51 protein-coding genes and 2 pseudogenes (1 of these 53 running past the window's edge) are annotated in these 56609 nt (G+C 63.4%); 34 read left to right on the top strand and 19 right to left on the bottom strand.

Annotated features, from left to right (window positions below; translation table 11 throughout):
* Positions 1 to 631, bottom strand: partial view of an SDR family oxidoreductase gene (locus SJI00_RS12930; protein WP_322462110.1) — the 5' portion only. Its footprint begins 227 nt before the window's first position; 631 of the gene's 858 nt are visible here — the first part of the coding sequence; its start codon is at positions 629 to 631; the stop codon falls past the left edge of the window.
* Between the two features lie 254 nt (positions 632 to 885).
* A complete protein-coding gene (locus SJI00_RS12925; RefSeq protein WP_322462109.1) occupies positions 886 to 1377 on the bottom strand; it encodes a DUF1543 domain-containing protein in 492 nt (163 codons plus the stop codon).
* A 301-nt stretch (positions 1378 to 1678) separates the two neighbouring features.
* Between SJI00_RS12925 and SJI00_RS12920 the strand changes: the two genes are divergently transcribed.
* The 3 genes from SJI00_RS12920 to SJI00_RS12910 all read left to right on the top strand — a co-directional run bounded on the left by SJI00_RS12920 (position 1679) and on the right by SJI00_RS12910 (position 4175).
* Positions 1679 to 2446 (top strand): class I SAM-dependent DNA methyltransferase, encoded by a 768-nt coding sequence (locus tag SJI00_RS12920; RefSeq protein WP_322462108.1) that lies wholly within the window; start codon positions 1679 to 1681, stop codon positions 2444 to 2446.
* A 100-nt stretch (positions 2447 to 2546) separates the two neighbouring features.
* Positions 2547 to 3674, top strand: a complete 1128-nt coding sequence (locus SJI00_RS12915) for a saccharopine dehydrogenase NADP-binding domain-containing protein (RefSeq protein WP_322462107.1) — start codon at positions 2547 to 2549, stop codon at positions 3672 to 3674.
* A gap of 3 nt (positions 3675 to 3677) precedes the next feature.
* The gene (locus SJI00_RS12910) at positions 3678 to 4175 is read left to right on the top strand and encodes a DUF2269 family protein (RefSeq protein ID WP_322462106.1); all 498 of its coding nucleotides are present in this window, start codon (positions 3678 to 3680) and stop codon (positions 4173 to 4175) included.
* On the opposite strand, the gene SJI00_RS12905 is transcribed toward SJI00_RS12910, so the two are convergent.
* Together SJI00_RS12905 and SJI00_RS12900 are read right to left on the bottom strand one after the other, a co-directional pair.
* Positions 4126 to 4548 carry a DoxX-like family protein gene (locus SJI00_RS12905; protein WP_322462105.1) on the bottom strand — a complete coding sequence of 141 codons (423 nt, stop codon included), beginning with the start codon at positions 4546 to 4548 and terminating at the stop codon, positions 4126 to 4128. The genes SJI00_RS12910 and SJI00_RS12905 overlap by 50 nt on opposite strands.
* Complete coding sequence (locus SJI00_RS12900) at positions 4545 to 4997, bottom strand: thiol-disulfide oxidoreductase DCC family protein (RefSeq protein WP_322462104.1); 453 nt, start codon at positions 4995 to 4997, stop codon at positions 4545 to 4547. Before SJI00_RS12900 ends, SJI00_RS12905 begins: the two co-directional genes overlap by 4 nt.
* Positions 4998 to 5592: 595 nt before the next feature.
* On the opposite strand from SJI00_RS12900, the gene SJI00_RS12895 reads away from it, so the two are divergent.
* The 4 genes and pseudogenes from SJI00_RS12895 to SJI00_RS12880 form a co-directional block, all read left to right on the top strand.
* On the top strand, positions 5593 to 7593 hold the full coding sequence (locus SJI00_RS12895) for an ATP-binding cassette domain-containing protein (RefSeq protein ID WP_322462103.1): 2001 nt from the start codon (positions 5593 to 5595) through the stop codon (positions 7591 to 7593).
* Between the two features lie 15 nt (positions 7594 to 7608).
* Positions 7609 to 8658, top strand: a complete 1050-nt coding sequence (locus SJI00_RS12890; protein WP_416221031.1) for an ABC transporter substrate-binding protein — start codon at positions 7609 to 7611, stop codon at positions 8656 to 8658.
* The gene (locus SJI00_RS12885; RefSeq protein ID WP_322462101.1) at positions 8655 to 9575 is read left to right on the top strand and encodes a homocysteine S-methyltransferase family protein; all 921 of its coding nucleotides are present in this window, start codon (positions 8655 to 8657) and stop codon (positions 9573 to 9575) included. The genes SJI00_RS12890 and SJI00_RS12885 overlap by 4 nt, the downstream gene beginning before the upstream one ends.
* A gap of 152 nt (positions 9576 to 9727) precedes the next feature.
* Positions 9728 to 9793 (top strand): annotated as a pseudogene (locus SJI00_RS12880) (DUF1249 domain-containing protein); the annotation flags it as partial.
* Here SJI00_RS12880 and SJI00_RS12875 read toward each other — a convergent pair.
* The 3 genes and pseudogenes from SJI00_RS12875 to SJI00_RS12865 all read right to left on the bottom strand — a co-directional run bounded on the left by SJI00_RS12875 (position 9793) and on the right by SJI00_RS12865 (position 11768).
* Positions 9793 to 10152, bottom strand: a complete 360-nt coding sequence (locus tag SJI00_RS12875; protein WP_322462100.1) for a cupin domain-containing protein — start codon at positions 10150 to 10152, stop codon at positions 9793 to 9795. The pseudogene SJI00_RS12880 and the gene SJI00_RS12875 sit on opposite strands and share 1 nt — an antisense overlap.
* Positions 10149 to 10758, bottom strand: a pseudogene (locus SJI00_RS12870) (GNAT family N-acetyltransferase). Before SJI00_RS12870 ends, SJI00_RS12875 begins: the two are co-directional and overlap by 4 nt.
* Before the next feature lie 626 nt (positions 10759 to 11384).
* Entirely contained in the window at positions 11385 to 11768 is a 384-nt protein-coding gene (locus tag SJI00_RS12865; protein WP_322462099.1) for a winged helix-turn-helix transcriptional regulator, read from the bottom strand.
* A gap of 102 nt (positions 11769 to 11870) precedes the next feature.
* Between SJI00_RS12865 and SJI00_RS12860 the strand changes: the two genes are divergently transcribed.
* The gene (locus SJI00_RS12860; RefSeq protein WP_322462098.1) at positions 11871 to 12989 is read left to right on the top strand and encodes an NADH:flavin oxidoreductase; all 1119 of its coding nucleotides are present in this window, start codon (positions 11871 to 11873) and stop codon (positions 12987 to 12989) included.
* A gap of 86 nt (positions 12990 to 13075) precedes the next feature.
* Positions 13076 to 13213 carry a hypothetical protein gene (locus tag SJI00_RS12855; RefSeq protein ID WP_322462097.1) on the top strand — a complete coding sequence of 46 codons (138 nt, stop codon included), beginning with the start codon at positions 13076 to 13078 and terminating at the stop codon, positions 13211 to 13213.
* 10 nt (positions 13214 to 13223) lie between these two features.
* Here the strand turns inward: SJI00_RS12855 and SJI00_RS12850 are convergent, their stop codons facing one another.
* Entirely contained in the window at positions 13224 to 13454 is a 231-nt protein-coding gene (locus tag SJI00_RS12850; protein ID WP_322462096.1) for a hypothetical protein, read from the bottom strand.
* Positions 13451 to 14365 carry a LysR family transcriptional regulator gene (locus tag SJI00_RS12845; protein ID WP_322462095.1) on the bottom strand — a complete coding sequence of 305 codons (915 nt, stop codon included), beginning with the start codon at positions 14363 to 14365 and terminating at the stop codon, positions 13451 to 13453. Before SJI00_RS12845 ends, SJI00_RS12850 begins: the two co-directional genes overlap by 4 nt.
* 207 nt (positions 14366 to 14572) lie before the next feature.
* Here SJI00_RS12845 and SJI00_RS12840 point away from each other — a divergent pair, with 207 nt between their 5' ends.
* From SJI00_RS12840 to SJI00_RS12770, 15 genes are all read left to right on the top strand, one after another.
* Positions 14573 to 15598 (top strand): zinc-dependent alcohol dehydrogenase family protein, encoded by a 1026-nt coding sequence (locus SJI00_RS12840; protein ID WP_322462094.1) that lies wholly within the window; start codon positions 14573 to 14575, stop codon positions 15596 to 15598.
* A gap of 240 nt (positions 15599 to 15838) precedes the next feature.
* Positions 15839 to 17260, top strand: coding sequence for a hypothetical protein (locus SJI00_RS12835; protein WP_322462093.1), 1422 nt, complete (start codon positions 15839 to 15841; stop codon positions 17258 to 17260).
* A gap of 263 nt (positions 17261 to 17523) precedes the next feature.
* Positions 17524 to 18522, top strand: a complete 999-nt coding sequence (locus SJI00_RS12830) for an ATP-grasp domain-containing protein (RefSeq protein ID WP_322462092.1) — start codon at positions 17524 to 17526, stop codon at positions 18520 to 18522.
* A 69-nt stretch (positions 18523 to 18591) separates the two neighbouring features.
* On the top strand, positions 18592 to 19725 hold the full coding sequence (locus SJI00_RS12825; RefSeq protein WP_322462091.1) for a trypsin-like peptidase domain-containing protein: 1134 nt from the start codon (positions 18592 to 18594) through the stop codon (positions 19723 to 19725).
* A 16-nt stretch (positions 19726 to 19741) separates the two neighbouring features.
* Positions 19742 to 20908 (top strand): phosphoribosyltransferase domain-containing protein, encoded by a 1167-nt coding sequence (locus SJI00_RS12820; RefSeq protein ID WP_416221030.1) that lies wholly within the window; start codon positions 19742 to 19744, stop codon positions 20906 to 20908.
* Positions 20898 to 21656: an HAD family hydrolase gene (locus SJI00_RS12815; RefSeq protein ID WP_322462089.1), complete on the top strand. Its 759-nt coding sequence runs from the start codon at positions 20898 to 20900 to the stop codon at positions 21654 to 21656. Before SJI00_RS12820 ends, SJI00_RS12815 begins: the two co-directional genes overlap by 11 nt.
* On the top strand, positions 21649 to 22740 hold the full coding sequence (locus SJI00_RS12810; RefSeq protein WP_322462088.1) for a cysteine protease StiP domain-containing protein: 1092 nt from the start codon (positions 21649 to 21651) through the stop codon (positions 22738 to 22740). Before SJI00_RS12815 ends, SJI00_RS12810 begins: the two co-directional genes overlap by 8 nt.
* Positions 22740 to 23693, top strand: coding sequence for an HpcH/HpaI aldolase/citrate lyase family protein (locus SJI00_RS12805; RefSeq protein WP_322462087.1), 954 nt, complete (start codon positions 22740 to 22742; stop codon positions 23691 to 23693). Before SJI00_RS12810 ends, SJI00_RS12805 begins: the two co-directional genes overlap by 1 nt.
* Positions 23690 to 24445 carry an HAD family hydrolase gene (locus SJI00_RS12800; protein ID WP_322462086.1) on the top strand — a complete coding sequence of 252 codons (756 nt, stop codon included), beginning with the start codon at positions 23690 to 23692 and terminating at the stop codon, positions 24443 to 24445. The genes SJI00_RS12805 and SJI00_RS12800 overlap by 4 nt, the downstream gene beginning before the upstream one ends.
* Positions 24446 to 24447: 2 nt before the next feature.
* Positions 24448 to 25035, top strand: a complete 588-nt coding sequence (locus SJI00_RS12795; protein WP_322462085.1) for a TerD family protein — start codon at positions 24448 to 24450, stop codon at positions 25033 to 25035.
* Positions 25032 to 26210: a TerD family protein gene (locus SJI00_RS12790; protein WP_322462084.1), complete on the top strand. Its 1179-nt coding sequence runs from the start codon at positions 25032 to 25034 to the stop codon at positions 26208 to 26210. Before SJI00_RS12795 ends, SJI00_RS12790 begins: the two co-directional genes overlap by 4 nt.
* Before the next feature lie 44 nt (positions 26211 to 26254).
* Entirely contained in the window at positions 26255 to 26704 is a 450-nt protein-coding gene (locus tag SJI00_RS12785) for a tellurite resistance TerB family protein (RefSeq protein ID WP_322462083.1), read from the top strand.
* An 11-nt stretch (positions 26705 to 26715) separates the two neighbouring features.
* Positions 26716 to 27750, top strand: a complete 1035-nt coding sequence (locus SJI00_RS12780; RefSeq protein ID WP_322462082.1) for a TerC/Alx family metal homeostasis membrane protein — start codon at positions 26716 to 26718, stop codon at positions 27748 to 27750.
* Positions 27751 to 27781: 31 nt separating this feature from the next.
* Positions 27782 to 28357 carry a TerD family protein gene (locus tag SJI00_RS12775; RefSeq protein ID WP_322462081.1) on the top strand — a complete coding sequence of 192 codons (576 nt, stop codon included), beginning with the start codon at positions 27782 to 27784 and terminating at the stop codon, positions 28355 to 28357.
* A gap of 30 nt (positions 28358 to 28387) precedes the next feature.
* Positions 28388 to 28966 (top strand): TerD family protein, encoded by a 579-nt coding sequence (locus SJI00_RS12770; RefSeq protein ID WP_322462080.1) that lies wholly within the window; start codon positions 28388 to 28390, stop codon positions 28964 to 28966.
* A 46-nt stretch (positions 28967 to 29012) separates the two neighbouring features.
* Here SJI00_RS12770 and SJI00_RS12765 read toward each other — a convergent pair whose 3' ends face one another.
* Positions 29013 to 30263, bottom strand: coding sequence for a VWA domain-containing protein (locus tag SJI00_RS12765; protein WP_322462079.1), 1251 nt, complete (start codon positions 30261 to 30263; stop codon positions 29013 to 29015).
* A 90-nt stretch (positions 30264 to 30353) separates the two neighbouring features.
* Positions 30354 to 30911 (bottom strand): DUF1523 family protein, encoded by a 558-nt coding sequence (locus SJI00_RS12760; RefSeq protein WP_322462078.1) that lies wholly within the window; start codon positions 30909 to 30911, stop codon positions 30354 to 30356.
* A gap of 144 nt (positions 30912 to 31055) precedes the next feature.
* On the opposite strand from SJI00_RS12760, the gene SJI00_RS12755 reads away from it, so the two are divergent.
* The 5 genes from SJI00_RS12755 (at position 31056) to SJI00_RS12735 (ending at position 37964) form a co-directional block, all read left to right on the top strand.
* Positions 31056 to 31526, top strand: coding sequence for a hypothetical protein (locus tag SJI00_RS12755; RefSeq protein ID WP_322462077.1), 471 nt, complete (start codon positions 31056 to 31058; stop codon positions 31524 to 31526).
* A gap of 168 nt (positions 31527 to 31694) precedes the next feature.
* Positions 31695 to 33344, top strand: a complete 1650-nt coding sequence (locus SJI00_RS12750; protein ID WP_322462076.1) for a VRR-NUC domain-containing protein — start codon at positions 31695 to 31697, stop codon at positions 33342 to 33344.
* A complete protein-coding gene (locus tag SJI00_RS12745) occupies positions 33341 to 35602 on the top strand; it encodes an ATP-dependent DNA helicase (protein WP_322462075.1) in 2262 nt (753 codons plus the stop codon). Before SJI00_RS12750 ends, SJI00_RS12745 begins: the two co-directional genes overlap by 4 nt.
* A gap of 161 nt (positions 35603 to 35763) precedes the next feature.
* Positions 35764 to 37401 carry a phosphoglucomutase (alpha-D-glucose-1,6-bisphosphate-dependent) gene (gene pgm, locus SJI00_RS12740; RefSeq protein ID WP_322462074.1) on the top strand — a complete coding sequence of 546 codons (1638 nt, stop codon included), beginning with the start codon at positions 35764 to 35766 and terminating at the stop codon, positions 37399 to 37401.
* Between the two features lie 206 nt (positions 37402 to 37607).
* Complete coding sequence (locus tag SJI00_RS12735; protein ID WP_322462073.1) at positions 37608 to 37964, top strand: VOC family protein; 357 nt, start codon at positions 37608 to 37610, stop codon at positions 37962 to 37964.
* 267 nt (positions 37965 to 38231) lie between these two features.
* Here SJI00_RS12735 and SJI00_RS12730 read toward each other — a convergent pair whose 3' ends face one another.
* Complete coding sequence (locus SJI00_RS12730; RefSeq protein WP_322462072.1) at positions 38232 to 38702, bottom strand: hypothetical protein; 471 nt, start codon at positions 38700 to 38702, stop codon at positions 38232 to 38234.
* Between the two features lie 40 nt (positions 38703 to 38742).
* On the bottom strand, positions 38743 to 39786 hold the full coding sequence (uvsE, locus tag SJI00_RS12725) for a UV DNA damage repair endonuclease UvsE (protein WP_322462071.1): 1044 nt from the start codon (positions 39784 to 39786) through the stop codon (positions 38743 to 38745).
* Positions 39787 to 39937: 151 nt separating this feature from the next.
* Here uvsE and SJI00_RS12720 point away from each other — a divergent pair, with 151 nt between their 5' ends.
* Together SJI00_RS12720 and SJI00_RS12715 are read left to right on the top strand one after the other, a co-directional pair.
* Positions 39938 to 40396: an NUDIX hydrolase gene (locus SJI00_RS12720; RefSeq protein ID WP_322462070.1), complete on the top strand. Its 459-nt coding sequence runs from the start codon at positions 39938 to 39940 to the stop codon at positions 40394 to 40396.
* A 111-nt stretch (positions 40397 to 40507) separates the two neighbouring features.
* Positions 40508 to 41755, top strand: coding sequence for an MFS transporter (locus tag SJI00_RS12715; protein ID WP_322462069.1), 1248 nt, complete (start codon positions 40508 to 40510; stop codon positions 41753 to 41755).
* A 30-nt stretch (positions 41756 to 41785) separates the two neighbouring features.
* Here the strand turns inward: SJI00_RS12715 and SJI00_RS12710 are convergent, their stop codons facing one another.
* Positions 41786 to 42934 (bottom strand): MFS transporter, encoded by a 1149-nt coding sequence (locus tag SJI00_RS12710; protein WP_322462068.1) that lies wholly within the window; start codon positions 42932 to 42934, stop codon positions 41786 to 41788.
* Positions 42935 to 43156: 222 nt separating this feature from the next.
* On the opposite strand from SJI00_RS12710, the gene SJI00_RS12705 reads away from it, so the two are divergent.
* On the top strand, positions 43157 to 44272 hold the full coding sequence (locus tag SJI00_RS12705; RefSeq protein ID WP_322462067.1) for a hypothetical protein: 1116 nt from the start codon (positions 43157 to 43159) through the stop codon (positions 44270 to 44272).
* A 688-nt stretch (positions 44273 to 44960) separates the two neighbouring features.
* Positions 44961 to 46109 (top strand): L-threonine dehydrogenase, encoded by a 1149-nt coding sequence (yiaY, locus tag SJI00_RS12700; protein ID WP_322462066.1) that lies wholly within the window; start codon positions 44961 to 44963, stop codon positions 46107 to 46109.
* 161 nt (positions 46110 to 46270) lie between these two features.
* Here the strand turns inward: yiaY and SJI00_RS12695 are convergent, their stop codons facing one another.
* Together SJI00_RS12695 and SJI00_RS12690 are read right to left on the bottom strand one after the other, a co-directional pair.
* Positions 46271 to 47482, bottom strand: coding sequence for a DUF8535 domain-containing protein (locus SJI00_RS12695; RefSeq protein WP_322462065.1), 1212 nt, complete (start codon positions 47480 to 47482; stop codon positions 46271 to 46273).
* 87 nt (positions 47483 to 47569) lie between these two features.
* Positions 47570 to 49189: an NADP-dependent glyceraldehyde-3-phosphate dehydrogenase gene (locus SJI00_RS12690; RefSeq protein WP_322462064.1), complete on the bottom strand. Its 1620-nt coding sequence runs from the start codon at positions 49187 to 49189 to the stop codon at positions 47570 to 47572.
* Between the two features lie 307 nt (positions 49190 to 49496).
* Here SJI00_RS12690 and SJI00_RS12685 point away from each other — a divergent pair, with 307 nt between their 5' ends.
* The gene (locus tag SJI00_RS12685; protein WP_322462063.1) at positions 49497 to 52049 is read left to right on the top strand and encodes a bifunctional diguanylate cyclase/phosphodiesterase; all 2553 of its coding nucleotides are present in this window, start codon (positions 49497 to 49499) and stop codon (positions 52047 to 52049) included.
* A gap of 10 nt (positions 52050 to 52059) precedes the next feature.
* On the opposite strand, the gene SJI00_RS12680 is transcribed toward SJI00_RS12685, so the two are convergent.
* From SJI00_RS12680 to nspC, 3 genes are all read right to left on the bottom strand, one after another.
* Complete coding sequence (locus tag SJI00_RS12680) at positions 52060 to 53424, bottom strand: hypothetical protein (RefSeq protein WP_322462062.1); 1365 nt, start codon at positions 53422 to 53424, stop codon at positions 52060 to 52062.
* 329 nt (positions 53425 to 53753) lie between these two features.
* Complete coding sequence (locus tag SJI00_RS12675; protein ID WP_322462061.1) at positions 53754 to 54998, bottom strand: saccharopine dehydrogenase family protein; 1245 nt, start codon at positions 54996 to 54998, stop codon at positions 53754 to 53756.
* Between the two features lie 30 nt (positions 54999 to 55028).
* Positions 55029 to 56126 carry a carboxynorspermidine decarboxylase gene (gene nspC / locus SJI00_RS12670; protein ID WP_322462060.1) on the bottom strand — a complete coding sequence of 366 codons (1098 nt, stop codon included), beginning with the start codon at positions 56124 to 56126 and terminating at the stop codon, positions 55029 to 55031.
* Positions 56127 to 56609: the final 483 nt, after the last annotated feature.

The raw sequence follows: 56609 nt of genomic DNA, 5'->3' as shown, positions 1-56609 counted from the left end.
CGGCCAGTTGCTGCGCCAGCCCTGCGGTGAAGTTGGCGATGGCGCCTTTGGTGGTGGCATATGGCAACAGCTTGGCCGACGGATCGTCCGCGTTCACCGAGCTGGTGTTGATGATCGAGCCCCCTTTGGGCATCGACGGCAGCGCCCGCTGGCAGATACGGAAGATCGCGGTGATGTTGACGTTGAAGGTCATTACCCACTCGTCGTCCGAGATGTCGGTAAAGTTCTCATGGGCCATCTGGAACGCGGCGTTGTTCACCAGAATGTCGATGCGCCCGAACTGCGCGACGGTTTTGTCGACCAGGTCATAGCAGTGCTGCTTCTGCGCCAGGTCGCCCGGCAACAACAGGCACTGACGGCCGGCCGCTTCGACCCAGCGTGCGGTTTCCTGTGCATCTTCATGCTCGTCGAGGTAAGCGATGGCCACGTCGGCGCCCTCGCGGGCGTAGGCAATGGCCACTGCACGGCCGATGCCGCTGTCCCCGCCGGTGATCAGCGCGATCTTGCCATCGAGCCGACCGTGGCCGACGTAAGACTGCTCGCCGCAATCGGGGTAGGGCTCCATCTTGCGCTGCGAGCCTGGCACCGACTGTGGCTGGGACGGGAAGGGTGGTTTTGGGTACTCACGCATGGCTCAAGCTCCTGTAGAAGAAAATGCTCATGAGTGTTTGAAGGGCATGGGCCAGGAGTATTGGAGTGGATGTGAATTTCGGCGACGGACGGCACGCTTGAGCATTCACGCACCCCGGCCACGTGCTGAAACCGCTACCGCACGCGGGCACGATGAACACCCAGGGCTGCGTGGCTCGGCGCCGCAGTGCCAACGATGCGCCGATTTCCACAGCCGGCAGCACGGGCAGGATCTCGAAAGGCTTCGCGCAGTGATCAGATCAGCACGTAGTCGCTGCGCTGAATGACCCCGCGGTGTTCGCCTTCGACCAGATGCACATAGCGCCCGCCGACCAGATCGATAGGCAGACAGTCATCCACATCCAGCACCGCGTCGGTATGCGCCTTCAGCCAACCGGCCGCCATGCGCTGTCGACCCAGCCGCTTGGCGGCGGCTTTGTCGGGTGCCGGCACCAGCAGGTAGCGATGCGCTTCGCCGAACACGCCGGGCTCGTAGCCGCCCAGGTTGAGGAAGAACAAGCGCATCGCACCTGGCGCAGGGCTGGCCTGGCTGAACTCGATGCGGTAGCCCTCCACACCGTGCACCTCCATCCAGGCGTCGACGTGCAGGCCTTTGGGGCTGCCGAACCAGTTCTCACGCAACTGCGTGTAGGTCTGCGCCAAGGTGTCGGCCTGGGCGAACAGCACATCGTGCACTTCAATGCTGGCGCGAGGATGGCGGCCGCCGAGCAGGAAAACGTAAAGCATGGGGACATCCGCAAAGATCGAAGGAACGCCCATTGTGTGGGATTGGTTGAATGGCGCAAAGGTGGGGCAGCGCTTAAGCAGGCGGTGAAGTGGGTCACCAGCGGCCGCGGGCCCGAGGTCGGCCCTTCATGGCAGCATGAGGCCTGTCGCCGCCTACGGGCCGCGGAAGTCGTAGGGTCAACAGTTCGAAAGCGAAGTGATCGCCCAGCTGCCGAACAGGGGTAGGCCACCATCGCTCAGTCCGTGCAGGACTGAGTTACCATGCGCCGGTGAACTCTTCCGCTGAACGCTCTGGCTGCCTATGTCCTCAAATGCGCTGTACGCCGACCTGTCCATCTACTACGACCTGATGTGCGCCGATATCGACTACACCGCGCAAAGCCACGGCGTGCGTCGCCTGCATCAGCTGTTTGGAAACGGCGGGCGCCGGCACCTGGACCTGGCCTGTGGGACCGGGCCGCATGTACGGCATTTCCTCGATAGTGGCTACCACAGCAGCGGCCTGGACATCAGCCAGGCGATGCTGCAGATCGCCCGATCGCGCTGCCCCGAGGCGCAGTTCAGTCGTCAGGACATGGCCGGCTTCGAGGTAGACCCGCCGCAAGACCTGATCACCTGCTTTCTCTACTCCATCCACTACAACGCCGGGTTGGCGCAATTGCGCGCGTGCCTGGCCAGCGTGCACGCCGCGCTTGGCGAAAACGGTGTGCTTTGCTTCAACGCAGTGGACAAGGGCCAGATTGACAACGGCTTATCCGTACGCCATGGCGTGGAGCACGAAGGCAGCCATTTCATCTTTGGCTCCGGCTGGTACTACCCGGGCAAGGGCGAGCAGCAGTCATTGCGCTTGAGTGTGCAGAAGACCACCGCTGGCGTGACCGAAGTCTGGCACGACGAACACCCTATGGTTGCCTTCAGTTTCGCCGAGTTGCAGCACCTGTTGGAGCCGCTGTTCGACGTACACGTCTTCGAGCACGACTACCAGCGCATCACCCCCTGGGCTGGCACGAGCGCGAATGCAGTGTTCGTGTGTGTGAAGCGCGAAGCTTCAGATCGAGGTGACGGTTGATCATCGCTCAGCAGGCTCACCCAATCGGCTATCTACCGCCGCCTCAACCGTCAGCCTGCCCAGGGCTCGGCGCATGACCAATGCTATAGGGATGGACGAAATGGCTTTCAAAGTGATGGTGGTCGGTGGCTACGGCAACTTCGGCAGCATCGTTTGCCGGCACTTGGCAGGCGCGCCCGGCATTGCACTGGTGATCGCTGGCCGCGACCGGCATAAGTTGCAATGCAAGGTGGATGAGCTGAACAGGTCGTCGGGCCATGCGTGCGACAGCTGGTGCGGCGATGCCATGGGGGCCGGCTTTACGGCTGTGTTGCAGGCGATGAACATCCAGCTGGTGATCCACACCGCAGGCCCGTTCCAAGGGCAATCCTATGCCGTGGCTCAGGCGTGCATCGACGCGGCAGTGAATTATTGCGACCTGTCTGACTGCCGAACCTTCGTCAATGGGGTGGGCACGCTGGATGCCAGCGCCAGGCAGGCGGGCGTGTCCATTCTGAGCGGGTGCAGCTCGGTGCCGACCTTGTCGTCGGCGCTCATCGATCAGTACCGCCATCGTTTCATGCGCATCGACACGATCGAGCATGGCATTTCTTCTTCGGCGAAGATGCCGGGGTTGTCGACCGTGGAGGGTGTCCTCGCCTATGCGGGCAAGCCCATCAAACAACTCAAAAACGGCCAGGTGCACTCGGTGCTGGGCTGGCAAGACCTGACGCTGCGCAAGATGCCTCAACTCGGCACGCGGGTGCTGGCTAACGTCGATGTCCCCGACATGGACATCTTCGCCAGCCGTTACGGCGCCCATACGCTGCGCTTCAAGGCGGGCGCCGGGCTGAAGCTCGGCGGCGTTGCCAATGGCGTGCTGGCTCAGGCGCTGCGGATGGGGCTGGTGCGCGACCCTGTCCGCTGGGCCGGACGGCTGCATCGCCTGGGCACCTGGTTCGAACGCTTTGGCGATGGCAAAAGTGCAATGTACATCGACGTACACGGCCTCGGCACAGGCGGGCAGCCTCTGACCCTGGCCCTGCAACTGACGGCCCTGAACGACAAGGGCCCGGAAATTCCCAGCTGTGCGGCCGTCGCCCTGGCGACAAAAATGGCTCAGGGCTACGTGCCTGAACCCGGCGCGCGGCCTTGCGTAGGGATCATTACCGTCGAGGAATACATGGCGGCCATCGACGACTGTGCGAACCTGAGCCTGGCCGTGCATTTCACTGACGGGCAGCGCTGAGCCATGCTCTACCTGGGCTTGAAATACCTGCACGTCATCGCGGCAATATTCCTCTTCGGCTTCGGCATGGGCTCGTACCTTTACCTGATCGCCGCGAGCCGTACGGCCAACCCTCAGGTAATCGCCCAGGTCGCGCGCATGGTGGTGCAGTTCGACACCTGGATCACCACGCCGGCGGGCGTCATCCAGATCGTCACCGGTCTGCTGCTGGTCCACCTCACCGGGCTTGGCCTGACCACGCATTGGGTGCTGAGCTCGCTGGCGATCTTCCTGTGCGTAGGGTCGCTCTGGCTGCCGGTGCTGGTGTTGCAGAAGCGCCTGCAGCAGATGGCGTCGAGGGCAGCGCAGACTGGCGCGGCGCTTGAGGAAGGCTACCGCAACGTGTACCGCCAGTGGTTCTGGATGGGGGTTCTCGGTTTCCTGGGGATGTTCGTGATCGTCTGGATCATGGTCACGAAGATGACGCCCTGGCAGCTGATCGGCTTGCTGGCAGGCGCTTGAGGCTGGCGCGCCCGGCGCTCCAGGCCACTGCACACAATGCCAACCCCGCCACGTTCAGCGACACCGGATTGAACGCCTCCTTGAGCAGCCCCGGGCTGACCACCGCCACATCCACGAGCAGACCCACCAGCGCTGCCGCCGCTACCGCGATCGGCCAGGGATTGCGCGGGGTTAGCAGTATCCATAACGCCAGGGCTATCTCCCCGAGCCCTGCCAGGATCGCGAACAGGCGGACCTGCTCGATCCCATGCGCCTGGAACATCAGCTGCTCGCCTGCGCTCAGCCACAGCAACTTCGGCACCAGGCCATGGTAGGCAAACATGAACGCCAGGCCGCCGCGAGCGATCCAGTTGATGCGCACCAAGGCGTTCACCGTGGCGCCTTCAGAAAACGTTGCTCATGGTCCGCAGTCGGCAGCAGGCAACTGTCGTATTTGCCGAAGAGCCGATAGCGGTTGCGCGCGATGCAGTCGTAAGCCCAATCGCGCAGCACCCGTGGGACGCCCCGCAACAGCCGCAGAGGGCGCCAGGCGGCCGGCAGTTGACCGATGATCTCGAACACCGCCTCCGAGCGCAGCCAATAGCGGTGGTCGCGGATCACCGCCAGCGTGTCGAACTGCTCCAGTGGCAACCCCGCCCAGGCCAGCAACGCCTGCCCTTCAGGCGACTGCACCGCTGCCAGCCGCACCCGTCGCGCAGGATCATGGCGAATCAGAAAGCGTACCCAGCCGTTGCACAGCTTGCACTGGCCATCGAACAGCACCACGGTCTCACCGGGGTGCAGCAAGGGCGCAGGAGCAGGGCGGGTCTGTGATGTGGACATGGGCGTGGATCCAATGCGGCCAGGTGAGGCTGGATCATACCTAGGTCAGGAGCCCGAAGGGCAACTGAGGTGGGCTGCCTTGACGGCCTCGCACGCAAGCAGGCGTTGCGCAGCGCACGCCCTTGGCGGGCGGGTGGCTCCTCTTCGACTCGGCCAGCGCCCGGGAGCCGCCGCACGCGCTGAACCTGGACGTGAAGCGCAACCGCGCAGGTCGGCGAACCCGCGAGCGTCACTCGGGCATGAATTGCCCACAACACGAGACGGCTGTGGGTGGACCGCCGGGTAGGCCCATGGCCAAGCCTAACCTAATTCCAAAAAGGTATTTATTAGGTCTTTTTAAGATCGTTTAGCTTTAGACCTCGGCAAGCGTTGCGCCCTACGCGCAGTGCTTTTTCGCCCCAGGCTGTCTGTGTTGAAGTCACCGCCTGGGGCTTGGTCAATTTCCTGATCTGCGGCGAGTCGCGTGCCCGCCACCAGAGTACGCATGCCCGGAGTTCCTGTGACGCTTCTTCAAACCCCTTTGGCAACTGCCCGGATCAATCCTGCTCATCGGCCTGCACACGTTGTCAGTGACGACGTGTGTGAAGGCGAGGTGGTGCTCGAACTGCGAGACGTGACCAAAGCCTATCTGCGCAAGGGCGCGCCCGCATTGCCTGCTGTCAGCCATGTCAACTTGAAAGTGCGCCGTGGCGAAGTTCTGTGTCTGATGGGAACCTCTGGAAGCGGCAAGTCCACGTTGCTGCGGCACATCAATCGTCTGATCGAGCCTTCCAGTGGTGAGGTCCTGATCGAAGGGCAGGCCATCAGCAGCTTGAGCCGCAAAGCCCTGCGCGAACTGCGATCGCAGCGCATCGGGATGGTGTTCCAGCATTTCGGCCTGCTGCCCCACCGTAGCGTGCTGGACAATGTCGCCTTGCCGCTTGAGCTGCGCGGCGAGTCTGAGCCAGTTCGACAGGCGGCGGCAGCTTCGCAGTTACGGGCTGTGGGCTTGGAAACGTGGGGTGAGCATTACCCGCATCAATTGTCAGGCGGTATGCAACAGCGCGTTGGCCTGGCGCGGGCATTGGTGACCGAGCCGGACATTCTACTGATGGATGAGCCCTTCAGTGCGCTGGACCCGACGATCCGGCGGGACCTGCAACGCCATTTCCTGGCGGTGGTGCGTGAGCGTGGCATCAGCACTTTGCTGGTCACCCACGATCCTGCTGAAGCGCTACGCCTGGCTGACCGCATTGCGGTGCTGCGCGGTGGCCGCCTGGTGCAACTGGGCACGCCCGAACAACTGTTGGAAGATCCAGCTGACGCCGAAGTGGCGGACTTTTTCCGCGATTGCAGCCCAACCCCTTCAGCGCTGCGCAGTGTCGAGCGCACAGACCTCGACGCACCCGACGCAAGCCCGCGCAAGCAGGTTGCCGACGCCGGCTTGAACGGTTTGCAAGCGCTGTTGCTAGGGCCTGCGGCGCTGGCAGCGCGCGGAAAAGGTGGGCTCTTCTGGCTGACCTTCGCAGCCGAGCTTGCTGCGCTGGCGATGCTCGGCCAAGGCATTGCCAGTCAGCAATGGCTGACGCTCATGGCGGCCGTCGGGGTGTTGGCGGCCAGCCGCTTTACTGCGCTCTCGCTGAGTCGCCACCCAGTGCGAGGCAGTGCATCGGCGTGGCACTTGCCGTTGCTGGTACTGCTGGTCAGCCAGGCATTGGTGCTGTGGCGGGTGGTTACGCCTGACACCACCCACGTTCTATTGCAGTTTCCGAGCAATCGCCAAGCCTTGCTGCTGGCGGCACAGAGCATCGACCACTTCATCGGCTGGTCGCAGTTGACGTTCGAGCGTGCCTTCGTGGGCGTGATCGTTGCAGTGCGCACCGTCATTGAAGGGATCGAAAACCTGTTGGGCTGGTTGCCCTGGCCGGTGTCGGCCTTGGCACTGGTGTTCCTGTCATGGCGCTCAGCAGGCTTGGCGCTGGCCCTGACCAGCAGTGCGGCGCTGCTCTACATCGGCTTGTTCGGTTTCTGGGAACGCACCATTGCGACGCTGGCCCTGGTCGGTTCTTCGGTGCTGATCGCCCTGATCATTGGCGTGCCAACCGGCATTGTGCTGGCCAAGCGACCGATCGTCCGCCGGCTGATGACACCCTTGCTGGATGTCATGCAGACGCTGCCGACGTTTGTGTACCTGATACCCGCTGTCGCGTTCTTCTCTGTCGGCAAGACCCCGGCGGTGATCGCCACCGTGATCTTTGCCCTGGCGCCGATGATTCGCCTGACATCGCTGGGTATCCAGGAGGTGCCCAAGGATGCCGTCGAAGCGGCAGTGGCGCATGGCGCCAGTCCTTGGCAAACGCTGATCAAAGTGCAACTGCCCCTGGCTCGCCGGTCGCTGTTGCTGGGGGTCAACCAGACCATCGTCATGAGCCTGTCCATGGTCGTGGTGGCCGCCCTGATTGGGGCGGGCGGTCTGGGTTATGACGTCATGACCGCGTTGCGCAACATCAAGGGCGGCGACGGCGTGCTGGCCGGGGTGGCGATCGTCCTGTGCGCCTTGATCCCTGATCGAATCATTCAATCGAGCTTGCGTAGGCAAGATCACCTGCACAACTGAACAGTGAGGCTACTCGTGAAGAAACACCTATTGCGCAACGTGGGCGCTGCCGTGTTGCTGGCCTGCGTAATCGGCCCCGGCACCGTCTTGGCCAAGGAAAAGATCGTCATCGGCGAGCAGAACTGGACAGGGGCTGTGGCCATTCAGTACATCCTCGGCGAGGTGATCAGCAGCCGCCTGGACGGTGATGTGTCTTATCTGGCAGGCGATGTCGCGGTGCTGTTGAGCGCCGCAGCGAAGGGCGATGGGTCGGTGGATGTGCTGACTGACATCTGGCTGCCCAATCAATCGGCTGCCTGGGCCCGGTATGTGACGGGCGGTACCCGTTCGTTGGTGCCGACCCTGCATCCCTACACAGGCGAGCAAGGGTTCTACATTCCCGGTTATCTGCAGGACCAGTACGGCGTCAAATCCATCTATGACCTGAAAAAACCGGAGGTGGCCAAGCTCTTCGAGCCCTTGGGCGGGGGCAAGGCTGAGCTGTTGGTCGGGCCGGCAGGTTGGGAGTCGACCTACATTGGCCAGATCAAGGCCAAGGATTATGGTTTTGCCGACAAGTTCGAGTCGATCTCCACAGAAGCGTCGGTGACCTACGCCAAACTGGCTTCAGCCTACAAGGCCCAGCGCGGGGTGGTGTTCTATGGCTATACGCCGGACTGGATCTTTTCGGCCTATGACCTGCGCCGCCTGGAAGAGCCGGCATTCGACGGTTACGCCCAGGACAACAAGCGAGGCGACCCTCTGTACAAGGCCGACGGCTGCTGGAAGTTCATCAGCCCTACCGTCGACCCGGACTGGCTGAGCAAGAGCCGGGTCACCTGCGCCTTCCCGGATGCCAAGGTCTATGTGATGGCGTCGGCCGCTTTGCACAAGCGCGCACCGAAGATTGCCGAGTTTCTGCGTAACGTCGCCATCGACCCGGCGCAGCTCAATGAACTGATCTTCAAGATCGAACAGGAAAAACAGCCGGCGGACGTTGTGGCCAAGGCCTGGGTGCGCGCGAACGGCGCCCTCATCGACCAATGGCTGGCCCCCTCGGCGCCTGAAGTGAGTGCAAACCCATGACCCCTCACTCGTTGCGGTTGCTCGACGGCGGTATGGGGCGCGAGTTGCAGCGCATCGGTGCACCCTTTCGGCAGCCTGAATGGTCAGCGCTCGCGCTGATCGAGGCGCCGCAGTTCGTGCTCAAGGCGCACCAGGCATTCATCGCGGCTGGCGCGCGAATCATCACCACCAACAGCTACGCGGTCGTGCCTTTTCACATCGGCGATGAACGCTTCGCGCAGCAAGGGCGCGCGCTGGCCGAGCGCGCGGGGCAGCTCGCTCGGCAGGCGGCGGCCGAGAGCCTTGAGCCGGTTACCGTGGCGGGTTCCCTGGCTCCGGCCCTGGGCTCGTACCGGCCGGACCTGTTCGCCCATCAGCGCTCGGTGGCGATTCACCGCGAGCTGATCGCCGGGTTGCAGGCCGAGGTCGACGTCTGGTTGGCGGAAACCATCAGTTCCATTGCAGAAGTACGCGCTGTTGTCGAGGCGCTGGATGCCCAGCCCAAGCCGTTGTGGCTGTCGTTCACGTTGCTCGATGACCTCGACGGGGCGCCGCGCCTGCGTTCGCTCGAGCCGGTTGCCGATGCAGTACAGGCGGCCGTCGAGTTGGGGGCACAGGTGGTGCTGTTCAACTGCAGCCAGCCCGAAGTGATGGCAGCGGCGCTGAGGGCTGCGGGCGCTGTTATCCAGCGCCTTGGGCACACCGTGGAACTGGGCGTGTACGCCAATGCCTTTGCGCCAGTTGGCGCGCAGGCCACCGCGAACAGCACACTGCTGGAGATCCGCCAGGACCTTGGCCCGCAGGCCTATCTGCACTGGGCACAATCATGGGTCGAGGCAGGCGCCAGTGTGGTGGGTGGCTGCTGTGGCATCGGCCCTGAACATATCGCCCAGTTGCATCTGCACTTGTTGCCGCCACAGCAGAGGCGCGGTCAATGACGAAGGCTCCCCGCACTGGAGAGATCGAGCAAGGCACCTTCGGTGCCGGCTGTTCCTGAGCCACCAACGCCGCATTCAGACCTTTGCCAGTGGTGCTCGACACGCCTGCTGGTTTGGCTCGACCGGCCCGGGGGCTGGCCGAGGTCATGGTGTTGCGCGTGCGCCAGGAACACAGCCTGCCGTGGTTGCCGGTGCCGCAGATGGAGGTGCAGGTGTACTAGTTCGTGGGCAAGAGGATCACGAAGTTCTTCTTCATGTCTTCGAGCACCGTCCATGTGCCCTTGGCACCCGGTTCGATGATGAACGTGTCGCCGGCGGCCAGTGACACCGGGGCGCAACCTTCAAGCTCGATGACGCAGCGTCCAGTCAGCACATGGCAGAACTCCCAGACTTTGTAATCGATGCGCCACGCGCCGGTTGTGGCTTCCCATTCTCCGGAAATACGACCTTGTGCTTCGTCGTGATAGTACTTGGACGTCAACGTGTGAGGGTCGCCTTGCACGACTTCTCCAAAAAACGGCAGGTCGCGTACCGGTTGGATATCCAGCTCGCGGAATACGGTGAGTGTCTTGTTCATGGTGTTTTCTCGAGCACGTTATGGGTTAGGGCGATACATCAAATAGGCGTCACCGCTCACGTTCAGCATCGGGTGAGCTACGATCTGGCAGGTTTTCACAACCCGGAAACCATGACGTTCGTAGAAGCGGCGCGCACCGTGGTTTTCTGCATAATCGATCAGGCAAAGCCCATTCAAACCAGCGGTCTCGGCGCGCTGCTGGGCGTGGCGAAGAAACTGCGCGCCCAGCCCCTGGCTGCGCCAGGCCTCGTCCAAGGCCAGGCTGGAGATGTACAAGGTGTCAGGTATTTCCATGTCGGCATAAGGCGCGAGTACCGGGTCGGTCTCCGCAGGCCTGTCTGCAGTCACGCGCAAGGCATAGCTGTGCATCATGCCGATCACGCGCCCTTCGTCCGTGGCCATCAGGCAGTTCTTGTAGGAGAAGTCGCCCTGTTCCCGGGCGTAGCGCGACGCTCCGACGCTCAGCAGTGCTTCCCCCGGTGCGGCAAGCTGGCTCCAGATGTAGTCAGCCATGCCCTCGGAGGTCAGTTGGAAGAAGCGCGCAATGTCGTGCGCGTCCGAGGCCTGAGCGGGCCTGAAGTCGATAGGCATGTGCAGTGTTTCCATGGAATCGGAGGGTTGGTTTTACCAGCTGGGCCGTTGACAGGGAGGCAGGGTAGGCGGTTTGAAGGGTACCCATCATGCTCTGGGCGAACATTGTCAGCACGGCGCGCGACGTTGCCGTCATGCTCGATTGCAGGTGGCGGTGAAAGGGTGCAGGCCTGGGGAGAATCGCGTCAATCTGCTTTTCACTGCAGCCCGATCGTTCATGATTGAGCCAGAAACGGCTGGCGCATGGGTCGTTTCGATCAGGGGTATCAGCGGTTTGGCGACTGGCGGCATAAACGGGACGCATCGATCAGATGCTCAAGCGTCTGCACCTGAGATTAGACGAACACGGTTTGATTGACCGTGCTGGATGATCGACTCAACCACGGTCGAGGCTGCTGATCACCTGATCACCTGATCACCTGATCGGATGCCGGTGACGGGCGAGGTGCAGGGTTACTCTCACCCCCATCAAACCAGCCCCCCAGTTGCACTGGCGCAAGGGCGGTCGTGTTGCAAGTCTCCATGGTGTCGATGTCTTGTCTTTTATGACGATGTTAGCGATGCATCCTGACTGTCAAGACCTTTCATCCACGTTGCAAAGATGCGTTGCAGGTGCCCCGTAGCGGCCAGTGGATAAAGACTCAGTCTGTGAGGTTCACTTGCCCAGCCTGGTCAAATTTCAACCGAGACGCTTCAACCTCGGGCAACTTGTCCAGCGTCCATTTATGCAGTTCGCGGAAAGGCTGCTGCAATGTTCGACCAAGTTGAGTGATCTCATACTGGACTGCCACAGGTGAAAACGAGATGACTTGGCGCGAGACCAGACCATTTCGTTCCAGCCGCCTCAGGCACTGTGTAAGTGCCTTCTGAGTGACGCCTTCAAGACGGCGTTTGATGGCGTTGAAACGATGCGGGCCGTCGTCAAGCACTGCCAGAACCATCATCGACCACTTATCTGCGATTTGGTCAAACAGCGCCCGGCTGGGACAGTCGGACGAGAAACATTGTGGCTTCAATTCCAGCATTCAAGTTTCCTCAAGTATACCTAGGCGACTCTAGGTGCCTAATTGACATTAGGTCTACAAAATATACTTATAGGGCTTCCGAAAGCAAATGGAGTCCATCCGATGGCAAATCCTGATACCAGCATTTTATTTCGTCCTTTTTCATTGCGGTCGCTTGAACTGAAGAACCGGATTGTCATGGCGCCGATGACCAGGCAGTTTTCGCCCGAGGGCATTCCTGGCGAACCAAGCGCAGCCTACTATCGGCGGCGGGCAGAGGGGCAGGTTGGGCTGATCCTCTCGGAAGGGACGGTCATCGACCGTCCGGCTTCACGTAATGGCCCCGGCATTCCCTTTTTCCACGGGGAAGCGGCTTTGGCGGGATGGAAGAACGTGATCGCTGCTGTTCACCGTGCGGGTGGCCGTATGGGACCGCAACTCTGGCACACCGGCGCGGTGCGTGATGTGAGCGGCTGGGAACCTGATGCGCCGGTCGAGAGCCCGTCCGGCCTCGATTCGCCAAACAATCCGCGTGGTGTCGCAATGAGCGAGGAGGCCATTGCAGACGCAGTGGCTGCGTTCGCCAACGCCGCGGCGGATGCTAAGCGCCTGGGCTTCGACACGGTCGAAATTCATGGGGCTCATGGCTATCTGATCGATCAGTTTTTCTGGGCAGGTACCAACCGGCGCACTGATCGTTACGGCGGACCGACAATCAAAGAGCGATCGCGCTTTGCCGCTGAGATCGTCTCTGCTGTGCGCCATGCAGTCGGGCCCGAATTCCCCATCATCATGCGCGTTAGCCAGTGGAAGCAGCAGGACTTCGCCGTGCGCCTCGCCCAGACCCCGGCGTTGATGGAAGAGTGGTTGCTGCCGCTGGTCGAGGCCGGTGTCGATGTTCTGCATTGCTCGCAGCGACGCTTCTGGGACCCTGAGTTTCCCGAGATCGACGGTGCGAACGGGCTGAACTGCGCGGGCTGGGCCAAGAAAGTGACTGGAGCCACGACCATAAGTGTCGGTTCCATAGGGCTGGATAACGACGTTACTCATGCGTTCGCCGGCAAGGGCTCAGCGCCTGCAAGCCTGGAACGCCTCATCGAGCGCATGGAGCGTGAGGAATTTGATCTGATCGCTGTCGGGCGTGTTCTGCTCAGTGACAAAGATTGGGTCGCCAAGGTGAAACAGGGTCATTACGCAGATCTGACCGGCTTCAATCCGGCATCGTTAGCCGAATTGGTCTGAGCCTGGCCGCCTGGGTGGTGAGGGTGCTGCTGCCCAGGGTCTGGTCGCAAGCGATCAGAAGACGAGCTTCCGATCTGGCACGGGTCATGCTGCGTACGCGTCGGGCCATGGCCAAGGCCATGGTGCGCGGGCGGCGCAGCTCGGTGATGGTGATGCTCCAGTTCGACTTGGCTGACGGGTTCATGCAGATGACGGGCAAGAGGTGGTTTTCAAAGCGCCACTAAATCCCCCAGATCAGTAGATGAACGTCAGGGACAGTTGGGCAAACTTGCAGGTCAATCCTTGTTTGGCCGCCTCTTCGAAGGTGCGCTCTTGGTTGGGCTGCAGTACCTCGATCGTTGCGGCTTTGGCTTTAAGCGCAGGAATGTGCTGCGCCCCATCGCGGCGCACGCCGTAGGCGATGTCGCGTGGCTTCTCAAGGTCGATGTCGGGGTCGGTGTCGATGGGGAAACGGCTTTCCTTCACAGGCTCTCAGGATCCCCAAAAAACATCTGAATCCGCGACCGCAACCACCGCTCCGCCGGATCGTTATCCTGCGCTCCACGCCACGCCATGTGCAGCTCATACCGCTCCATCGGCAACGGCAAGTCATCGGCGCGCAACCCGCCGGCGGCCGTCAGGACCTCGGCTGTATAGTCGGGCACCGTGGCAATGATGTCGGTGCCGGAGAGCAAACTGCCCAAGCCGTTGAACTGCGGCACGGCCAGTACCACCTGACGCTTGCGCCCCAGCCCCTCCAGCGCCTGGTCGATGATGCCGGACAAGTCCCCTGCAAATGACACCAGCGCATGCGGCCGGCTGCAGAAGTCATCCAGGCTGATCGCGCCGGGGATGCTGTCGGCGCGCAGCAGTTTGGGCATGCTGCGGCGCAGCAATTTGCGTTTGGCGTTGGCGGGCAGGTCGGCGGTGTAGCTCACGCCCACCGAAATTTCGCCTGAGGCGAGCAGGGTCGGCATCAGCAGGTAGTTGACCCGCCGTACCACCAACACGATGCCCGGCGCTTCGGCGCGGATGCGTTTGAGTAGCAATGGCAGCAGAGCGAACTCGGCGTCGTCTGACAACCCGATGCGAAACACCGCGTTGCTGGTGGCCGGGTCGAACTCGGCGGCGCGGCTGACCGCGGTGGAGATCGAGTCCAGCGCCGGCGAGAGCAGGGCGAAGATCTCCTGCGCGCGGGCCGAGGGCTCCATGGTGCGGCCGGTGCGCACGAACAACGGGTCGTCGAACAGGTTGCGCAGGCGCGACAGCGCGGCGCTGATGGCGGGTTGGCCGAGGAACAGTTTTTCCGCCGCGCGGGTCACGCTGCGTTCATACATCAGGGTCTCGAAGACGATCAACAGGTTGAGGTCTACGCGGCGCAGGTCGTTACGGTTCATGGGGCGGGTGCCTGGTGCCTGGGCGGGAGCAGGGTGAATCTTACGGGCAAAGGCTGTTACCCTGCACCGTTTTCCGGGCGAGTTAGGGCAAATTGCCACGAACCCAATCGATGGCAGGCATGTCGACTATTAATAGCCGCTGATGGTCTCAGCGCTGGCCCCCGGATACAGTCCGGTCATACGAGATTCACATAGCTGAGGTAGGCGATGTCCCGCATCATCCGATTCCACAAGTTCGGCGCCGCCGATGTGCTGCGCTGTGAGGAACGCCCTGAGCCGAGCCCGGCCAGCGGCGAGGTGCAGGTGCGTGTCGAGGCCATTGGTGTCAGCTGGTATGACGTGCTCTGGCGGCAGAACCTGGCGCCTTCGCAAGTGCGTCTGCCGTCCGGTATCGGCCATGAGATGGCTGGTGTGGTCAGCGCTGTGGGCGAGGGTGTCGAGGATCTGGTTGTGGGTGACCGGGTGGCGAGTTTCCCGGCCACCAGCCCGAATGATCACCCGGTCTATGGCGATGTCATCGTGCTGCCGCGCAGCGCCTTGACGCGCTACCCCGAAGTGCTGACGCCGATCGAGGCCAGCGTCCATTACACGCCCTTGTTGATCGCCTATTTCGCCTATATCGACCTGGCCCGCGCCAAGCCTGGCCAGACCGCACTGGTGACCGACGCCAGCCACTGTGCAGGCCCTGCCTTCGTGCAGTTGGGCAAGGCGCTGGGGCTCAAGGTGCTGGCTGCGACCAAAGAGCCCGATCAGCGCGAGTACCTGCTGAGCCTGGGCGCGGCGCAGGTCATCGTCACCGAAGAGCAGGACCTGCTGCTGCAGGTCGGCAAGTACACCGCCAACCGCGGCGTGGACATGGTGCTCGATGGCTTGGGCGGCCCACAGATGTCGCTGCTTGGCGATGTCTTGGCGCCGCGCGGTAGCCTGGTGCTGTATGGCTTGCAGGGTGGGAATCAGACGCCATTCCCGGCCTGCGCCGCGTTCAAGAAGAACATTCAGTTCCATTTGCACTGCGTGAGCAACTTCACCGGCAAGCCAGAACTGGGTATTGATCAGGATGTGTCGGCTTTGCAGCGCGCGCTGGACGACATCAACCGCTTCACCGCCGAGCGCCTGCTGACCCCACAGATCATCAAGGTCTATCCGTTCGATCAAGTGGTCGAGGCCCACCGGCACATGGATGCCTGCCCATGCGGCGGTCGCGTGGTACTCGCGATGGACCAGGTCGAGTGAGCGCGGCGGCGCGTGCTCCCTTGGGGCAGCACCCGCCCAGCGATGCCCCCGCTGAGTCTCTGAAGAAATATCCTACGCGGTAAAACAACTATTCCTACCGCGTTTAGGAATAAACCCTCATCGCTAAATCGGCACTGAATTATTACCGTCAACGGTAGGAAAGACTCCCTCGTGCCCAATCCGGCCACGCGGGGTCGGGTGTCTGTCGCCTGAGCGGCTCAGGGATGAGGAAAGTACGCGATGAGTGAAATGCATGATCACGCCATTGAATCCATTTTTCAGCAGGTGCTCGGGCGCCTTCACGAGCATTTCAGCCAGGCCCAGCGCGCCTCGCTGCAACTGCTGATCCAGCGGCTGCTGGTCGCGGCGGGCGGCATCGAGCGGATCGGCGATTTCCGCTTGTTGGTGCTGCATGGCAATGATCGGCTCAGTGCTCATTTGCTGGCATGCCTGCGTGCGGCGCAGCTGAGTATTGCCCAGCGCGCGTCACAGACCTTCGGCTTGCGGGTTCTGGTGTTGCGCCAGCCAGGGATGAGCGCGGTCGAGTTGGCGCGCCATGCGCAGTGTTTCGATGCCTTGTTTCTGCACAACGATCCCCGCGTGGAACTGTTCATCGCCGACCCCGCTGGCTTGCGGCCATTCGAAGCGCGGCCGGGCCATGCCGAACCACCGCACGTGCTCGCCAAGGACGCCTGGCTGCTGTTCGGTCACGTGTTGGAAGGCGACGTGGAGGGGTTGGTGGGCAGTCGCATGTGGCTGCAGATGGCCCGCGCCTGCACATCGGCGCTGACGTGCGAAGAAGGCATGAGTGCACTGGTCACCGCCGTACCTGCGGCCCAGCGGCGCCGTTTGCTGGCCTGGAGTCGACGCTGTCTGCGCCTGGCCGAGCCCGGTCGGCCCGCTTCCTTGCAGTGCGCCAGCACTGTGATCAAGGCCATGGCGCGTCTGCAGGCGCGCATGGCCCAGTTACCCAGCGGGCCTTGCGTGCTGCCGCCTCGCAGTGCGCCGTACAGTGACGCGTGCGGCTTGCAGGTGCTCGGCCTGGACGAGTTGTTGCAGCACATTGGCCAGCGGGACCGTCTGGAGGGCATGCTCAGCAGTGCCTCAGGCTGTACAGTGCCCAAAGCCGGGCTTGAGGCCTGGAACGACCGGCCGCTTGTCGCTCACTTGCGTGGTCTGCAAGCCCAGTACATACGTATTGCCAGCGACCGGGAAGGCGTGCATTCGGCACCCGGGCACACGGCTCAAGCGTTGCAAGGCACGTCGCAGGCGGTGCGCCTCGTGGCTCAAGAGCGTCTGCTGCGCGGCTATGGTCTGGGTGAGGAGCAACTGGCCTGCCTGCTGTTCGCCCCGTTCATAGCGCGCGGCGTGCGGCTCGAAGCGTGGCTGCGGCGTTGCCATCCCAACATGCGTGTGGCACTGCCGTATGTGCACAACGCACTACAGGGGCGTCCGTGCCCTGAGGCGGTGGTGCGCTGGTTGGTGAGTGTCAGCGGATTGTCGCTGGCGCAGATGCAGGGTTTGTATGGCTTGCGGCTGGATGATCGTACGCTCTGCCTGCCTCGCTATCTGGCGCGGCGAGATGCCGGCCTGCGCCTGCTACGCCAGTGCAAAACTTTTCAAGAATCGAACATGGATCGCCCGGCCCCTCCAGTATCGTAAACTGCCGTAGGATTGTTCTACAGCGAGCGGGCGAATTTTTCCTGATCTGCGTGCTCCAAAGAGCGAGTTCGGTGCTGGGAACGGACGTCAGCGTATTCACAAGTCGCAATACAATTCCCCTGTTTTCAACAACTTGAAGGGCTGCGCGCGGCTCGGGTCGGGCCCATACTAGCGGCGCGTCACAGGTGCCCGATGCGGCATTTCACCCTTGACAGAATGCGGCCCTGTCGTGCTCGCAGGTTCAACGCAGCGTAGGTAACTCCATGATCTGGTTTTTGGAAGGGCAGGCGTCTCAGCGCGACATCCTGCTGGGTGCTCGCGAGGCACTGCCGGCACACATTCGTATAACGGCCTCGCATCGATCGGACCGGCCTGAAATCACGGGCCTCGCTGACATCGCACTGCAAGAACCAGCTGACTCTGACGAGCGTATCCCGTGGGTCATCCACACAGCCGTCGCACGCGGCGTCCAGGTCGTGGTCGCCGGTCGTCTGGGCGCACTTTATGAAGCGCACCGCGCCGACTTCAACGCCGCCGGCCTGACCCTGGTCACCGGCGGCCTGAGCCCGCACACCTTCGCTTGCGTCGACGACAAGGCCACGTTCACTGCCATGGCCCACGCCGCTGGGCTGGCTTGCATTCCCGCCACTACCGTCACCAGCTCGGAGCAGCTGCAGGCCGCTTATCAGGCCTGCCGTGCCAGCGGCGAGGTGTGCGTCAAACCGGTGGTGGGCATCTACGGGCAGGGGTTCTGGCGGCTGCGAGAAGGTCTTGACCCGTATCGCTGCTTCGCCAACCCTGACGCGCGCGAAGTCGACTTCGCCACCTACTTGCGCGCCTATGCCGCCCAGCCCGAGCGCGAGCCGTTGCTGGTCATGCCGTACCTGCCGGGCCCTGAGTGTTCGGTCGACATGGTCTGCGAGGCGGGCAGGGTGGTGGCCTATGTTGGCCGGCGCAAGTCCGGCGCACACCAGCGATTCGAGCGCGATACCGCTGCCACTGGATTAGCGATCGCCGCTGCAGAGCATTTCCACTGCGATGGCATCGTGAATGTCCAGACCCGCGACGACATCGATGGCCAGCCGCGACTTCTGGAGATCAATCCACGCTACTCTGGCGGAATCGGCTATACCCGCATGACCGGTATCAACCTGGCGGGCATTTTTGCGACCCGCCGACTCGGCCTGCCAGAACCTGCTGGCCACTGGATCGACGCAGTGCGGGTCAAACCCATCACCGTCGCCGTCCTGGCCCAGGGCTGAAGTGCCTATGCTGCCGAAGCCTGCTGCGCAATCCCGCCACTCTGCGGTGGGTCACTCATGGAGCGAGACATGCTGACACCCGGCGCGAACACCGCTATTGGCTCCAGCACCCCTGCATGGACCCTCACCTCATCCGTGGCCGACGCCTTTGGCGCTATTGCCGCCGTTGCCCTGCTGCCAGTGAATGAGCGCCGCGCGCCCACCGGTCCTGCCGCGCTATTGCATGTCGAACAATCTGCATGGATGACCTGGAGTGGCGACCCCGCCCAGGTCGGCTGCACGCTGCGCCTGGGCCACCTCCCTGAGGGCAGCGACCGTGTACTGCTGCTGGTCTATCGCTACGCCAATCTGGGCCCTGTCAGCGCCCTGGGATCGTTAACGCTGCGCATCGACCAGACCATCCACTACACGCTGGATGTCAGCGGGCAGGGCGAAAGCGCCTTGATCCTGGGCGAGTTCTACCTAAGGGCCGGGCAGTGGAAGTTTCGCGCCTTGGCCGAAGGTTCGGCTTATGGGCTGGCTGCGTTTGGCCGGCGCCTGGACATCGAGCTCGATGAAAACCATCCTGAACGACCGGGCGGGCGTGGCAGCGCGGGGGACACCACTGCGGCCTACGCGACCGGCACCGGCTTTGCGGTGTCTGGCAACACGCTGCTCACCTGCGCTCATGTCATCGAGGGCATGCAGGCGATTGAGATCCAGGCCTTCAGTGGCCGTCATCGGGCTGAGCCGGTAATGGTCGACACCACCAACGACATCGCGCTACTGCGTGTGGATGCCGCAGTGCTGCAGCCGGTCCAGGTTGCTGCAAGCGGCGGCTGCGCCCTGGGCGATCCCGTCACTGCCGTGGGGTTCCCCCTGGCAGGCTTCGCAGGAGGTGGGGCGCATGTAACCCAAGGCGGCGTCTCGGCGCTGTTCGGTCTGCGTAATGACGCCACCTTATTGCAGTTCACTGCCGCTATTCAGCCCGGTTCCAGCGGAAGTCCGCTGTTCGATGCCAGGGGCGCGGTAGTCGGCATGGTGACGTCTACCGTGCCTGATGCGCAAAACATGAATTTCGCGGTAAAGGCGCAAGTGCTCGCCGCCTTTCTCGAGGCGTGTCACGTGCCGGTCAGCGTGCCGGAGCCCGGAGCGCTCAAGAGCCCCGCCGAGATCGCCCGCGCCGCACAACCTTCGCTTTGGAAAATTGAGGCGCGCCGCTGATGCGGCGCCCAGGCTTATGACGACGTTCGATGGACGCCGTCCACACAGGAAACACAGTGCAGTGAACCAGCAACCTATCCGGCTTAGCGCGGCCTTGACCCGTGGCGTGCTTGACGTCGATGTGCACGGCAGCCGTGTCGCGGCGCAGGCGCTCTTCGGATTTGCCGAGCGGCGCAACCCCAAGCGAGCATTTCTGTTCGTCTCGAAGGTGTTGGGCAAGCACATTCCGGTCAAACCGTCGGTGATGGAAGACACGTACCAGGCGCTCGCGGCGCAGATTCCTGCGGACCTGCCAGGCCCGGTGCTGCTGATCGGCATGGCCGAAACGGCGGTTGGGCTGGGCGCCGGGGTACACCGGGTGTACAGCGCCGACCGTGCAGACTCGATGTACCTGGTCAGCACACGGCACCCCGTCAGTGAGCATCTTTTCACGCGTTTTGAAGAAGAACACAGCCACGCCAGCGCTCACCTTGTCCATGAGCCAGTCGACCCGGTGTTGTCTGCGCGCCTGCGCAGCGCGCGCTCCCTGGTGATGATCGATGATGAAGCATCCACCGGGCGCACGTTCGTCAACCTGCATCGCGCCTTGGTCGCAGCGGGGGTGGATCAGCTCGAGCGGGTGGTCACCTGCGTGCTCACCGACTGGTCGAGTGGAGCGCTGAGCGCTGACCTGGGCGCCTCGGTCGAGCAGGTCTCGTTGCTCAGCGGCGCCTACGCATTCACCGAAAATCCTGAAGCAGCGCTACCGCAGATGCCCGAAACCGGCACGGTGGCCATCGGCGAATGGCCGCTGGACCCGGCCAATGACTGGGGCCGTCTGGGCACCTGTGGTGTTCGGGATACGCTTGGCAGCGGCGTAACGGTCACCCCTGGCGAGCGCGTGCTGGTGCTGGGCACCGGTGAGTTCGTGTGGAAGCCGTTCCTGCTCGCCGAGCGGCTGGAACGTGCGGGTGCCGAGGTGTATTTCAGCTCCACCACGCGTTCGCCGATCGCACTCGGACATTGCATCGAGCATGCTTTGAGTTTTTCCGACAACTATGGTTTGGGCATCGTCAATTTCCTTTATAACGTCGCGCCCGGGCAATTCGACCGTGTGCTGATCTGCAGCGAAACCGATGCCCAGGCGGTACCACGCACGCTGATTGACGCACTGAACGCAGAGGTCCTCGTCGATGGCCAATGAACGCCCCCTGGTACTGGTCGACTTGGACGACACACTGTTCCAGACCGCACGCAAGATGCCCGCCAATACCGCTCGCCATCCTGCCTCGTACGACGTCGACGGCGGCGTGAGCGGCTACCAGAGCGCTGTGCAGAAGGCGCTGCTTGACTGGTTGCTGGCCACCGCTGACGTGGTACCCGTGACCGCCCGCAGCGCCGAAGCCTTCAGTCGAGTACGGCTGGGGTTCACTCGCGGAGCGGTCTGCGCCCATGGCGGCCTGATTCTCGATCCTGAGGGTGGCGTCGACAAGGACTGGCATGCCCTGATGGGCGAGGTGCTTGCTCCGTTCCATGAACGCTTGCCAGAGCTGTGCGAGACCGCCCTGGGCCTGGCCGACACGCTCGGTGTGTCGTTGCGGGGGTGGGTGGTGGAGGAGGCCGACCAGCGCCACTACGTGGTCATCAAGCACAACAGCGGCAGTGATCACGATCTGCAACGGGTGCTTGAGGCCTTGCAAACGCAGGGGCTGCTGACCGACCTGCACAGTCACCGCAACGGCAACAACCTGGCGCTGTTGCCGGTCGGCTTGTGCAAGCGCGCAGCGGTGCAGCATTACCTGGCCCGCGACCGTCGGCAGCATGGCGAGCGGCTGGTGCTTGGGTTTGGCGACAGTATCACCGACCTCGGCTTCATGAATCTGTGCGATTTCTGGGCCACGCCATCGCGCAGCCAACTGGCGGCAGTGGTGCAGGAGCATGCCGATGATTGACCTCGAACTCGCTGCAAGCACCGTCGGCAGTGGCAGTTACCTGCCCGATGACGTGCATTTTCTGCTGCGTCCGGTCGATCTGGCCTTGACTGACGTGCTTGAAAAGGAACGTCTGATCCAGACCCAGCAGAAGCACTATTCAGAAATGATCAGCGCCGAGCATGCGCCGTCATCCACCCACATGGCGCTGTTCGAGCGCAGCCTGCGGCAGAACGGCCTGCGTATGGCGGCCGATGTGCAATCGCTGGCGCTGTCGCTGGCCGAGCAATACGCAGCGGGCACGATCGTGCTGGTGTCTTTTGTCCGGGCCGGGCTGCCGCTGGGCGTGTTGCTGCGCCGGGCCTTGCTCGGGTTGGGCCGCGATGCTTGCCACTACGGCATCAGTATCGTGCGCGACCGCGGTATCGATACCGCGGCGCTCGAAGCAATCATCCGCGCCCATGGCGCACAGAACATCGTCTTCGTCGATGGCTGGACCGGCAAGGGGGCCATTGCCGGAGAATTGGCGCGTTGCCTGGGTCATGATCCGCGCTTTCCCGACGGCCCGCGCATGGTGGTGCTGGCCGACCCTTGCGCACGCGCCTGGCTGGCGGCCTCTGCGGAAGACTGGATCATTCCTTCGGGCATCCTGGGCGCGACGGTCTCGGGCCTGGTTTCACGCTCCATCTGGCCGGCCGATGGCGGTCTGCATGGTTGCGTGGTGTATGACGCGCTGGGTCCGCACGATGTTACCCGCAGCTTCATCGACCGCATCGAGGCCGCACGCGCCGGCGTGGCCGTTGAACCTGCCAAGCCGTGGACGCCTGCTCAAGCGGCGCAATTGCAGGAACAGGCGATGCAGGTTGTGCAACGTCTGTCGAGCCGCTTCGACATCAGCAACCTGAACCGTATCAAGCCCGGAATCGCCGAAGCCACTCGCGCTGTCCTGCGCCGCGTGCCCGACCAGGTGCTGGTGCGCGACCGCGATGATGCCGACGTACAACTGCTGATCCATCTCACCGACCGCGCGGGCATCGAGGTGCAGGCTGTAGGTGATGAACTTGGCCCCTATCGCGCGGTCACCATAATTCGGGGGGTCAGTTGATGGGAAAGATTTCACCGTTTGCCTTGGGTGCCACTTTGTACATGCCGGCGACTCGGCCAGACATCCTCGATGTCATGCAGGGCACGAAGCTGTCAGGTTTGCGTTCGATGGTGATCTGTCTGGAAGACGCCGTCGCTGCCGCCGACGTGGAACATGCGCTGGACGCGCTGCGCACGGTGCTCGGCCAGGCCAGATCGGGTGCCGGCGATGCCAGCACCTCTAGCGGACCGTTGGTGTTCGTTCGCCCGCGAGACGCGCAGATGGCCGCCTATCTCAATGACTGGGCCAACATCACCTGCGTCGATGGCTTCGTCTTGCCAAAACTGTCGATGGCCAACCTCAGCCAATGGGCCGGGGCGGTGTCCAACCCTGACCTGCTGCTGATGCCCACGCTGGAAACCCGCGAAGTGTTCCACTCCAGCGCCATGTCGGACCTGGGCTGCGCGATGCATGAGGCGCTCGGTGAGCGGGTGCTGGCCTTGCGCATCGGTGGCAATGACCTCATGAGCTGCCTGGGCCTGCGTCGCAACCCGGCCACCACGCTGTACCAGACCCCCATGGGTTACGTGATCCCGATGCTGGCAGGGGTGCTGGGCGCGCAGGGGTTCGCGCTGACCGGGCCTGTGTTCGAGCAGTTGGCCACTCCGCAGCTGCTCGCCGAAGAGTTGCAGCTGGACATCGCCCATGGTCTGGTGGGCAAGACCGCGATTCACCCCTCGCAGATTGCGCCGATCAATGAAGGCTTTCGCGTGTCCATCGAGGACCTCAACTGCGCGCGCATGATCCTCAATGACACCGCTCCGGCGGTGTTCAGACACAACGATGCAATGCTCGAACCGGCCACCCACCACAGTTGGGCGGTGAATATCCTTGAGCGGGCCAAATGGCACGGCGTGAAGCCTGCCGATGGCGCGATTGCAGAACCCGTACGACTAGCGGAGGTCGCTCGATGACCCAGGAAATGATGGAGACGGGCCCTGCAGGCGCAGACGTACTGTCAGTGTTCGACTTCGATGGCACCTTGACCCATCGCGACAGCTTCTTACCGTTTCTGCTCTACGCCTTCGGCAAGCGCGCCTTTGCGGCGCGCGCCTTTCGCATGCTGCCCGACTGTTTCCGTTACCTCGGCAAAGGTCTGAGCCGTGATGAGCTCAAAGCCATCCTGATCGCCACCTTCCTGACCGGTGTGGAAGAGCAGTGGGTGCAGCGCAAGGCTGGCGAGTTTCGTGCGGCGTATTGGAAACGCCTGATGCGCCCGGCGGGGGTGCGCTCGGTCGCTGCGGAAGTGGCCAGTGGCGCGCATGTCACGATTTGTTCAGCGTCGCCCCGTATCGTGCTCAAACCCTTCGCCGAGCACTTGGGCATCAAGCTGATCGCCACCGAGCTGGAGGTGGTCGATGGCCGCCTGACGGGCGCCATCAGTGGCAACAATTGCCGCTGCGAGGCCAAGGTATTGCGCCTTGAGGCCGTCTATGGCGCCCTCGACCAGTATCGCCTGCGCGCCTGGGGTGACACCCGTGGCGACCATGAATTGCTGGCCGCGGCGCAGGAGCCGCACTGGCGGCACTTCCATCCGCGCTGGCAGCGCGGCCGGCTGAACATCCAGCGCATCGGCCCCAAGCTGCAAAAAGGCGAGATGTTGAACAACCCGGTAACCGGCAGCGGGCGCGCACAACAGCAGCATGACGACCAACAAGGAGCGTAACCATGGCACTCACCCTCTCGAAGAATCAGACCATTTCCCTGGAGAAGACCGCAGGCAGTGGCTTGTCCAAAGTCACTCTCGGCCTTGGTTGGGATCCGGTCAAAGCCGGTTTCCTGGGCAAGCTGTTTGGTGGCGGCGCCGGTATCGACCTGGATGCCTCGTGCATTCTGTTCGATGCCAACTTGAAGTCGATGGACGTCGTGTGGTTCCGCCAGCTCACATCCCGTGATGGCTCGGTGGTGCACAATGGTGACAACCGCACGGGTGAAGGCGAGGGTGACGACGAGTCGATCGAAGTCGATCTCCTCAGCCTGCCCGCTGCTGTGACCCACCTGGTGTTCACCGTCAACTCCTTCACCGGAGAAAACTTCGAGCGGGTGCAGAACGCCTACTGCCGCATCATCAACTCGGCCAACAAAACCGAACTGGCCCGTTTCAACCTGTCGCAGCAAGGCGCACACACCGGCATCGTCATGGCACGCTTGTCGCGCGGGGCCTCAGGCTGGGAATTCCATACCATCGGCTCTACCGCCAGCGGCCGTACGGTCGACGACCTGGTCGGTCTCGCGGCCCAGGCGGTGCGCGCATGACCGCGCTGACCCCCGGCGCCAATGCCGCGCTCGCGACCGGCATGACCCGAGTGGAAGTGATGTATTCGGCCATCCCTGGGGCCGATATCGACGTTTCCGCCTTTGCCCTTGCGGCCACTGGCAAGGTACGCAGCGACGACGACATGTGCTTCTACGGCCAGCCCTCGGTTCTGGCCGGCGCGGTCCAGCTGGCTGAAAGCGCTGCAGGGCGCGCGGTGTTTGCGATTGACCTGAGCAAGCTGGACGCTGCCATCGAAAAGATCGCACTGACCGCCACCATTCATGAAAACAAGGCGACCTTCGCCCGTGTGGCCAACCTCGGGGTCACCTTGTCCGGGGGGCTCGAAGCGCAGATTCCAACGGCGGGAATGAACGAAACCGCGCTGATTCTTGGCGAACTCTACCGCCGCCAGGGCGCATGGAAGTTCCGCTGCGTGGGCCAGGGTTTTGCCGGTGGACTGGCGCCGTTGGCGACCCATTTCGGCGTCGATGTTGCGGCGCCCGAGCCCGCTTCCAGCTCCACGCCGACGCCGCCGGTACCGACCCCGGCACCCGCCGCGCCACCGGTGCCCAAGCCTAGCGTCAGCCTGAGCAAGATCACCCTGGACAAAACCCGCAGCTCCATCAGCCTGGACAAGAAGGCCGGCGGCTTCGGCGAGATACGTGTCAACCTCAACTGGAACAAGGGCAAGAGCGGTTTCTTCGGCCGCAGCAAGTCCATCGACCTGGATGTGGGTTGCCTGTTCGAGTTGCAGAATGGCGCCAAGGGTGTGGTACAGGCGCTGGGTAATGCGTTCGGCTCGCTGCACGGCGAACCGTACGTGCAGTTGATGGGCGACGACCGCACCGGCTCCGTGTCCGGTGGTGAATGGCTGCACATCAATGGCGATCGCTGGAGCGAGGTGCGGCGCATTCTGGTCTATGCCTTCATCTACGAAGGCGCGCCGAACTGGACCGAAACTGACGGCGTGGTCACTATCTTCGTCCCTGGCCAGCCAGAAATCGAAGTGCGCCTGAACGAAGAGGGCGGGCGCCTCGGTTGCTGCGCCATCGCCTTGTTGGAGAATGACGGGGGATCGGTCAAGGTCACGCGGCGGGTCGATTTCCACCGCTCGCAAGAACCGATGGACAAGGCCTATAACTGGGGCATGCGCTGGAGCGCGGGCTCGAAGTAAGCACATTTTTCGCGGGCCTGGTCCCGTATGTCGAGGTGACACCCATGCTGGCATGGCTTAAAACCAACGCGGCTAAAGCCCGCGAATCCCTGACCACCGAAGTGGCCAAGCACAAGAACCGCAAGTTCATGGAGGCGGTCTCCAATGCCAGTGCCATGGTCGCTCTGGCGAGCAACGGCGCAGGGCCTGAAGAAAAGCAGAAGATGGTCGCGTTTCTGAACAATTCACCCGAACTCAAGGTATTCAGCCTGACCGACGTGCTGGCCGTGTTCAACGATGCGGTGGCCAAGCTCGAGTTCGATCAGCACATTGGTCAGGCAGAAGCGTTGAAGGTCATCGGCCGTATCAAGGACAACGAAAGTGCAGCGCGCCTGCTGGTGCGAGTGACCTGCGCAATCGGTGCATCGGACGGTGATTTCGACGAGAAGGAAAAGGCGGCTTGCCGCCAGATTTGCATGGAGCTGGGTTTGAACCCGGCTGATTTCGAACTCTAAGGTAAACAACTGTGGAAGCTACCCATATCGGTTTTCCCCCGCTGACCATGGCGGTCTTCATCGGCATCGCGGTTGGCGCGCTGCTGCTGGACATGGTCACGCACCGTGGTGACAAGCAGATCACCCTGATGAATGCGTCGGTGTGGTCGATATTCTGGATCGCCATTTCGCTGGCCTTCGCCGGCTTCCTCTACATCCACCATGGCGCCCAGGTGGCCAGCCTGTTCGTCACCGGCTACGCGCTGGAGAAAGTGCTCAGCGTCGACAACCTCTTCGTCTTCATGGCCATTTTCGCCTGGTTCAAGGTGCCCGATGGCTTGCGCCATCGCATTCTGTACTGGGGCATCATCGGCGCCATCGTGTTCCGCGGCGTGTTCGTGGCCATCGGTACCGGCCTGCTGGCGTTCGGCCCGTGGGTGGAGGTGGTGTTCGCGATCATCGTGGCCTGGACCGCGATCATGATGCTGCGAAGCGGCGGGGACGACGAAGAAGAAGAGGATTACTCCAAACACATTGCCTACCGCTTCGCCAAGATGCTTTTCCCGGTCTGGCCCAAGCTGCACGGCAACCACTTCTTCGTGCGTCGCAAGGAGCTCGAAGCCGAGGTGCTCAAGCCTGAAAACAAGGGCATGAGCCTGGCAGCCAAGGGCGGCCTGTTCGCCACGCCGCTGTTCCTCTGCCTGGTGGTGGTGGAAGTGTCCGACGTACTGTTCGCTTTCGACTCCGTGCCAGCGGTGATCGCCGTGAGCCGTGAGCCGTTGATCGTCTACTCGGCCATGTTGTTCGCCATTCTCGGCCTGCGGACCATGTACTTCGTGCTCGAAGCCCTCAAGCGCTACCTGGTGCACCTGGAGAAGGCCGTCATCGCCCTGCTGTTCTTCATTGCCCTGAAGCTGGCGCTCAACGCGACCGACCACATGTTCCACCATGGCTACACCATCGATCCAAATACCAGCCTGCTCATCGTCATGGTGACGCTGGTCATCGGTATCGTTGCCAGTGTGATCTTCCCTGCAAAGGACGACGCACCGGCCGAAACCAAGTGAAACCTCGGTAAAACCACAAGGAGTTAGTCCAATGGCACTCAGCCTTTCCAAAGGTGGCAACCTCAGCCTGACCAAGACCGATCCTTCCCTGACCCGGATCATCGTGGGCCTGGGTTGGGATCCGCGCGCGACCGATGGCACCGAGTTCGACCTCGATGCCAGCGCTTTTCTGCTCAAGGGCGACGGCAAGGTCCGCAGTGAAGCCGACTTCATCTTCTACAACCAGCTCAAGAGCACCGACGGGTCGGTCGAGCACACCGGCGACAACCGCACCGGCGCCGGCGATGGCGATGACGAAGTGATCAAGGTCGACTTGAGCCGCGTTCCCGCCGACGTCGACAAAGTGGTGTTTACCGTCACCATCCACGACGCCGAAGCGCGCAAGCAGAGCTTCGGCCAGGTCGGCGGTGCGTTCATCCGCATCGTCAACGAGACCAACGGTAATGAAGTGGTGCGCTACGACCTGGCCGAAGACGCCTCTACCGAAACCGCGATGATCTTCGCCGAGCTGTACCGCAACAGCGGCGAGTGGAAATTCCGCGCGGTCGGCCAAGGTTATGCTGGCGGCCTGAAGGCTGTAGCGACCAGCTTCGGTCTGGCGTTCTGATCCCTTACTTTTCTACAAGGAACACACTCCATGGCAGTTAGCCTGAGCAAAGGCGGTAACGTCTCGCTGTCCAAAGAGGCCCCCGGCCTTTCCGAGATCACGGTCGGCCTGGGTTGGGACGCTCGCGTCACCGACGGCGCTGAGTTCGACCTCGACGCCTCGGTGTTCGTAGTGGGTGAAAGCGGCAAGGTGCTCGATGACACCGGCTTCATCTTCTACAACAACAAGACGTCGGCCGACGGCTCCATCGAACACCTGGGCGATAACCGCTCGGGCCAGGGCGATGGCGATGACGAGCAGGTCAACGTCAAGTTGACTGGCTTGGCACAGGCCGTGAAGAAGCTGGTCTTCGCCGTCACCATTCACGATGCCGAAACACGCAAGCAGAGCTTCGGTCAGGTGGGCAACGCGTACATCCGCGTGGTCAACAAGGCTGACGGCAAGGAGCTGGCGCGCTACGACCTGAGCGAAGACGCATCTACGGAAACCGCGATGATCTTTGGTGAGCTGTACCGTCATAACGACGAGTTCAAGTTCAAGGCCATCGGCCAAGGCTTTGCCGGTGGCTTGAAGCCGCTGGCCGAAGCCCATGGTGTGAGCATCGGCTAAGGCTTGATGCAATGAAAAAACCCCTGCTTGCAGGGGTTTTTTTTGTTCAAGCAATAATGCCTTGTGCTTTCGCTTCGCGCAGCCAGCTGGGGAATTCCTCCATCAGCCGGTCGTACAGCTCTTCCTCAGACAGATCGTGCAGATCGTCCACGGCGAAGAAACTGCAGTTGTCGACTACCCGACCGTCCATGTCATCGAGTTTTTCCAGGATGCCGTAGCTCGATCCTCCCAGGCCGACAAACTGCCAGAAGAAGGGTTGGCTGGAGGCTTCCAGCATCAGGCGCGTGATGGCGCGGTTTTCATGCACGCCGCCGTCGCTGACAAACAGAATGTACACCGGGGTTTTGTCGCCCGCCTGGCGGTAATAGTCCATCACCAGACGCATGGCCTTGGGCTCGTCATTCACCCGTGCACCCACACTCCACTTGCGCCAGCCGTCCTGGTCGGTGGCGATGTAGTCCTGGTAGTTGTGAAGGGTTGCGGCCGAGAGCTGCACGGGCTTGGCACCGAAGGCGAAGACGTCGAGGTCACCGTCGTCATCGAACGCCACTGCCAACGGGATCAATCGGTTCAGCACCTCCTGCACACGGCCCTTGCTGTACTGGCCATTCATCGAGCCGGAGGCGTCGAGCACCACTGCGACTTTGGCCCGCACTTGCGTGAGGTTGTTCTTCTCCAGGCTGATCTGGGCTTTTTTGGCCAGGCTGATCAGCGCCGGAGCGGCGGCGGCCACTTTTTTCTCCAGCGACACGGTTGCGGTCAGCGTAGAAGGAGCAGGTGCAGGCTCGTCCAGTACCTCACCGCCAAAGTGGCGAACCAGCGCCTCCAGACCCTCGCCAAAACCTTGCAGGTTGGCCAGCAGGCGCCATTCGCCGCCTTTGCGATAGAGGTCAGCCACCATGATGGCTTTCTCGACGCTGAAGGTGCCCGGGCCGAAGGTGCACGTGGCCGCGCTAGGCTGACCCGGCGCCTCGACGTTGAAGCGGCCTGAGCTGATGCTGTTCATGGCACCGTCGCCGTCGATGGCGGCTGTGAACACCAGCCGATCGATACTACCGGGCAGCGCCGCCAGGTTGATGTCGAACTGGCCCGGACCGCGCAGGCGAATGGCATCGCCCGGCGCGCTGGGCTGGTTGAAGAACACCATGAAACGGTCATCGGAAAGCCTGCCCTGGCTGTCGAGGCCGAAGCAGGCGAAGTCGATCTCATGGCGCGAATCAATGCTCACGGTGACGCTCAGGCGCTCGGCAAGGCCGAGGGTGGACAGCGGCAGGCGCTGGCCTTGAGTGAGTTGCATGCAATGTCCTTGTTAAGGCTGGAAACAGGGCAGGGTGGTGGCCGGCCCTGTGCGCAGGCGACGCAGCGCAAGGGCCGGCAAGCACAGCGCTCAGCGTTGCGGCGAGCTGGGCGCCAGTGGCCGATGGCGACGACGCAGTCGGTTGCGCACCGCCAAGGTGATGGACAACACGATCAGCAACGCGATCGTGAAGAACAAGGTGTTGAACAGTGGGAACGGCGCGCTGGGGCTGCTGGTGGCCTGGACATTGGTGATGTTGGGGAACATCGAGAACATCTGTACGCGCCAGCCGTAATAGCGGATCACCACGAGCTGGTTGGCGTCGCGCGAGTAGTCTTGCGCCATGGCCTGCAGGTCGGCGCTGTCGAACTTGAAGTACCACGGGAAGCCCCAGCGGGTGTCTTCATTGCGATACACGGCCACCTCGCGTGCGGCATCGTTGCTGACGGTATTGATGAAGTACACGTCGCGAGTTGGCCCATCGGCCGGGTTCTCGGCGTTGATCACGCCGTCGGCATCCATGCGCTTGACCTCGACCCCAGTCACACGAACCACTTCGTGCCGCGGAAGGTAATAGTGCAAGCTCAGGGCAACTGCCGCGAGCACGATCAGGCATAGCACCGCGATCAAACGTTTCAACCAAGGCATCGGGACATCACTCTGCTGGAAATGGGCGAATATGCAGGGGAAACGATAGCGGGTGTGACGCGAGAATGTTGCAAAATCCTTCAAGGCGCCGGCGGCTCGGATGCGCGTGCTGTGCAGCAGTGAACCCAGGCAAGGAGTGACCCCATGGCAAGACGATTGCCCCTCGGCCTATGCGCACTGTTAAGCGTTGGCCCAGTGCTGGCCGACACCTCGGACACCGGCGAGCGCATGTCCCGTGCAGAGCAGTTGAAGGTATTCGGTGCAGCAGGCTTCAGCGATCAACCCACAGACTGCCAGCTGGAAGCCGAGCACTACGAAAACTACCGGCCAGTGACCATGGACGTCGTCAAGGACTTGAACGGCGACGGGCGTCTCGACGCGATCATCACTGAGGGCAGCACGCTGTGCTGTGGCTTCACTGGGCAAGGCTTTTTCATCGTGACCAAGCAGGCCGACGGTGAATGGCGGCAAGTGGCCAGCGGCGAGGGCATACCGCAGTTCCTGCCGCATCGGGGCGTAGATGGCTGGCCTGATATCGAGATCGCCGGCCCAGGGACGCGCAGGCCAGTGCTGCGTTATGACGGCAATACCTACAAGCTACTGCCGCAGCCCTGAGCGACGGGTTACCGCTTGGCTGGCCACACATGACGGGGATCGGGCATTCACCGGCCGCCGCACATTGCCAGTGCTACAGCCTGAGGCGATCCGATCTACGGCCCTTGTCACCCGGGGCTATCTGTATGTATAAACAGTGCCCCTGTCTGCGCTGCCCGGCCGTTTCCTGTGATCGCTCATTCTGTCGAAGACCCGTTTTACTACCTGCACAACTTTCGCCAAGTACTGGCGTGGGTCGAGCTGCGCTATGTGGATCTGCTGGAAGACGAAGAGCAGGCGTTCATCCGCGGTTTTACCGACCTCCCGCAGACGTCCCAGGCCTTGTTGGTGCGGATGGTGATGCGCAAGGGCGAGCTGTTCCGTACCGACCGCCTGGCGTATGCCGAGATCGGCTGCACCCACGCGGCACTTGCGCCCTTGCTGGTACGGGGCTGGGTGTGCGATGACGCGCCCCTCAGTGTCGAGCAATTGGGTGTGCTGCTGCGCAAGGATGAACTGGCCCTGGGCTTTTCCCACCTGCTCAAGCAGCCCCGTGCAGCCAAGTCGCAGCTGCTGAGCGAGCTGGCTGAACTGCAACTGCTCCCCAGGCCCTTGGCCGAGTGGTTGCCTGGTTTCCCCGTCGCCATCGTCCATTGGCGCTTGCAAGCGCTGTGCGATCGCCTGCGCCTGCTGTTCTTCGGCAACCTGTACCAGGACTGGTCGGAGTTCGTCCTGGCTGATATGGGCCTGCTGCGCTTCGAGCAGGTAGCGTTCTGTGCCGATTCGCGCGCGTTGCGCCAGCGCAGCGAAGTCGCATTGGCCATGGCCCTGCACCAGTGCGCCGAGCAGCTGGAGGCCGGCGCACCCCCGGCGCAGCTGCTGGGCACACTGCAAGGGCTACAGGCTGAAAACCCTTGGCTGGAGCGGCGCCGCTCGCGGTTGCTATTCCAGGTCGGCCAACAGTGCGAGCGTCTGGCCGACTGGCCATTGGCGCTGGCGGTGTACCAGGACTGCGGCCACGCCGAGTCGCGGATTCGCCAGGTTCGAGTCCATGAGCGCAGCGAGCAGTGGCAGGCCGCGTTCGAGTTGGCCAGCCAGATGGCCGCCGCTCCCGCCAATGCCCTCGAAGCCCAAGCCTGCGAGCGCATGGTGCCGAGGCTGATGCGCAAGCTCGGCGGCCCACCACAACCCCGTCGGCGCGCCCGGGCGGTCAGCACACTCGAGCTGGAGCTGCCGCGCGAACTGGCGAGCCTGGGGGTGGAGCGGGCCGTGCGCCAGCACCTGCTCGAAGGCGGGGGCGAGGTCCACTACGTCGAGAACACGCTGTTCAACAGCCTGTTCGGCCTGCTGTGCTGGGAGGCCGTGTTCGCGCCCATTCCCGGGGCATTCTTCCATCCGTTCCAGAGCGCACCGCAAGACCTGCACGACGCTGACTTCCAACTGCGCCGCCAGGCGCAGTTCGACCGTTGCATCGAGCAATTGGCCGACGGCAGCTATCGCCAGGTGATCCCCGAGCGCTTCACCACCAAATACGGCCTGCAATCACCGTTCGTGGTCTGGCAGGTCCTGACCCCGGCGCTGCTCGAGCAAGCCTTGCATTGCCTGCCGCCGGCACACTTGCAAGCCTGCTTCCTGCGTCTGCTGCAGGACATTCGCAACAATCGCACTGGCATGCCGGACCTGATCCAGTTCTGGCCCGAACAGGGCCGCTACCGAATGATCGAGGTCAAGGGGCCGGGTGATCGCCTGCAAGACAACCAACTGCGCTGGTTGGCGTTCTGTGAACAGCACGGTCTGCCGGTCGAGGTCTGTCATGTGCGCTGGCGCGAGGCGGCATGAGCTATAGCGTGGCCGTGAGGGCACTGTGTGAGTTCAGTGCCAAGGTTGGCGATCTCGACCTGCGCTTCACGCCTTCACCGACCGCCCAGGAGGGCATCGAAGGCCATCGGCGCGTCGCGGCCAGTCGCGGCGCCGACTACGAGTCCGAAGTGCCCTTGGCGGGTGAGTACCAGAGCCTCAAGGTGCGCGGGCGCGCCGATGGCTATGACCCGCTGCGCAATCGGCTGGAGGAGGTCAAGACCCACCGGGGTGACCTGAGCCGCCAACCCGCCAACCACCGTCAACTGCATTGGGCCCAAGCCAAGGTATATGCCTGGTTGCTCTGTCAAAGCCGTGAGCTGAGCGAAATCGAGGTTACGTTGGTCTATCTGGAGGTCGACAGCGACCGCCAGACCCTCATCAGTGAGCCCCACACCGCCGCCGAACTGCAGCAGTTCTTCGAGCTGCAATGCCAACGCTTCATCGTCTGGGCGCAAATCCAGGAGCGGCGACTGGCCGAGCGCGATCAGGGCTTGCAGGCCCTGGGCTTCCCTTATGCGCAGTTTCGCCAGGGCCAGCGCCAGTTGGCCGAGACCTTGTACAAGGCCGTGAGCACCGGCCGCTGCCTGCTGGCCCAGGCCAGCACGGGTATCGGCAAGACCCTCGGCACACTGTTCCCGCTGCTCAAGGCCATGGTGCCGCAGCAACTGGACAAGCTGTTCTTCCTCACCGCCAAGACACCAGGGCGCAAGCTGGCCCTCGATGCCCTGCGCCAGATCCAGCAGGCCAGCGCCCAGCCTGGCTTGCGCACCTTGGAACTGATCGCCCGCGACAAGGCCTGCGAGCACCCCGGGAGCGCCTGCCACGGCGAGTCCTGCCCGTTGGCCCAGGGATTCTACGATCGATTGCCGGCGGCCCGTGAAGCGGCCGGGCACCGGACCCTGCTGGACCAGCAGGCGCTGCGCGAGGTCGCGCTTGAGCACCAGGTCTGCCCGTATTACCTGGGCCAGGAAATGGCCCGTTGGGTCGATGTGGTGGTCGCCGACTACAACTATTACTTCGACGCCTACGCTTTGCTGTTCGGCCTGGCCCAGGCCAACCAGTGGCGCGTGGCGGTGCTGGTCGATGAAGCCCACAACCTGGTCGAGCGTGGCCGGCAGATGTACAGCGCCAGTTTCGATCAGGGCCAGCTGATGAGCCTGCGCCAAAGCCCGCCCGAGGGTTTGGACAAGGTGCTTGACCGTCTCAATCGCCAGTGGAATGCCCTGTACAAGACCCAGGTGGCGCCGTATCAGGCCAGCGAGCAGTTGCCCGACGCCTTTCTGCGCGCGTTGCAGCAGTTCCTCGGCCAGGTGCAGGAACGTCTGGAACTGACCCCCACGCACATCGACCCGGCGCTGTTGCAGTTCTACTTCAATGCCTTGCAGTTCAGCCGGGTGGCGGAGCTGTTCGACGATCACTACCTGTTCGACATCACCCAGCGCAATGGGCCGCGCAAGCGCCGCCTGGCCACGTTGTGCCTGCGCAATGTGGTGCCGGCGCGTTTGCTCGGTCCGCGCATGCGCGCAGCGCGCAGCGTCACGCTGTTCTCCGCCACCCTTGGGCCGCAGCAGTTCTATCGTGACCTGCTGGGCATGCCACCAGACACCGCCTGGCTCGATGTGCAGGCGCCGTTTCAGGCCGAGCAATTGCAGGTGCGCATCGTCAGCCAGGTGTCGACCCGCTATCACCAGCGTCAAACGTCGGTGGCGCCGATTACTGCTCTGATTGCCGAGCAATACCAGCGTCAGCCGGGCAACTACCTGGCCTTCTTCAGCAGTTTCGAGTACCTGCAGCAGGTGGCGGCGCACCTGGCCGAGCATCATCCGGCGATCCCCACATGGTCGCAGGCAGCGGGGATGGATGAAGCGGCGCGCGACGCCTTCCTGGCGCGCTTCGAGGCCGATGGCCGGGGCATCGGTTTCGCGGTACTGGGCGGCGCGTTTGCCGAGGGGGTCGACCTGCCGGGCACTCGATTGATCGGCGCTTTCGTCGCCACCTTGGGTTTGCCGCAAGTCAACCCGGTCAATGAACAGTTCAAGCAGCGCCTGCACCGCCAGTACGGCGCAGGCTTTGACTATGCCTACCTGTATCCGGGTGTGCGCAAGGTGATCCAGGCTGCCGGCCGGGTGATCCGTGGCGATCAGGATCGCGGTGTGTTGTTGTTGATCGACGAGCGCTTTGCCGAGCGCCGCGTACAGCAGATGTTTCCAGCTTGGTGGCAGTACGCCACGGAATAATCCATGCAGCCCATCGCCTGGCACTGCAACTCTTCGTACACTACGGGCTCTTAGCCTCTGTACGAATAGCCGCAGGGCGCCGTGTTCAGCTCAGCCTGACGGTCGCGCGGCCGTGTTCTACAGTGCCTAACCCTTACATTCGTTGATCTCGAGGTTCTTGCATGACGCTCAGTCCATTGGCAGGCAAGCCGGCTCCGGCCAGCGTATTGGTTGATATCCCGCGCCTGTTGACTGCTTATTACATGGGTCACCCGGACCCGGCCATCGTCGGCCAGCGGGTCGCCTTCGGCACCTCGGGCCACCGCGGCACCTCGCTGGAGCTCAGCTTCAACGAAGATCACGTTCTGGCCATCTCCCAGGCCATTTGCCTGTACCGCGAGGCCAACGGTATTACGGGCCCGCTGTTCATCGGCGCCGACACCCACGCACTCTCCGCCCCGGCCGCGGCCAGCGCGCTGCAGGTACTGGCCGCCAACGGCGTGCAGGTGAGGCTGTCCAAGGATGACGAGTACACGCCGACCCCGGCCGTATCCCACGCCATCCTCTGCTACAACCGTGGCCGCAGCGACGGCCTGGCCGATGGCGTGGTGATTACGCCTTCGCACAACCCGCCGCAGAGCGGCGGCTTCAAGTACAACCCACCCAACGGTGGCCCGGCCGACAGCGATGTCACCAAGTGGATCGAAGCCAAGGCCAACGAACTGCTGGCCGCAGGCCTTGCCGGGGTCAAGCGCGTCGCCCATGAACAGGCGCTGCAGGCACCGACCACGCAACGCCACGACTACATCAGCCACTACGTGGCAGACCTGGAAAACGTCATTGATTTCGACGTGATTCGTGCTGCCAACCTGCGCCTGGGCGTCGATCCGCTCGGCGGCGCCGGGGTGCGCTACTGGTCGGCGATTGCCAAGCACTACCAGCTGAACCTGGAGGTGGTGAACACCGAGGTCGACCCCACCTTCCGCTTCATGAGCGTCGACTGGGACGGGCAGATCCGCATGGACCCGTCCTCGCCGTACGCCATGCAGGGCCTGATCGGCCTGCGCGAACGCTTCGACGTGGCCTTCGCATGCGACCCGGACCACGACCGACACGGCATCGTGACCGCCGACGGCCTGCTGGCGCCGAACAACTACCTGGCCGTGGCCATCGATTACCTGTACCGCCATCGCCCGCAGTGGCGCCAGGACGCCGCCGTGGGCAAGACCGTGGTGTCCAGCGGCCTGATCGACCGCGTGACCCAACGCCTGGGCCGCGAGCTGTTCGAGGTGCCGGTGGGCTTCAAGTATTTCGCCCAGGGCCTGTTCGACGGCACCCTCGGCTTTGGCGGCGAGGAGAGCGCTGGCGCCTCGTTCCTGCGCAAGGACGGCTCGGTCTGGGCCACTGACAAGGACGGCTTGATCCCCGCCCTGCTGGCGGCCGAGATGACTGCGCGCACCGGCCGCACCCCGAGCCAGGCATATGCCGACCTCACCGCGGCCCTCGGCAAGCCTTACGCCACACGCGTCGAAGCCAAGGCCGATGCGCGTCAGAAAGGCCTGCTGAGCAAGCTGGCTCCCGAGCAGGTGACGTCTACCGAACTCGCCGGCGAGCCGATCGAACAGATCCTCAGTCACGCGCCCGGCAACGGCCAGGCCATTGGTGGCCTCAAGGTGATGACAGCCAATGGTTGGTTTGCCGCGCGCCCTTCTGGCACCGAAGACATCTACAAGATCTACGCCGAAAGCTTCATCGACGAGGCGCACCTCAAGCGCCTGGTGGCCGAAGCGCAGGTGTTGGTCGACACGGCCATCGCCTGAAGCCTGTGAGCCTGCGTCGAAACGCAGGGTGTTAGCCCAGGGGCCGCGCAAGCGGCCCTTGTTTCATCACGCACGCAAGACACCCGGCGGGCAGTCAATCTACTTTCGGGCGCTGTTCCCTTGCCCCGAGCACCGTCATCTGCGCTGGCACGCTGGCAGCGCGCGACGTTCCGGCATCGACGATGCATTTCTTCAGGAGTACGCCCGTGGGCATGCAAGGCCAGGATCGGCAAATCGACAACATCGAGTTCAACGTCAGCGATATCGACCGCAGTAAAGCGTTCTACGGCGACGTGTTCGGCTGGACCTTCACCGACTACGGGCCCACCTACACCGAGTTCAGTGACGGCCGGCTGCGTGGTGGCCTGACCACGGGCGAGCCGGTTCGCCCTGGCGGGCCGTTGGTGATCGTGTATGGCAATGACTTGGAGGCGCTGCAAGCGCGGGTGGTGGCTGCAGGCGGGCACCTCACTCGGACCGTGTTCGCCTTCCCGGGTGGGCAGCGTTTTCAGTTTCGCGATCTGGACGGCTACGAGTTGGCAGTGTGGAGTGCGGTGTCCTGAGGCAGGCTCTGCAGGCCAGTGGCGCTCGGTTGAGCGAGGCACTTCACGAGCACGCCAGCTCGCTTGAAAACGCATGACTCATTGATTCAACTGGTAGATCGGGCCGGCTCCAGTCGCCAAAGGCGGCAGAGCCGCCCTCACTCAGGCAGCTCGCACCGTTCGATCAGGCGCGATTCAAGCCTCTCTCGGCTAACCGCAGCAGCGGACCGGCCGCGCCTGAGCGCATGGACGCGCTGCGCGGCGTCCTGACGGCAACGCCTGAACCGATTACTTGGCGTCCAGCTTCTCCAGCTCTTCGTTGATGTCCTTGACCCGCGTCGTGGCCTGCTCGCGCAACTTCGGATCGGTCGCGGTCTGCATCATCAGGTTGTTGAGCTTTTCACCGATCGATTTGGTTTCCGGCGTCTTGCCCAATTGCTGGGCCTTGGTCGAATCTTGTACCAACGGAGCGATCTGCTTGAATTCGGCGTCGGTGAAGTGCTCTTCGCTGTAGAGCTTGTGGATGTCGTCACGGTATTCATCGAAGGTGAAGTGCTCACGGACCACTTCCTTGATTTTCTCGACCGGCACGTTCGGGTGGGCCGCGCCGAATGGCGGGACGATGCTCTCGATGGTGGTTTCGTAGTTTTGCTTGAGCGGAAATTGCGCGTCGATCTGCGCATCGCGGTCGTTCTTGCCGCAGGCAGCGAGGGCGCTTACCAGCAGCAGGGGCAGAATGAATCGAGGGGAACGCAACATGGGTAAAAACCTTCCTGGTGGATGAAAAAGGGGGGAGACCCTAGCAGCTGGCCTGGGCCGGCGATAGCGGATCGGCCATATAACGCTGGTAGAACTCGAGTGTGGCGAGATTCTTGTGCTTGGCCTCGAACATGATGTCGAAGGCATCCACGAACTGCAGGGCGTAGCGGTTGGTCCAGTCGTTCCACATCAGGTTGCTGTGGCCGTACAGGTCGCGCTTGTTGACCGCCTCCAGCAACGCCGGAATCTCCAGCTTCTGCTGCGCCGTGAAACCCAGCTCCTGCAGCCGCTCGGGGGGTTGCGAGTAATGCATCACCGGCCGTACACCGCGCCAGCTGTCAATGATGCGCGGCAGCCGCGGATCGCTTCGCGCGACGTAGTCGTTCTCGTGAATCCAGGCGTGGTGGATGTCGAGTACCACCGGGGCCAGGTCAGCCAGGCCCAGGCAGTCATCAACGCCATAGGTTTTCTCATCGTTTTCGAAGGTGATGACGTTACGCGCCACCTGCGACAACCGCGGCCACACCGCCCGCACGCCCTCGGCGCCCAGGCGCCCGGCGATGTGCACGTTGCATTTGAAGTCCTGAAACTGCTGGCCGTAGCCCATCATTCGAATCATGTCAGCGTGGTACTCGAATTCCGCCAGGCTGGCTTCGACCACTTCGGGACGGTCCGAGCCGAGCACGCAATACTGGCCGGGGTGGAACGACAGGCGAATGTCGGCCTCGCGCGCGCGCTGGCCGATGGCAGCGAAGCGCGGCTGCAGCTCGGCCTGGACATCGGCGGCCTGATAGAACGCTGCCACGTCGCGATGGCTGTACAGCGGCAGCAGGTCACTGCTCAGGCGCAGCATGTGCAGCGCGCAGGGCAGGGTGGCAACGTAGTCGATCAGGCGCAGTTGCGCGTCCAGGTTGTGCTGCAGCAGTTCCAGCAGTTTGCCCCGCGCCGCCTCGGCACTGGCCGACGACAGCCAGCGCAAGGTGGTGGTACGGGTATTGAACACACGCTCGATCGTCTCGAGTTCTTTCACCGAATGGCTGCGGTGGGGGTGGCGGTACATGCAGGCAAAGCCCAAGCGGGGCATCGGCAACTCCAGAAATGTGCGACAGGCAGGCAATGGACCGTGGGCCGGGGCAGAATGCTCCCTTGGGGGCGCTATCGAGTCGCTGAACCGCGCTCGCACGCGCCGGGTCTGAACTGGGCATGCCCTGTTTCACTGCCCAAGGACCCTCATCATGCGCGAACGCCCTTCCGCCCGTTTACTGGTGCTCGACCCGCAACAGCGGGTCTTGCTGTTTCATTTCGTTCATCACCACGGCGTGCTGGCCGGAACGTCATGCTGGGCGACGCCCGGTGGTGGGGTGGAGGCGGGCGAGGACTTTGCCCAGGGCGCCCGGCGTGAGCTGTGGGAAGAGACCGGCATCGACGTGGCGGATGTCGGCGAGGCGATTGCCGAACGATGCTTCGAGATGACCCTGCCCAGCGGCGAGCGGGTCAGGGCCATCGAGCAGTTTTTCGTCGTGCGGGTGGCGCAGACAACGATTTCCAACGTGAACTGGAGTGAACTGGAAGTCGAGGTGCTGGCCGCCCACCGCTGGTGGACGCGTGAAGACGTGCTGACCACAGAGGACACCGTGTGGCCCAATGACCTGCCCGCACTGCTGGCACAAGTGAATCGGCCGCAGCGCCCATGATCCGTAGCTTCAAGGGGTTTGATCGGCGTACAGAAATATTCATCTGAACAGCGAGAACGTTCGTTCAGGGCGCTATGTCTATGCTGAAATTGTCTCTGGATGTGCCCCCTCATGTACCGTCGCGATCAGCGTTCCCTCGACTGGCTCAACTTCTTCCTGGCGGATGTACGCGACGGTCTCGGCCCGTACCTGGCCATCTACCTGCTGGCAGTGCACAAGTGGGAGCCGGCCAGCATTGGCCTGGTGATGAGCCTGGCCGGCATCACCGCGCTGCTCACGCAGACGCCGGCTGGTGCCCTGATCGACCGCACCCGTGCCAAGCGCACGGTCGTGGTGATCGCTGCACTGCTGGTCACCGGCAGTTGCCTGTTACTGCCCTTTGTGACGTCCTTCACGCTGGTGGCGCTGACCCAGACCATCAGCGCCGTGGCCGGTTCTGTGTTCGCCCCGGCGATCGCCGCGATCTCCCTGGGCCTGACCGGGCCCAAGGCCTTCACCCGCCGCACCGGGCGCAACGAGACCTTCAACCATGCCGGCAATGCGGTCTCGGCGCTGCTGGCCGGTGGCCTGGCCTGGCTCTATGGGCCGGTGGTGGTGTTTTACCTGATGGCGGCGATGACCGTGGGCAGCATCTTTGCCGTGATGCTGGTGCGCGGGGAGGCCATCGACCATGACGTCGCCCGCGGCTTCACCAGCGCAGACGGCGGTCAACATCAACCTTCGGGTGTGCGCGTGCTGTTGAGTAACCGACCGCTGCTGACCTTCGCCATCTGCTGCGCGCTGTTCCATCTGGCCAACGCGGCGATGCTACCGCTGGTGAGCCAGAAGCTGTCGCAGGTCAACTTGCACCTGGCCACGCCGCTGACCTCGGCCTGTATCGTGGCAGCGCAGTTGGTGATGGTGCCGGTAGCGATGCTGGTGGGCTTGAAAGCCGATGTGTGGGGGCGCAAGCCTTTGCTGTTGGCGGGGTTTCTGATTCTGCCGCTGCGCGGGGCGCTGTACGTGTTCTCAGACAATCCCTTCTGGCTGGTCGGCGTGCAACTGCTCGACGGCATTGGTGCCGGCGTACTCGGCGCGCTGTTCCCGGTCGTGGTCAAGGACCTCACCCAAGGCACCGGGCGCTTCAACGTCAGTCTCGGCGCGCTGTCGGCTGCGTTCGGTCTGGGCGCTGCGCTGAGCCCTGGCCTGGCGGGGCTGGTGGTGCAGAGCGACGGCTACGACGCCGCCTTCCTGACCTTGGCGGGCATTGCCGCAGCCGCGTTCTGCCTGGTCTGGCTGGGCATGCCGGAAACCCGCAACTACGCCGGTGACCTGGACGAGGCGCCGAGCGCGGCCATGCGTCCGACGCCGCTCGCTTAAGCCACGGGTCGAGGCAGACGAGCAGGCGCCTCAGGGCGCCTGATGGCCAGTACTGACCGCCGCACGGCCCAGCAGCGCGAGCACCAGCATTGCCGCTGCCAACGCCCAGAACGCGCTGTGCAAGGATGTCCATTGCGACAGGTGGCCGATGAAGCCCGGCCCCAGCAGGACCCCCAAATACCCCAGCGTGGCGACGGCGCTCAAGCTGCTGGCGGCCGGCATGCGCCGCTGGCTGAGGGCTGCACGAAACAGCACCGGTACCGCGTTGGCCAGGCCCAGGCCCGCCAGGGTGAAGCCGAGCAGGGCGCCCGTCAGGGGCAGGGTTTGCGCCATCACCAGGCCGATCAATGCGAGTGCTGCACCGCCTACCAGTAGCACGGTGTCCCCCAGCCACTGGGCCAGCCGGTCGCCCACCAAGCGCACGCAGGCCATCGCCAGGGTGAACAGGCTGTAGGCGATACCTGCCGAGTCCAGGCTCACGCGGTGCACGCCATTGAGGTACAGCGCGCTCCAGTCGAGCATCGCACCTTCCACCAGCAGGCAGATGAACGCCAGCCCGGCCAGCAGCATGACCACGCCCTTGGGCCACTGGAACGTGGCGTCGTCGAGCGCATCGAGGCGGCGGATCTGATTGCGGTAGGCCAACGCCAGCAGCGTCACCGCCAGCAGCGCCGCTGCCAACGCCGCCTGCACCGGTGCAAGCCCCTGTTTGAGCAATAGCGTGACGCCCGCTGCGCCAGCGAAGGCGCCGACGCTGAACAGGCCATGAAAGCCTGACATCAAGGGCTTGTTGGCGGCTTTTTCGACCATCGCTGCCTGCAGGTTCATGCCAATGTCGCCCACACCCAGGCACGCGCCGAAGATGAACAGCATCAGCCCGAAGGCGGCGGGTGAGTCGAGCACCGCCAGCGCCACCAGCGCGGCGCTGAAGGCAACTCCTGCCACTTGCAGCACACAGCGCAAACCGATGGCCTGGGCCAGGCGCCCGGCGAACGGCATGCTGATCAGCGAACCCAGGCCGATGCACAGCAGCAAGCTGCCGAAGGCGCCATCGTCCAGCTGCAGCCGCTGTTTGGCGTAAGCCACCAGCGGCGCCCACGCCGCCATGGTGAAACCCAGGGTGAAAAAGGTCAGGCGGGTCGCGCGCTGGTAAGCGGCCGAACCGAAGGTGGTGGGCATGATGACTCCTTGTGCAGGGGCTGGCGTGGCGTGCGAGGCAAGGTTCAGACCGGGCAGGGCGGTGAGAGGTTCGCGGGGATGCCTCAGCGGCCGTTCCACCCCCAAGCGGGCCTCAAATTGAGAAATTCTAACGTTCACCTCAAATTTTATGAGTTTGTCTCACGCCCCTGCGCCACGCCAGAATGCCTGCCATCGCATTCATCGCTTAAGAGACACCCCACCATGGCACTGGCACACACCCTGGGTTTTGCCCATACCGCTCACCACCACGCACTCAATGCCGCGCACCTGGCCTGCGGCCGAGGTGAGCAGGACCGCGCCGAGGGTCACGCCATTACCCGTGAGTGGCGCGCCGAGCAGTGGCAAGTCCTGAAAGCAGCCGGCATCGAACTGCTGCCGGTTGACGGTTGCTGCGGGGCTGACCGTGTGCTCACTCACTCGCTGGCCTTTGGCGTGCAGCCGGCTGCAGTGCTACCCACCAACACTGCCGCGTCAGACCACCTGCAAACGGGTGCTGCCGTCGATGCGCTGCTGACGCCGTGGTTCAACACCACCACCTTCTATAACGCACCGCATTTTGCGCCCGACCAAGTGTTTACCCTGAACTGGGACGCGCTGTTTGAAGAGGTGGCCCACGGCCATGCCCTGGGCCATGCCGTGAAACCGGTGTTGCTCGGTCCTTTGACCTACTTGTGGCTGGGTCAACCTGCGACGCCGAACGTGGATACCCTCGAGCTGATCGACCGCTTGCTGCCGCTGTACGACACACTCCTCAACCGCCTGGCCGCACAGGGTGTGGAGTGGGTGCAGATCGACGAGCCGATCCTTGCGCTTGAGCTGCCGCAAGCCTGGAAGAATGCCTACGAACGGGTCTACAACATTCTTCAGCGCGCCCCGCTGAAAAAGCTGGTGGCCACTTACTATGGAGGCCTGCAAGACAACCTTGGCCTGGCCGCCAATTTGCCGGTCGACGGCCTGCACATCGACCTGGCCTGCGCGCCGGAGCAGTACCCGATCATTCTTGATCGTGTGCCGGCGTACAAAGTGCTGTCGCTGGGCGTGGTCAGCGGCTTGCAGGCACAGCCGCATGATCAGCAAAACGCGCTGCGCGTGTTGCGTCATGCCGCGCAGCGTTTGGGCGAGCGCTTGTGGGTGGCGACCTCCTGCCCGATGCTGGCCAGTGCGATAGACGAGCAGGGCGAGACCGAGAGCCAACGGCAACATGCCTTGGCCTTCGCCGCGCAGGCTTGCCGGGCGGTGAGTGCGGCAGCGAATGCGCTGAATCAGCCGCACGCGCATGGGCCTGCTGCCTCGGCTGCACATCGTGTCGCAGCGTGAACGCTCGTTGGATCCAGTGGAGCGGCCGTTTTCACGGGTGCTCGAGCGATAGCGTGATGAGACCGCTGGTACGGTTGCTTCAAGGGCGGCGTGATGAGGCCGCTTGTACGGTTGCTTAGGGGTGGCGTGGAGCGGCCGTGGTCGGAGCGCGATAGCACGGTGCAAGGGCTGGCGCAGTGATTTGACACTGGCCGCGCGGTGGCTGGAGGGGAGGCCGCTTCGCGGCTGAAGCCGCCCCGACCTGTAAGAGCGAGCTCGCTCGCGAAAAACGCCCAGGCACCGCGCTGTGCCAGGCGTTCGCGTCATCGTTGACGTTCATCGCGAGCGAGCTCGCTGTACAGGGCGGAGTGAAGCCGCAGCAATTTGGCTCGAGCTACGGCAATTTATAGGGGCGAGCTTGCTCGCGAAAAAGGCCCAGGCACCACGCAGTGTCAGGCGTTGGCGTCATCGCTGACGCCCATCGCGAGCTCGCTCAGATTCGGGCTCGAGCCGCAACAGCCTGAGCGAGCTCGCGATAGGCAACGAAGCCGCCCCCTCTGTAGCCCCCTCTGCACCGTCCTGCAGATGCCGCTCACGGGGCTGGCCCCGCAAAACCAGGCCTCTTGCCAGCCCTTGCTCTGGATCAACATCCTGCCCCCGCCAACGGCCCATCCTCAGCGCCAAACCGCCCGCCCTCGAGGATTGCGTCATGAGCAGCACGTTCTTCATTCCCGCCGTCAACATCATGGGCATCGGCTGCCTTGATGAAGCAATCACCGCCATTGCCGGATACGGCCTGCGCAAGGCGCTGATCGTCACCGACCAAGGCCTGGCCCGTGCCGGCATCGCCGCGCGCATCGCCGGGCTGCTGGCCGAGCGGGATATCGATTCTCGCGTGTTCGATGGCGCCCGGCCCAACCCCACCGTGGCCAACGTTGAAGCCGGCCTGGCGCTGCTCGAACGCGAGCGCTGCGACTGCGTGATCTCGCTGGGCGGTGGCTCGCCCCACGACTGCGCCAAGGGCATCGCCCTGTGCGCCACCAACGGTGGGCACATCAGCGACTACGAGGGTGTCGACCGCTCCGCCAAGCCGCAATTGCCGCTGATCGCCATCAACACCACCGCCGGCACCGCCAGCGAGATGACCCGTTTCTGCATCATCACCGACGAGGTCCGCCACGTGAAAATGGCCATCGTCGACCGTAACGTCACGCCGATCCTGTCGGTCAACGATCCAGCGCTGATGGCCGGCATGCCCAAATCGCTCACCGCCGCCACCGGCATGGACGCCTTGACGCATGCTGTCGAGGCCTATGTGTCTACCGCAGCCACGCCGATCACCGACGCCTGCGCGCTGAAAGCCGTGACCCTGATCAGCGAGCACCTGCGCCAGGCGGTCAACCACGGTGACGACCTGCAGGCCCGCGAGCAGATGGCCTATGCCCAGTTCCTCGCCGGCATGGCCTTCAACAATGCGTCCCTTGGCTACGTACACGCCATGGCGCATCAGTTGGGCGGCTTCTACGACTTGCCCCATGGCGTGTGCAACGCCGTACTGCTGCCCCACGTGCAGCGCTTCAACGCGCACGTCAGCGCTGCACGCCTGCGCGATGTGGCCAAGGCCATGGGCCTCAAAGTCTGTGGCATGGACGCTGAGCAGGGCGCTGCCGCGGCCATAGCGGCCATCGAACGGCTGGCGGCCGATGTCGAGATTCCCAACGGCCTGCGCGCCCTGGGGGTAAAGATGGAAGATGTGCCGTTGCTCGCAACCAATGCGCTGAAAGATGCCTGCGGCCTGACCAATCCACGCAGTGCCGTGCAGGGCGAGATCGAGGCGATCTTCAAAGCCGCGTTCTGAAGGGCTGCATGGCCGGCTTGACGAACGTCTGACCAGGCGCCGCCCCGGGCATCGCGTTGCGACGATGTTCACCTTGCCGCCCTTCGCTCGAGACGTTTCAGAGAAGCCTGCGCCTCTGCTCCGCAGCCCACGTCGTAGCGCCGCTGATGCCCGCCCGGGCATCAGCGCTCGCGCATGAAGAACCCGGCCACATACTTGCGAAACGTCTCCAGGCTCTTGAAGTCGGCGTAGCGCTTGAACGTTTCCACCTCAGGCTCCGGGCCGAGTGGCTGCTCCAGTAACGACACCGACAGCACCCGGTCCTGATCCGACGTGAGCACCAGCTCATCCATCACCTGGCCGCCGATCACCGGCCGGCGCATCTGCACCTTCACGCCTTTGCTCGCCATCCAGTCGATCAACGACACCAGCGCCCTGAGCGGCGCGCGCTCTTCATCGCGGTACACCGGGAACAGCTGCGCGCGCGACAGCACCGGCACGCTGGCGATGTGGATCAGCTCATAGAACTGGCTGCCTGCGGTGGTTGGCGAGTACAGCGCCAGCGCCAGCAGGGGCCCTGCGGTGCGGCTGCCGCCCCAATACAGGTGGTGGCCCTGGAAATCGATGCCGTCTTCATGACGCGCGGTGAACACCTTGCGCCCTTGAACCTGTTCGACGCAGTCCAGCAGCAGGCCATGCCGACGGTGGTTGCCGAATACCGTGGCCTCGCGCAAGCGCGCCTTGAGCATCATCATGTGCTTCATGTCCAGGCGCGTTTCCAGGTAATTGCTGGCCGGCACCCGCTCCACCAGCGGGTAGCGCGCGGCCACACTGCGCAGGGCGGCGAACTGAGCGGTGAGGTCTTGCTTGAGGTGAGTGGCGTACAGGTTGAGGCCGCTGGTTTCGATCCAGGTCAGCAGCAGCGAGACCAATAGCGGCGTCTCGGCCCGGGCGCCGGCACCGGCATTGACATTGACGCGAGGGCGGCCTGCTGCCGGGTTATCCGAGCCTTGCTCGCGAAAGTCGCCAATCAACTGTAACGGCGTGTCCGGGGCCAGCCAGGCGGGCGGTGGAGTAAGCGAGGCGCTGGCCTCGCTCGCCTCACGCAGGTCCTTGCTGAAGGGGCAGCCGTCGGTGTGCTCGGCGGTACCGGGGTTGTTCTTCAGAAATAGTGTGCCGGTGCTGCCGTTGAGGCTGACATTGAGCACCGGCAGGGCATCGCTGCGACAGTCACACGCCAGCCAGTGGTTGGCGCTGCGCACCTTCATCAGCCACTGATTGGCTTGCAGCAGGCGTGGACCGAGCAGTGTCGCCTGCACGAATCCGGTGACCAGCTCTTCTTCGGCAGGGGTGAGGGTGCGCACCAGCGCGGCGTTCTTGTCGATGATTCGCATGAGCAATTCCAGGCAACGTGCCATCAGCTTCGACCAAAGCCGCCGGGCTTTCAACCCGGCGTTGACGGCAGGTGCCTGGAAGACGGATCAGAAGATGTAATCGGTGGTCAGGAAGCTCGATTCGCGGTGACGGATGATGTCGCTGATCAGCGTCTTATTGGCCTCTTGGAAGCGTGCGGCGACCAAGGTGCGGATAGAAAACACGCGCAGCGCGTCATGCACTGACAGCGTGCCTTCGGCGCTGTTCTTGCGACCGTTGAACGGGTAGGTGTCCGGCCCACGTTGGCACTGGCTGTTGAGGTTGATGCGCCCGACCTGATTGGCAAAGGTGTCGATCAGTTGGCCGATGGTCGCCGGGTCGTTGCCGAACAGACTCAACTGCTGGCCATAGTCCGAATCCAGTACGTATTCGATCACCGTGTCAAGGTCGCGGAACGGCACCACAGGAATCACCGGGCCGAACTGCTCTTCGTGGTAGACGCGCATGGCCGGGCTGACCGGGTACAGCAGCGCCGGGTAGAAGAAAGAGCCGCGGCTCTGCCCGCCGCCGGCATTGAGCACCTGCGCGCCGTGTTCGCACGCATCGCTAACCAAGGCGTGCAAGTAGTCGACCTTGCCCGGCTCGGGCAGCGGCGTCAGGGCCACGCCTGGGGTCCAGGGCATGCCTGGCGTGAGCGTCGTGAGTTTGGCCTGAAAGCGCGTCAGGAACTCATCGACCACCTCTTCGTGGACGAACAGGATCTTCAGCGCCGTGCAGCGCTGGCCATTGAATGACAGCGCGCCGGTAACGGCTTCCTCCACGGCATTGTCCAGGTCCACCTGCGGTAGCACTATCCCTGGGTTCTTGGCATCGAGCCCCAGCGCGGCGCGCAGGCGGTGTGGCTTGGGGTGCAGCTTTTTCAGCGCGGCGGCGGCCTTGTGCGTACCGATGAAGGCGAACACATCCACCTTGCCGCTGGCCATCAGCGCGCTGACGGTGTCATGGCCACGGCCGTAGATGACGTTGATCACCCCGGGCGGAAAGCTGTCGCGGAACGCTTCGAGCAGCGGGCGAATCAGCAGCACGCCGAACTTGGCGGGCTTGAACACCACCGTGTTGCCCATGATCAACGCCGGAATCAGCGTGGTGAAGGTCTCGTTCAGCGGATAGTTGTACGGCCCCATGCACAGCGCCACGCCCAGAGGGGCGCGCCGAATCTGCCCGAGTGTGCCTTGCTCCAGCTCGAAGCGGCTGGAGCGGCGGTCGAGCGCCTTCAGCGCGCCGATGGTGTCGACGATGTAGTCGCAGGTGCGGTCGAATTCCTTCTCGGCGTCTTTGAGGTTCTTGCCGATCTCCCACATCAGCAGCTTGACCACGGCCGTGCGCTGCTCGCGCATGCGCGTGAGGAACTGCTCGACATGCGCGATGCGCTCGGCCACGCGCATCGTCGGCCAGGCGCCGCGACCCTTGTCGTACGCCTGGACGGCTGCATCCAGGGCGGTGAGCGCAGTGTCGGCATCGAGCAGCGGCGCGCGGCCCAGTACCACCTGGCTGTCACCGTCGGCCTGCTTCAGCCACACCGGGCTGTTGACGGTGGCCAGCGGGCCGTCCCAGCGGCGCAACTCGCCGCCGACCAGGTACTCGCGTTGCTCCAACGGCTCGCCAAGGAGCCAGGCCTCGGGGATCTGGTCGGCAGAAGGGAAGAGGGCTTCGAGCAGGTGATCCATGGGCTAGGGCCTCGCAGTCGATAGAAGTGAAACGATTCAGCTCGGAGCATGCTCCGGCGCTGGGGAAAACACCAGTCTGGCTCATCTGCCACGCATGTGGGGCAGTGAGCGCAGGCATGTGACTGTGTTCGGGTGATGCCTGGTCGATTCACCGGCCTGGCAAGGTGTGCCCGACAGCGAACGCCGGCTCCGGCCGGTTGGCACAGCAACGGTAGCGCCGCCCGGCCAGACCCCGGTCGTCAGTTGCACGGATCAGCTGCCGCCCTGGCCGGTCAACCCGCTAACCCTGGTCAAACCCGGTGACGGTATGGACGCTTCAACGGACAAAGGTATGTCGCCCCGCAGCCATGTGGTTCGGCACCTGATCGTGATGTTCTCGGCGTTGCTGTTGCTGGCGTTGGCCATCGCGCTGGGCTCGCTGTACCGCATCGCTGCCGGGCTGGATGAGCGCGAAGCCGTTGAAAGCCGATTCCACGCCACCTCTGCGCTTACCCAGTTGCAGGACCGCGAACGCAGCTACCTGCTGGGGCACGCGTTCTGGCAGGCCGCCTATGACCATCTCAATGCGCCAGAGGCCGCGCATTGGGCCTTCGACCAAGACAATATCGGTCCCACCCTGTACACCCAGGACGGCTATCAGGGCGTCTATGCGTTCAATGATCGGGGCACGCTGTACGCGATGCTCGATGGCCAGCTCAGCGACCAGGGTCTGGCCGTGCACACCGCCGGCAGCGCGCAGATCCTCGCCGTGGCGCGCCAGGCCGTGCAACGCGGCGAGGCCGCATCGGGCTTTCTGCTGTTCGATGGCGCGCCCGCGCTGTTCAGCGCCGCGGTGATCCGCCCGCCGGCGCAGCCCCATCACCTGGAGGCCCCCAGCAGCGTGCTGGTGTTCATTCGTCGGCTGGATGCGACCGTGCTCGAAGGCCTGGGCCGGACCGCCGGGTTGAGCGGGGTGACCACCACTAGCAGCGCAGGGCCGGTGCCCGAGCGCGGGTCATTGCCGCTCGAGGGCATCGATCAGCAGCTGACCTGGCGCATCGCGCAGCCCGGTGCCGAGCTGCTGCGCACCGTGATTCCACCCCTGGGCCTGGCCAGCCTGATCATGGCACTGATCATGGGTGTCACTGCGCGCTATGCCATGCGTGCCAGCGCCAGCATCGACCGCAGCCAACAGCAGGCGCTGGCCTCGCGGGCGGCCTTGCAGAGCAGCGAGTCGCGCTTCAAAGCCGTGGCCGAGGCGGCCTCGGACTGGATCTGGGAGACCGATGCCGCGCTGAACATCAGTTATCTGTCCGGGCGCTTCGCCACGGTCACCGGGCATCCGCTCGAGCAATGGCTGGGCCGGCCGATTACCGACCTGCTCGACTGCGACACCGGTGACGTGCAGAACTGGCTGCAGGGCCTGGTGACCTCGCACATGGTTGCCAGCCTGCGCTGCCAGTACCACGATCGCCTGAATCAGCGGCGCATCTGCCGCATCACCGCCAGCGCGATTCTGGAGCGTGCGCAGTGCCAGGGGTTTCGCGGTACCTGCAGCGACATCACCGACGAGGTTGCAGCCCACGCGCAAATCCAGCATCTGTCGATGCATGACGCACTGACCGGTTTGCCCAATCGTAATCAGCTCATGCGCTTTCTCGAGCAGGACGGCAAGGGCAGTGGCGCAGTACCGCTGGCGGTGCTGATGCTCGACCTGGACAACTTCAAACCGGTCAATGACAGCCTTGGCCATGCCGCAGGTGATGCCGTGCTGATCGAACTGGCCGCCCGCCTGGGTCGCAGCGTGCGCGACGGCGACCTGGTCGCCCGGCTGGGCGGCGACGAGTTCGTCATCGTGCTGGTGCGCCCCGGCGCACGCGTCGAGCTGGAACGCTTTGCCGAGCGGGTCATTGCGACCTTGCAGCAACCGATCGACCACGAGGGCCACCGTTTGCAGGTGGGGGTAAGCCTGGGCATTGCATTGTCCAGCGAGTACCCGGGCGCGCCCAGCGAGCTGATCCGCTGCGCCGATGCTGCGTTATACGCAGCCAAGCGCGAGGGCAAGCATACCTGGCGATTTTTCTCGGCCGACCTCAACAGCGCCCTGCACGAACGCCGCCTGCTGGAGCGCGACCTGCGCAGCGGCATCGAGCGCGGTGAGCTGGTGTTGCACTTTCAGCCGCGATTCAAGCTCGACGGCACGACCATCGCCTCGGTCGAGTCACTGGTGCGTTGGCAGCACCCCCAGCACGGTCTGTTGATGCCGGACCGCTTCATTGCCTTGGCCGAGGAGTCCGACCTGATCGTGCTGCTGGGTAACTGGGTGCTCAACGAGGCGTGCGCGCGGGCGCTGGACTGGCCGTTGCCGGTGACCGTCTCGGTCAACCTGTCACCCGCCCAGTTCACCCGCAGCGACGTCGTCCACCAGGTGCGTCAGGCGCTGACCGACAGCACGCTGCCCGCCCAGCGCCTGGAGCTGGAAATCACCGAAAACGTGATGCTCAACGATATCGAAGGGGCGCTGCAGACATTCAATGCCCTCAAGGAGCTGGGCGTGCGCCTGAACATGGACGACTTCGGCACCGGCTACTCATCGCTGGGCTATCTGCGCACCTACCCATTCGACAGCATCAAGATCGACAAGCGCTTCATTCAGGCCGTGGCCAGCAATAGCAGCGACCGGCGCGTGGTACAGGCCATCATCAGCCTGGGCACCGCCATGAACATGACGGTGACTGCCGAAGGGGTGGAAACCCCCGAGCAATTGGCCGTGCTGCACGACGACCAGTGCCACGAGGTGCAAGGCTACCTGCTGAGCCGCCCGGTCGAGCATGAGCGCCTGGTGCAACTGATGCGGGCCCAGCCGCCCGCGCGTGACTGACTGCAGCGTGCTAGCTGGGTGTCTGCTCTGCCGCGCGGGGCAGGCGCTGCGGCTCACCGCTGGCAAGCGCTGCGCGACCCAGCGCATCCGCACCCGCGACAGCAGACCAGCGTGAAGTCGTAGCGCCGCACTCAGGGCACTGCAGTACGGCGTGTGGAGCCTGCGCGGTGGGATCTGGCAAGGCATCCAGGTACTCGCTCAGCCGACGCTCCAGGCCGCCATCGGCATGGCCCAGCAGCAGCCCATGCAGCAGTGTGCTGTAGACCGAGCGCGGGGCGCTGGCGCCCTGCCGTGAGCCGCGCGCTGGCCATTGCTCGCTGATCGCGCGCCGGCCCAGGTTCCACAGCTTGCCGGGCAGGGTGCCGACGGCGTGACGCGAGTCGACGTTGCAATGATCGGCAAACTGCTGCACATCGCGTAGCGCTGCGTTGGCCAGATCCCAGATGTGGCAAACCGGCAGTTTTTCCACCAGTACCTCCGCCACAGCCTGGCCGCGCTCACGGGCATGGAAGGTCAGGCCGTTTTCGGCGCAGCGACGCTCCAGGTAGCCGTACACCTCTTCCACGGCAAGACGGCGCAGGGCTTGGGTCAAATCGGCGTGCCACTCGGGCTGCGGGCCGCGGGTCAGCTCCTGGTGCACGCGCCGGTAGACCTCGGTGAGGCTGGCACGCAGCTTGCCGTCGAGTGTGAGGTTGCTGACCCAATGCACCCGGTCCAACCGGGGCAGCGCTGGATTGGGCTTGAAGGCTTCGATGGGCGAGTCCGGGTCGATCAGCAAGAGCATCTGCTGACGCATGGCGTCGAGCATCGCCGTGTCCATGGTCTGGCTGGGGCTCAGCGGCAGGCCCACCTGGCCTGCTTCGAGCGGTTCCAGGCGGTCACTGCGGGCGTTGCCGCGCGCCTCGATCAACGCCATCAGGGTGAGCTTGCTCGCGATTCCCAAGGTGCTGTAGGGCACCAGTGGCGCAGGCTCGAGCGACCAGTAGTCAAGAATCTGGCCGCGCAGCCAGGTTTCCTCGTTGTGCCGGGCGTGGTGGCGCCGGGCGCTGCACGGTGGGCAGATGCAAAAGCGCTGCAAGCGATTGAAGGCGGGAAAATAATAGCGATGCGGGCACGCCAGGCAGAACGCCTCATTGATGCTGCGCGGTGCCTGCGACTTGCCGCGGCGACGGGTATACAGCGGCTGCTCGCACCACGGGCACGCGAGGTCGGCACAGGGTACAGGTGGAAAAGCCTTGATCAGACCGCTGCTACGCACCTCGATGCGGTAGTCGGTGAGCAAGACCGCAACGGGCTCGTTGGCCAGGTAGCGCTGGTACAGCGTTTCGATCTGTTCGGCACTGAGATGGCTCAGCTTATCTTCGTAATCCGCCATTTCTGATTCTCCCTGTGACTAAGGCGCGTCCACGTGTAGGAGATATGATGGAAGGCAGCGACCGGCGGGGGGAAGCGTGTCAGCGAGGGGTTTTTCCTAGCGTGCTGTAGGTTGTTTCCGAAAGATGGCCTAGGAAGTCAGGCGCGGTAGGTCAGTACCGTGCGTGACGGCGAGAGGCGTGTGCGGGGAGGGGCGCAGAGGGTGCAGGCAGCAGGCCTGTGGCGGCCGGCCTGGACGGCGCCGCGCATGGATGCAAGGCATCGAACCGCCGCTCCTGCACGTCAGGAGCGGGGTTCAAAGGTTGAGACGGTACGGCGGGCGATTGGGCCTCAGGCCTCGGCATCCCAGGCGCGGTCACCACGCTCGTCTTTCACGCGGGTCGGCAGGCCCATCAGGTCCAGCGCCTTGAGGAACGGCTCGGCCGGCAGTTCTTCTACGTTGACCATGCGCTGCACATCCCACTCGCCACGGGCCACCAGCAAGGCTGCGGCGACCGGCGGTACGCCGGCGGTGTAGGAAATGCCCTGGCTGTCGGTTTCGGCGAAGGCGTCTTCGTGGTCGGCCACGTTGTAGATGAACACCTCGCGCGGCTGGCCGTCCTTGGTGCCCTTGACCAGGTCACCGATGCAGGTCTTGCCGGTATAGCCCGGCGCCAGCGAGGCAGGGTCGGGGAGCACGGCCTTGACCACCTTCAGCGGCACCACCTCGAGGCCTTCAGCGGTACGCACCGGCTGCTCCGAAAGCAGGCCAAGGTTCTTCAGTACGGTAAAGACGTTGATGTAGTGCTCGCCGAAACTCATCCAGAAACGCACGTTCGGCACGTCGAGGTTCTTCGACAGCGAGTGGACTTCGTCGTGGCCAGTCAGGTACAGGTTCTGCTCACCGACCACCGGCAGGTCATCGGTGCGCTTGACCTCGAACATGCTGTTGCTGGTCCACTGGCCTTTCTGCCAGCTCCATACTTGCCCGGTGAACTCGCGGAAGTTGATTTCCGGATCGAAGTTGGTGGCGAAGTACTTGCCATGCGAACCGGCATTGACGTCGAGAATGTCGATCGAATCAATGCGGTCGAAATACTGCTGCTGCGCAAGTTTTGCGTAGCTGTTGACCACACCCGGATCGAAACCGACCCCGAGAATGGCGGTGATGTTCTTGTGTTGGCACTCTTCGGTGTGTTTCCACTCGTAGTTGCCGTACCAGGGTGGCGTTTCGCACACTTTGCCTGGCTCTTCATGAATCGCGGTGTCCAGATACGCCACACCGGTATCGATGCAGGCACGCAGCACCGACATGTTGAGGAACGCGGAACCCACGTTGATCACGATCTGCGATTCGGTTTCGCGGATCAGCGCTTTGGTGGCTTCGACATCAAGCGCATTGAGCGAGAAGGCCTGGATGTCTGCAGGCACCTTGAGGCTGCCCTTGGCCTTGACGCTGTCGATGATGGCCTGGCATTTGGAGATGTTCCGTGACGCAATCGCAATACGACCCAGCTCGTCGTTATGCTGTGCGCACTTGTGGGCCACCACCTTGGCGACACCTCCTGCACCAATGATAAGAACGTTCTTCTTCAATTTATCTGTTGCTCCTTACTGTATGCCGTCTTAGGACAGGCTGGAAACGTAGTCTTCAAAGCCGAATTCACGCACCACTTCAACGCTGCCATCGAGTTGCTTGACGACGATGGCAGGCATCTTCAGGCCGTTGAACCAGTTCTTCTTGACCATGGTGTAGCCGGCAGTGTCGACGAACGAGAGACGGTCACCGATCGCCAGCGGCTTGGCAAACTGGTACTCGCCGAAGATATCCCCGGCCAGGCATGACTTGCCGCAGATCATGTAGCTGTGTTCGCCTTCGCTCGGCGCAAGCTTGGCGTTGAGGCGGTAGATCAGCAGATCAAGCAGGTGCGCTTCGATGGAGCTGTCGACCACCGCCAGGTGCTTGCCGTTGTACAGGGTGTCGAGCACGGTGACTTCGAGAGAGGCGCTCTGAGTGATCGCAGCTTCGCCCGGCTCCAGATAAACCTGCACACCATAGGTTTGCGAGAACGCCTTCAAACGCTTGCAGAAGGCTTCCACGTCGTAGCCTTCGCCAGTGAAATGAATGCCGCCGCCCAGGCTTACCCACTCGACCTTGTGCAACAGGTGGCCGAAACGCTGCTCGATGTGCGTGAGCATCTGGTCGAACAGGTTGAAGTCGCCGTTTTCGCAGTTGTTGTGGAACATGAAGCCGGAAATGTTTTCGATGACCGCTTCGATCTTTTCCGGGTCCCACTCGCCCAGGCGGCTGAACGGACGCGCCGGGTCGGCCAGCAGGTAGTCCGAGCTGCTCACTTGCGGGTTAACGCGCAGGCCACGGGTCTTGCCAGCAGATTGTTCGGCAAAGCGCTGCAGCTGGCCGATGGAGTTGAAGATGATCTTGTCGCAATTTTCCAGCATCTCTTCGATTTCGTCGTCGGCCCAGGCCACGCTGTAGGCGTGCGTCTCGCCTTCGAACTTCTGGCGGCCGAGCTTGAGCTCGTAGAGCGAGGACGAGGTGGTGCCGTCCATGTACTGCTGCATCAGGTCGAACACCGACCAGGTGGCGAAGCATTTCAAGGCCAGCAGCGCCTTGGCACCGGAGTGCTCGCGCACATAGGCAATCTTCTCCATGTTGCTGAGCAGCTTGGTCTTGTCGATGAGGTAGTACGGCGTCTTGATCATGCGAAGGCCTCCCGGCCAGGCCGGCCAAAAAAAAGACACGCATTGTGCCTTCACTGGCTGCGGATCGAAAGGGGTGTGGCGGTTTTCATGAGCCCAGTGCCGGTGGGGCTTTGCTGGAGGTTGAGCGCGGGCCACCACGGTGTGGTCAGCGGGGGAGAGTATTCCATGGGGATGTGACGCAATGGTGGCAGTCGGGGGAGGCGAGGCCAGTGTGGGAGCCCCTGATCGTGCTGGGTGGCCGTGGCTCAACACTGCTGTTCTGAAAAGGCCGAGAAGTCAGAGGGGGTGCATTGGAGATTCGACGGTAATTGACTGCCGTGGCGAACGGGCATTTCGCAATCCAGTCTTAGGTTCTGTACGAAAAGCCTCGAGACGAAGGCCAGGCAAGGCGAAAACGGCCGAGGAAGCGGAGTGTACTGGAGTACATGAGCATTCCGAGGGCGTTTTCAACGCAGCATGGGCGAGTATCGAGGTTTTTCGTAC

The sequence above is a fragment of the Pseudomonas gebzensis genome, from assembly GCF_034427815.1.
Lineage (GTDB): Bacteria > Pseudomonadota > Gammaproteobacteria > Pseudomonadales > Pseudomonadaceae > Aquipseudomonas.
Note: the sequence above shows the minus strand (reverse complement) of the source record. Positions and strands in the feature narration are given on the sequence as shown.

Coding starts and splice junctions, on each gene's coding strand:
- SJI00_RS12820 (WP_416221030.1), top strand. CDS start 19,742: ATGACGACGTTCGATGGACGCCGTCCACACAGGAAACACAGTGCAGTG.
- SJI00_RS12815 (WP_322462089.1), top strand. CDS start 20,898: ATGGCCAATGAACGCCCCCTGGTACTGGTCGACTTGGACGACACACTG.
- SJI00_RS12710 (WP_322462068.1), bottom strand. CDS start 42,934: ATGCCCACCACCTTCGGTTCGGCCGCTTACCAGCGCGCGACCCGCCTG.
- SJI00_RS12825 (WP_322462091.1), top strand. CDS start 18,592: ATGCTGACACCCGGCGCGAACACCGCTATTGGCTCCAGCACCCCTGCA.
- SJI00_RS12875 (WP_322462100.1), bottom strand. CDS start 10,152: ATGAACAAGACACTCACCGTATTCCGCGAGCTGGATATCCAACCGGTA.
- SJI00_RS12715 (WP_322462069.1), top strand. CDS start 40,508: ATGTACCGTCGCGATCAGCGTTCCCTCGACTGGCTCAACTTCTTCCTG.
- SJI00_RS12855 (WP_322462097.1), top strand. CDS start 13,076: ATGCTGCGTACGCGTCGGGCCATGGCCAAGGCCATGGTGCGCGGGCGG.
- SJI00_RS12835 (WP_322462093.1), top strand. CDS start 15,839: ATGAGTGAAATGCATGATCACGCCATTGAATCCATTTTTCAGCAGGTG.
- SJI00_RS12730 (WP_322462072.1), bottom strand. CDS start 38,702: ATGTTGCGTTCCCCTCGATTCATTCTGCCCCTGCTGCTGGTAAGCGCC.
- SJI00_RS12845 (WP_322462095.1), bottom strand. CDS start 14,365: ATGAACCGTAACGACCTGCGCCGCGTAGACCTCAACCTGTTGATCGTC.
- SJI00_RS12865 (WP_322462099.1), bottom strand. CDS start 11,768: ATGCTGGAATTGAAGCCACAATGTTTCTCGTCCGACTGTCCCAGCCGG.
- nspC (WP_322462060.1), bottom strand. CDS start 56,126: ATGATCAAGACGCCGTACTACCTCATCGACAAGACCAAGCTGCTCAGC.
- SJI00_RS12705 (WP_322462067.1), top strand. CDS start 43,157: ATGGCACTGGCACACACCCTGGGTTTTGCCCATACCGCTCACCACCAC.
- SJI00_RS12920 (WP_322462108.1), top strand. CDS start 1,679: ATGTCCTCAAATGCGCTGTACGCCGACCTGTCCATCTACTACGACCTG.
- pgm (WP_322462074.1), top strand. CDS start 35,764: ATGACGCTCAGTCCATTGGCAGGCAAGCCGGCTCCGGCCAGCGTATTG.
- SJI00_RS12720 (WP_322462070.1), top strand. CDS start 39,938: ATGCGCGAACGCCCTTCCGCCCGTTTACTGGTGCTCGACCCGCAACAG.
- SJI00_RS12840 (WP_322462094.1), top strand. CDS start 14,573: ATGTCCCGCATCATCCGATTCCACAAGTTCGGCGCCGCCGATGTGCTG.
- SJI00_RS12915 (WP_322462107.1), top strand. CDS start 2,547: ATGGCTTTCAAAGTGATGGTGGTCGGTGGCTACGGCAACTTCGGCAGC.
- SJI00_RS12785 (WP_322462083.1), top strand. CDS start 26,255: ATGCTGGCATGGCTTAAAACCAACGCGGCTAAAGCCCGCGAATCCCTG.
- SJI00_RS12925 (WP_322462109.1), bottom strand. CDS start 1,377: ATGCTTTACGTTTTCCTGCTCGGCGGCCGCCATCCTCGCGCCAGCATT.
- SJI00_RS12830 (WP_322462092.1), top strand. CDS start 17,524: ATGATCTGGTTTTTGGAAGGGCAGGCGTCTCAGCGCGACATCCTGCTG.
- SJI00_RS12690 (WP_322462064.1), bottom strand. CDS start 49,189: ATGGATCACCTGCTCGAAGCCCTCTTCCCTTCTGCCGACCAGATCCCC.
- SJI00_RS12685 (WP_322462063.1), top strand. CDS start 49,497: ATGGACGCTTCAACGGACAAAGGTATGTCGCCCCGCAGCCATGTGGTT.
- SJI00_RS12765 (WP_322462079.1), bottom strand. CDS start 30,263: ATGCAACTCACTCAAGGCCAGCGCCTGCCGCTGTCCACCCTCGGCCTT.
- SJI00_RS12805 (WP_322462087.1), top strand. CDS start 22,740: ATGGGAAAGATTTCACCGTTTGCCTTGGGTGCCACTTTGTACATGCCG.
- SJI00_RS12900 (WP_322462104.1), bottom strand. CDS start 4,997: ATGTCCACATCACAGACCCGCCCTGCTCCTGCGCCCTTGCTGCACCCC.
- SJI00_RS12810 (WP_322462088.1), top strand. CDS start 21,649: ATGATTGACCTCGAACTCGCTGCAAGCACCGTCGGCAGTGGCAGTTAC.
- SJI00_RS12680 (WP_322462062.1), bottom strand. CDS start 53,424: ATGGCGGATTACGAAGATAAGCTGAGCCATCTCAGTGCCGAACAGATC.
- SJI00_RS12775 (WP_322462081.1), top strand. CDS start 27,782: ATGGCACTCAGCCTTTCCAAAGGTGGCAACCTCAGCCTGACCAAGACC.
- SJI00_RS12770 (WP_322462080.1), top strand. CDS start 28,388: ATGGCAGTTAGCCTGAGCAAAGGCGGTAACGTCTCGCTGTCCAAAGAG.
- SJI00_RS12745 (WP_322462075.1), top strand. CDS start 33,341: ATGAGCTATAGCGTGGCCGTGAGGGCACTGTGTGAGTTCAGTGCCAAG.
- SJI00_RS12790 (WP_322462084.1), top strand. CDS start 25,032: ATGACCGCGCTGACCCCCGGCGCCAATGCCGCGCTCGCGACCGGCATG.
- SJI00_RS12695 (WP_322462065.1), bottom strand. CDS start 47,482: ATGCGAATCATCGACAAGAACGCCGCGCTGGTGCGCACCCTCACCCCT.
- SJI00_RS12860 (WP_322462098.1), top strand. CDS start 11,871: ATGGCAAATCCTGATACCAGCATTTTATTTCGTCCTTTTTCATTGCGG.
- yiaY (WP_322462066.1), top strand. CDS start 44,961: ATGAGCAGCACGTTCTTCATTCCCGCCGTCAACATCATGGGCATCGGC.
- SJI00_RS12755 (WP_322462077.1), top strand. CDS start 31,056: ATGGCAAGACGATTGCCCCTCGGCCTATGCGCACTGTTAAGCGTTGGC.
- SJI00_RS12910 (WP_322462106.1), top strand. CDS start 3,678: ATGCTCTACCTGGGCTTGAAATACCTGCACGTCATCGCGGCAATATTC.
- SJI00_RS12800 (WP_322462086.1), top strand. CDS start 23,690: ATGACCCAGGAAATGATGGAGACGGGCCCTGCAGGCGCAGACGTACTG.
- SJI00_RS12760 (WP_322462078.1), bottom strand. CDS start 30,911: ATGCCTTGGTTGAAACGTTTGATCGCGGTGCTATGCCTGATCGTGCTC.
- SJI00_RS12795 (WP_322462085.1), top strand. CDS start 24,448: ATGGCACTCACCCTCTCGAAGAATCAGACCATTTCCCTGGAGAAGACC.
- SJI00_RS12885 (WP_322462101.1), top strand. CDS start 8,655: ATGACCCCTCACTCGTTGCGGTTGCTCGACGGCGGTATGGGGCGCGAG.
- uvsE (WP_322462071.1), bottom strand. CDS start 39,786: ATGCCCCGCTTGGGCTTTGCCTGCATGTACCGCCACCCCCACCGCAGC.